Below are 57671 nucleotides of genomic sequence, written 5' to 3'. Positions count from 1 at the left end.
CCATGGATTTCGGAATTTTTTGAATGCGTTTTTTATATTCTGTAAAATCATAAAGATTTTCAACGCGGTATTTGTTTTTAAGATTGATTAATTTTTCTAGATTGTTTTGGTTTGAATTTCTAAGTCCATTTTTATACGCATCGTAAAAAAAAGCTTCTACAAAAGCCCTTTCTTTGGCTATTTCTTCAAAGCTTTTATCAAACATTGCATTCATTTTGGTGAAAAATATTTGTCTTTTTTGCTCTACATTGAGTTTATAATACTCCTCTCCAAAGCCATTTTTAAGCTCGCTATTGCCAAAAAGAGGGAGTAAATAAAAACTAAGAAAAATTATAATTCGCTTCAAAGCAATATCTCACTTTTCCCTTAAAAAATAATTCTTCATTTTCGAATTTAAAACTTAGCTCTTCACCGCTTTTTGGAATCACTCTAGCTTGATTGTGAATTTTTTTATTTAAGAATGCAAGATAAAAACAAGCTCCCATGCCCGTGCCACATGCTTGCGTTTCATCTTCTACGCCTCTTTCAAAAGTGCGAACTCTTAAAGTATTGTCGTTTTCAACTTTTACAAAATTTACATTGGCATTATATTTTTCTCTCATTTGTTTGCAAAGCTTAAGATCAAACTCATCCAAATTTTCACAAAAATGCACCAAATGTGGAACTCCCGTATCGCAAAGTTGCCAGTTTTTTTCACACTCACTAAAGGCATCTTGTATGTTTTTTATCTTCCCTAAAGAAACTTCTACGCTATTATTATCAATATTTGCTTTTATAACTCCTGCTCCGGTAAGAAAAGCCATATGGGGTTTGATACCATTTATATGGTGTGCAAAATGTGCCGCAGCCCTTGAGCCATTGCCACACATAGCAGCCCTTGAGCCATCGTTATTATAAAATTCCCATTCAAAGTCGTATTTTTCATGAGGTAATATCACGATAAAGCCATCCGCACCTATACCCTCATAACGATTACAAAGTTCTTTAGCTAAAGCACTTCTATCTTCTTTTCTATCAGCATTTGTTATGACAAAATCATTCCCACTTGCACAATATTTATAAAATTTCATATTTTTCCTTTAGAAATTTCTTGTATTACTTTAACACATTCTTGCCTAAAATCGGCATAAGAGTTAGTATTTTTAATGATAAAATCTGCTTTTTTAAGTTTTTCTTCAATATCTATTTGAGAATCAAGTCTCGCTTTTGCAGCTTCTAAGCTAAGCTTATCTCTTTGCATAATTCTTTTAAGGCTTAATTCTTTAGGTGTGTAAATTACTATGACTTTGCCTAAATTTTCATAAGCACCGCTTTCAAAAAAAAGAGGAATTTCTACAAAAAAAGCTTTATTTTCTTTATCTAGAATTTGCATTTGTTCTAAAATTTTAGCTCGAATTTTAGGATGAGTGAAATTTTCTAAGATTTTTTTAGCTTCTTTATTGTTAAAAACAATTTCTCCAAGGATTTTTCTATCGATTTTCTTTTCTTTTGTGAGTAAATTTTTTAAGCTAAAGGGAGAAAAAATCTTTTCAAGTTCTAAAGCATTTTCATCTAAAATTTTATGAGCGATTTTATCTGCGCTAATGCTTTTAAAGCCTAAAGAATTCGCTATTTCTATAAAAGTGCTTTTACCACAAGCAATTGAAGCGGTTACAAAAAAAGCATTTTTCATCTTATGCCTTATTAAAACTTTTTTCGTTAAAATACCTTTTTAGTTCTTAAAGGAAAATAAATGAAAATTTCATATGAAGATGCAGGCGTAAGTATAGATAATGGAAATGCCTTTGTAGAGGCTATAAAACCTTTGGTTAAAGAAACTTTTAATGATAATGTTGTAGGTGGAATTGGTTCTTTTGCTGGTGCTTTTAGAATGCCAAGTGGCTTTAAAAATCCTGTAATTTTGGGGGCTACAGATGGTGTTGGGACTAAACTTCGTTTGGCTATTGATGCAAAAAAATACGACACCATAGGGCAAGATTTAGTAGCAATGTGTGTGAATGATTTGATTTGTAATTTTGCTACTCCTTTGTTTTTCTTGGATTATTACGCTACAGCCAAGCTTGAAGTAGAGGTTGCAAAGTCAGTTGTGGCAGGCATTGCCGAGGGGTGTAAAATGGCAAATTGTGCTTTAATAGGCGGAGAAACTGCTGAAATGCCTGGAATGTATGCAAAAGATGATTTTGATCTTGCGGGTTTTGCAGTGGGCATGGCTGAAGAAGATGAGATCGATAGAAGTAAATTTGTTAAAAATGGCGATATTTTGCTTGCTCTTCCTAGTTCAGGACTTCATTCAAATGGCTATTCTTTAGCAAGAAAAGTACTTTTTGAAGGTTTAAAACTGAAATTTGATGATAAAATAGAGGGTAAAAATTTAATCGATGTTTTATTAGAGCCTACAAGAATTTATGTACGCGATTTTCTTACTTTAAAGCCTTATATCAGTGCTCTAGCTCATATTACAGGGGGTGGTTTAGTAGAAAATTTACCACGCGTTTTACCTCGTGGTATGGGTGCAACTATACGCAAACATCATCTTAAAACTCCTGAAATTTTTTATACTATAGGACAGGCTGTAGAAGAAAGCGAAATGTATAGAAGCTTTAATATGGGAGTGGGTTTAGTAATGGTTGTAGATCCTTCTAATGTAAGTAGGGTTTTAGAAAATTCAGATGCCTTTATTATCGGCGAAATTTGCATTAATGAAGGTATTGTTTTAGAGTAAAAAGAATTTTTTTAAGATATTTTAAGAGTAAATTAAAAAAATAATAAGGAAAAGTGATGAAAAATATTGTCTTTCATTCGGATGGTTTTGGAGATTTATTAGTTTGTTTTAAAGCTTTGTATGCTATAAAGCAACTCTATCCAGAGTATAAATTATTTTTATTAACAAATGGATTAATGGAAAGTGATTTTTTAGAAAAAATTCCATTTATTGATGAAGTTTTGATTTATAAGGATGATTTTTTAGAAAAAATTCAAAGCAAAAATCCAGTAATTTTTATTACCACACGAAGACAAGGTTTATATTTTAAAAAATTAAAATTTTTAAATGTTCAAAAATGTATAGTATTCCCTCATCTTATTAGTATAATTTCTAAAAATTTAACCACACCTTTACCATTTTTTAGAGCTAAAAAACATATGAGTGAAATTGTTTTAAAATTGGTTAGGATGATTAATACTAGGCATTTTGATAAAAATTTTAATCAAATTGATTTTTCTAAAATTAAAAATTTATTACCTTATGATGCAAGATTAAGTGATAATTTTTTTAAACAAATTGATACAAAATATGAAAAAATTATAGGTATTAATGCTTTTTCAAATAATAGCGAATATAGAGGATTTAATTTTTTTATAAAAGATTGGATAGGGCTTGCAAGGCAACTTTCTTTAAAATATCCTAAATTTTTATTTATACTTTTAAATTTTAGTACGAATTCTATTCAGTATAATATTGATCAGAATGCAAATTTGAAAGTTTTCTGTAATAATAAAAATATTGCTTCTTTGGTAAGTATTTCTCAAAAGCTAGATTTTTTAATTACTGTTGATACTGGAAATTTACATCTTTGTGATATTTTACAAATTCCTACTTTGGCTTTTACAAGTAGTCTTGCAGCTTATAGATTTGGAGGTGGAAGTTATGGAGGTAGATTTGATAAATTGATAGTAAAACCAGCTTGGCAAAAAGAATATAGAAAAATTTATGAAATTTTTACTAAAAAAGCAGAAAATAATTTAGAAAATTTATAGTTTTTATAAAATAATAAATATTTATTATTTAAAGATACTGCTATTTTTGTAGTGTTTTGTTCTTTTGGCAAAGGATTGGTTTGTGCTAGATAAAAGGCTACAAGCACATTTACAAGCATAGCGATAAGTAAAAGAGGAGTGGTTCGTTTTATAATATCCATTGGAGCTACTTTTGCAAATCCAGCTAAAGCTATGATTCCGCCTGCTATTGGTGAAGCTGCACGACCTAAACAAGATGCAATTTCTATAGGTAAAACAAAAGTGATAGGGGCAACGCCTAATTTTGTAGCTATATCAGGAGCTAATTTCCCAAAAGCATTAAAAGCAGCAATCCCACTTCCCATAATCACTGTAGCAAAATAAACTAAAAAGCTTAAAACAGTGATGCTTAAAAGTATGCCAAACCATGCAAAATTTCCTGTTCCAAGATTTGAAACCGCGTTAGCAAGGATATTAACTCCACCAAGTGCTTTAATGCCTTCAGCAAATACTCCAGCGGCGATGATTATGCTTACGACTGAGATAAAAATTTCAGCCATAGCTTTTAAAATCACCATCATATCTTCGCCTAATTTTCTAGCATTTCTGTGTCTTGCAAATTCAACAAGAAAAACTAAAGAAATGCTTAAAAAATTTGCTGTTACAACATCAAGCTTGATAGTAAAAAAATATGCTATAAATAAAAATACGACAGGCAGCCAAGGAAAGAGTATATAAAAAGTAGGACATTTAGGATCAATGATTGGTGGAATTTCAACTTTATCATTTAAAACACCTTTTTCTTTATCTCTTTTATCAACCCAAGCAAAGTAAAAAGGTATTAAGATAGCAATAACCATCACATAAGCAATCACGCTATAAATTTGATAATTTAAAAAAAGCCCCATGACATTATCGCTTTGTCCTACCATATCTGCCATATTGATTGAATTTCCATCTTTTGGACCATAATCAAGCGCAATCAAAGAAAGCACACATACAGCTGTAATAGGACGGATTTTAAGTGAGATTAAAACAGGATAAATACATGCTAATAAAAGCAAAAGAAGTCCAGCATAGCTAGAAATAACAATTTTTAAGGCCATTCCAACGATAAAAGTTCCGCTTAAAATCAAATATTTATTTTTGATTTTTCCTAAAGGTTTGTTTGCTAAAAAAGCGAGTTTAGCCGAAGCATTGATATGTTTCATATAAGCAGCAAAACCTGCCACACTCATGATAATAAGTCCTACTCCAGAAAGCTGACTTTTAAAAGTCGCTGTGATAAAAGCATAGCTATCAAGTAAAACATTCAAAAAGCTTGCATGTTCTCTGCTCGGGGCTTTTGGTATAGGTGTTCCTGTGATGTAAAAAGCAAAAATAAGCAAGATAATACCTGAAAGAAAAAATACAAAAATAGGATTGTATTTTTTAAGTATATAATAAGCAACGACAATTACCGCTAAAAGTGTAGAACATATCATAAAAATTGGCATGTTTTCTCCTATAATTAATATTTAAATTTCATGATTATTTTTTATATATTTAGTATTTAATTAATATTGTTACAAAAATAAACTTATATTAAAGTTATTTTTCATATTTTCATTATAAATATTTTCAAAAGGCATCTTGATAAGTTTGATATATAAGATTTTATAAGAGCATCAGTGTGAAGATCGTAAGAGATTTTGTTATGATTAAAATAATCTCAAAATAGCTTAAGTTGAAAATATTTTATATATAATGATTGTATTTTATACAAAATTCAGTAAAATATCCTTTTTAATTTTTAAGGAATTTCAATGCAAAATTTACATGAAATTTTACTTCAAAAAAAGATAAAAGAAATTCGCTTTAAAGCTATAGCAAGTATTGTTTGTGGATTTTTAGGTATCATTCCTTATCTTGGATTTTTATTTGCTCTTGCGAGTTGGATTTTGTTTTTTATCTTGCTTTATGATTTAAAAATCTATGGCAGTGCTAAAAATTTATTTAAAAATCTCTTTATTGCTGCAGGGATTGGATTTTTTGGCATTCTTATTAGCACAAGTTCTTTATTTGTGATTTTAGAACCTCGTACTCAGTTACAGCCGGATTTATTTTGATGGGGATAATACCTTTTTAGCCATTACTGTTTTTTTTAATATTATATATCCCAACTTTGGCTTTGATTTTTCCTTTTTTGAAAGCTTTTTACTATGAAATTGCTAGAGTAACAAAGCAAAAGTATTTCATTTATGCTTTTAATACCTATTATTTAGGGCTTCTTACTTTGATTATCGGTATAGGTTTGGTGTTTTTGCTAGCAAGTTTGGTTTTTTGGATTTTAGCGTGGGTTGAATTTAAAGAATTTGATAAGCAAGAAATTTCAAATAAAGAAAAATTTACAATCCCAACACAAAAAGTTATTTTCGATTTTGATTTAAAATGGATTAAAATTACAATGGTTTTGTCTTTGGTTTTGTTTTTTGTTTTTATTGGTTTAAAATTTACTCAAATAATTACATTTCAATCCATACGGAGAGAATTTTTTGATTTTGAGACCTATGGTAGGTTAATACACAATCTTTTTTTATTCGATATGTTTTATTTTATATAGCAACATTTTTAGCTTTATTAAGTGTATTTTTATTTTGTAAAAAGCTAAAAACCTATAAAATGTTTATTTATTTTCTTATATGGCAGGTTTTGTTTGTTCTTGGATGGAATTTACGCTTTATTTTAAAATTAATAATGAGTGAAGATGTTTTTATTGAAAATTTTATTTTGGATAAAATTATAAGTGTAGCCTATATTATCATCGCCTTTTTCTTCTTTAAAACTTTAGTTCAAGCTACAAAAGAAAAACTTTTCTATCTTGTTTTCGCATTTTTTGTTTGTGGTGAAATTGTAAGTAAGTTATTTTTTGCTTTTATTCGGCTATTAGATAGTATAAGATTACAAGAAATGATAGTGGAGATAATATATTTTATATCTGTATTCCATTTACGCCTGCTTATTTCATTTCATTTTTAATTGTTTGGCTTAGTTTAAAAGGGCAAAAAGAAGTCAAAAAGGCGATTTAAACCTTTTTGACAAATTTCAAGGCATAAAGATAATATCCACCAAGCTTTCATTTTCTAAAATTTCACATTCTTTTGGCACCACCATAAGAGCGGCTTTATTGTTAAGATTGTTTATAATCGCACTAGAGCCTTCTTTTTTACCTTCAAGATTAGCTAAAATGCGTCCATTTTTAAATTCCACATTACAAGCGACAAATTCCAAATAAGGTGTTTTTTTCTTGTAGCTTCCTTGTAAAAAGGCTTTGCAAATATAGTCTTTAGGCTGAAGTAACCAAGAGTTTAAAATCTCTCTTGCGTAAAGATTAAACATTACCATAGCCGAGTAAGGAAAACCTGGTAAGGCGATGATGAATTTTTCATTAGCCTTGGCTATTTTGATATGTCTGCCTGGTTTTATGTCGGCTTTATCGATGATGATTTCGTATTCTTTGACGGCTTTTTTTAAAAAGTCAAAATCTCCCATAGAAACCCCGCCCGTTGTAATCAAAATATCACAACTTTGTAAAGCACTTTCAAGTGTAGAAAAAGTGGCTTTTTCATCATCTTTTAAAAGAGGAAAAACCCTTGTATCGCAATTTAAATTTTTAGCTAAATTAGCTATGGCGATATGATTTGAAGAGCGGATTTGAGCGGGATTTTCTAAGGCTTCTCCTAGATCTTTGATCTCACTTCCACTACTTAAAACCCCTACAATAGGCTTTATAAACACACTAATGTGAAAAAATCCAAGTTCAGCTAAAAGAGCTATCTCGCTATAATTTAACCTTGTGCCTTTTTTGAGTAAAATTTCATCTTTTTTATAGTTTTCTCCTACCGCACGCACGGCAAAAGCTTGAGGAACTTTTTTTTCTATAAAAAGAGTATCATTTTCTATGCGTATATTTTCAACAGGGACTAAAGTATCGCTTCCTTCGCTCATGAGTGAGCCTGTAAAGGTTTTTACACAAGTACCATTTTGCACGCTAAATTGTGGCATAGTGCCCGCAGGTGTGAGGCCTAAAATTTTTAAAGGCTTATCTTGATCTTCAAATTTGATCGCATAACCATCCATAGCCGAGGTTGGAAATTCAGGCTGATTTTTACTCGCTTTTATATCTTGAGCTAAAATTCGCCCCAAACACTCGGTAAGAGCTATTTTTTCAACCCTTGCAAAAGGTTTGATATGAGAATGTAAAATTTTTAGACTTTCTTCATAAGACATTAGCATTTTAATTCCTTAATTTATCAAGATTGATTTTTTAAAAGATTAAACTATGATTTTAAAAGACCCGCTCCACAAAGTTTGCTTGATCTTTCTTTGGCATAAATTCTTTCTTTGTTTATTACATCATACTTCCAAATGGGTGCACTTGCTTTAAAATCTTCAACAAATTCATTAAGAAGTTTAAGCCCTAATTTTCTTTGTTTGCTTAAAACTCCTGCTAAATAAGAGCTTTCATGTGTTTTTACATCTCCGATTGAATGTGCAAAAAGCAAGATCACACCTTCTTCTTTAACTCTTTTTTGCCATTCATCAAACCATTTTTTTAAAAGCGGCTCATAAATATCAAAGCTAAGTGCTTCAATGCCTTCTTCTTCGCGCACTATACCACAAAAAGTCAGCAAAGCACCACAATTTTTATCCTTAGCAAATTCATACCATTTTGCATAAATTTGCGGAATATCCAAGGCATTATTTGTCAATACAAATTCACTCATTTAACCCCCACAAACTGGTGGCAAAAGTGCGATTTTATCACCATCTTTTAAGCTAGTATTTTCATCAAATACGATTTCATCGTTTAAAGATATGGCACAAAGTTCTAGCCATTCTTTTAAGCTTTCATCTTCTTGTAAAATTTCTTTTAATTCTTTTAAATTTTTTACTTCAAGTTCTAAATTTTCTTTATTTATAGGGCCTAAAAATTCCACTTTTACCATTTTATTCCTTTACTTCTAAATTTCCCATCATTCCCAAATCTTCATGTTCTAAAATATGGCAATGATACATTCTAAGTCCTTTAAAATCTTGTTTCATTCTAAGTCTTAACTCTTCATTAGGACGCACATTTATAGTATCTCTTAAGGCTCTAAATTCGGCTTTTTGAACTTTGCCATTGAGTTTTGATGAGATGAGTTCAAATTGTGTACCATGTATGTGGAAAGGATGATCCATGTGAGATTTGTTTATCACTATCCAGTCTTCAACTACTCCAAGCTTGGAGCTTAAATCAATGCGTTTTAAATCATAGCTTTTGCCATTGATTAAAAACATAGACGCAAGAGCGATTTTTAATTCGCTTTCACTTTTTCCCATCATACCATGCATTTGCATGTGATCTTCACTCATGATTATTTCTTTAAATTCCTTAGGTTCTTCTGAAGGTTTGAAATTTTTTAAATTTTTTGGAAGTTCTACATTTTCTTTTTTTAGACTAATATTAGCTAAAAATAGGGTATTAGGTTCCTCTTTTACCATCATTTTATCTCTATCATAATAAGTGCTTTCTAATACAAATTCTCCATCTTTTGGAGCATCAATTAAAATTTCCACGCGAGAAGCAGGACTTAAGAAAAGTTCCTCTTTAAAAATAGGTTTTTCTATAAGTCCTCCATCGGTACCAACAAGTATAAATTTAGCTCCTTGTATGCGTAAATTTAAATATCTTGCCGCAGTAGCATTGTAAATGCGTATGCGTTCATTGGTAGCGAGTTTGATTTTAGGTTTAAATTGTCCATTGATGAGTACAAACTCACCCTCTCTACCATTAAGCCAATCATTTAGGTTGTTGTTTGGAATTTGAGCATTTTCATCAAGGCGCAAATCACTAATCATCAAATCTCTTTCTTTTAAATGACTTAAAGCATCTTTTTTCGCCTTAATCACAAAAGCTCCAGCCAATCCCATAAAAACTTGCTTAGAAGTAGTGAAATGTGGGTGTGGATGATACCAATAAGTCCCTGCGCTATCTTGAGGAATTTCAAATCGATATATTCTCTCCTCTCCTGCTAAGATAGGATCATGTGGGCTTCCATCTTGATCAGGTGGTACAGGAACGCCATGCCAATGTATAGTTGTAGCTTCTTTGAGTTTATTTTTGACTAAAATTTCAAGTTTATCTCCTTCAAAAACTTCTATTTTTGGAGCCGGTATTAAGCCATTGTAAGTGTAAAATAGAGTTTTTTTACCTTTGATGAGCTCTATGTGATTTTCTTTGATTTCTAGGGTAGCACGAAAAATATTTTTTTCTTTACTTTCATTTTTGAGTAAAGGTAAGGCTTTTAAAATTTCCCCTTGAGGGAATTGTTTTGGATCTAAAAGCTTTAAATTTTTTGGAGCAAAATTTATAAAAGAAGCATCTAAATGATGATTTATAGAATGATTTTTGTGCATAGAATGCATATCATGCATAGGGCTAGCATAAGCCATGCTTATACTTGCTAGAGTGAGTGTATTAAATTTTAAGAAATTTCTTCTATTCATTAATTCTTCCCTTGTTTTAATCTTTGTTGTATTATAATCATTATTTTTTTAATTTTAGTAAATATTTATTTTGAAAATTTGGCTTAATTTTGTTATGATTTTTTGCTTAAAAAAGGAAGAATATGATAAATACCAAATTTCAAACTCCAGCTTATATTTTGGAGGAAGATAAATTAAGAAGAAATTGTGAAATTTTAGCAAATGTTGGTGAAAAAAGCGGAGCCAAAGTGCTTTTAGCTCTAAAAGGTTTTGCTTTTTCAGGAGCGATGAAGGTTGTAGGTGAGTATCTTAAAGGCTGTACTTGTAGCGGGCTTTGGGAAGCAAAATTTGCTAAAGAATATATGGATAAAGAAATTCATACTTATTCGCCTGCCTTTAAAGAAGACGAAATGAGTGAGATTGCCCATTTGTCTCATCATATTGTTTTTAATTCTTTGTATCAATTTGATAAATTTAAATCCTTGTGTGCTAATAACTCCTTAGGACTTCGTTGCAATTTAGAATTTTCTTTTGCTCCTAAAGAGCTTTATAATCCTTGCGGGAAATACTCTAGACTAGGGATTTTGAGCAAGGATTTAGAAAATTTTGATTTAAGCGGAGTAGAAGGACTTCATTTTCATGCACTTTGTGAAGAGAGTGCAGATGCTTTAGAAGCTGTTTTAAAGGTTTTTGAAGAGAAATTTGGCAAATGGATCAAACAGATGAAATGGGTCAATTTTGGCGGAGGTCATCATATCACAAAACAGGGCTATGATATCCGAAAAATCATCACTCTTTGTAAGAATTTTAGTGATAAATATGGCGTGCAAGTTTATCTTGAGCCAGGAGAAGCTGTGGGTTGGCAAAGTGGGGTTTTGGTAGCAAGTGTAGTGGATATAGTTGAAAATGAGAAAAGAATTGCTATTTTAGACACTTCAAGTGAAGCTCATATGCCAGATACTATCATCATGCCTTATACGAGCGAGGTTTTAAATGCTAGAATTTTAGCAACAAGAGAAAATGAAAAAATTTCGGATTTCAAAGAAAATGAATTTGCCTATTTACTCACAGGAAATACTTGTTTAGCTGGAGATGTGATGGGAGAGTACGCTTTTAAAGAAGAATTAAAACGCGGAGATAGGGTGGTATTTTTAGATCAAATTCATTATTCTATAGTGAAAAATACAACTTTTAATGGCATAAGACTTCCAAATTTAATGCTTTTAAATTCCAAAAATGAGCTTGAAATGGTAAGAGAATTTTCTTACAAGGATTACGCTCTAAGAAATTAAAATTTTTTGGAAGAATAATTTTATTATTTCTTTTTAGCATAAAATATTTTTTAAATGACAAAATGAAAGTTTTGTTTTTTAGGTTTAAATATTTTATGCAACTTTTTTTAAAAAACCTCATTAAGATACTATTTTATAGGCTTTTAAAGCTAAATTCTATTTTTTCAGATTAGGCAGATTTTTAAGAAAATTTCAGTTTATTTTAAAACAAATCATATTAAGATAAATCAGTCAAAAATAAGGATTAAGAAGGAAAATTAGGTGTAATTTGCATAATATTATTTTGCAAATTATTTAACGGCAAATCTTCAAAAATTTGAATGAGTTAAAAATGGATTTAGAAAAACTAAGATTAGCTAGAAGTCTTTATTATCAGTGCTTAGGAGAACTTTTCGTTTTTTCATTTTCTGAAAATAGATTGTGTAACTTAAAAGCTTATTTAGAAGCTATGCAAGAGGGTTTATTTGATGAAAGTTTAAGAACAAGCTTTGAAATTTTACTTCGTAATTTACAAGATGCACAAGATCTTCAAGCATTTTATAAAGAATACGATGAGCTTTTTTTAGCACTTAAAAACACTATTCCTATGACTTTTTCTTACATAGAAGAAGGCTTTGAAAATTCAAAAGCATTGCTTAATGTAAGGCAGATTTTAGCTAAAAGCACAATCCGCCGCAATGAAAAAATTTTTAAAGAAGCTGAAGATAGTGTAGGATTTTGTTTTGTTTTAATGAGTGAATTTCTAAAAAATAAGGAAGATGAACTTGCTAAGGCATTGTTTGAAAAAGTCATCAATCAAAGCATTGATGAATTTTTAATGCTTATTTTTTCAAATTCAAAAGCGAAGCTTTATAAAGAAATAGCAAATATTGCTGCGCAGTTTATAGAATTTGAAAGATATTGTTTTGAACTTGAAAAACCTACTATAAAACCTTCTAAGAAAGTTCAAAATGATTTATCTCGTTCTGAATTTTTAAGAAGAGAAGCAAATAAACAAAGGAGATCTCGTGAAAAATCGCAGGGAATTTCTTAAAAAATCTGCTATTGCTTTGGGTACTGCAAGTCTTTTAGGCGGTGCAAGTGTAGCTTTTGGGCAAGATGAAGAAAGAAAGGATCTTGTTAGAGGCAAAAGCAAAAAGAAGGAAGTGCTTTATCAAAGAAGTGCTAATTGGGAAAAATATTATATGAGGGCTGAATAATGTCAAGTATGAATGAAACTATCAAGCTTAATCGCCGTTCTTTTCTTAAAATGGCCGCGCTTTCAAGTTTGGCAAGTCCGTTGCTAGCTAGAAGCGAAACTTTAAGAGAAGCAAATGCGGATGAATTAAAAGAAGCTTATGAAGGAAGTCAAAAGATTAAGAGTGTATGTACCGCATGTTCTGTAGGCTGCGGAATTATTGCAGAAGTTCAAAACGGAGTGTGGTTGCGCCAAGAAATCGCACAAGATCACCCTGTTAGCTCGGGAGGCCATTGCTGTAAGGGCTCTGATATGATCGATATGGTGCGTTCTCATGTGCGTTTAAAATACCCTATGAAAAAAGAAAATGGAGAATGGAAACGCATAAGTTATGAGCAAGCTTTAAGTGAGATCGGAGAAAAATTAGCAGCTTATCGTAAAGAAAATCCAGAAAGCGTTATGTTTTTAGGTTCTGCAAAACTAAACAATGAACAAGCTTATTATATAAGAAAATTCGCAGCATTTTTTGGAACCAATAATGTAGATCATCAAGCTAGAATTTGACACAGCGCAACAGTCGCCGGTGTGGCGAATACATTTGGTTATGGCGCTATGACAAACCATCTTGGAGATATTCAAAGAAGTAAATGTATTATTATTATTGGAGCAAATCCAGCAGTAAATCACCCTGTAGGTTTTAGACACTTCTTAAAAGCAAAAGAAAAAGGTGCTAAGCTTATCGTTGTAGATCCTAGATTTACAAAGAGTGCAGCAAAAGCAGATATTTATGCAAGAATTCGTCCAGGTACTGATATTGCTTTCATGTATGGAATGTTAAAAATCATTTTTGATGAAGGTTTAGAAGATACAAAATACCTTGATGAAAGAGTTTTTGGTATCGATAAAATTCGTGAAGAAGCTGCAAAATGGACTGCTGAAGAAGTAGAAAATGTAACAGGAATTTCTAAAGAACTCCTCATTCAAATCACTCATGAAGTAGCTAAAAATAAACCAACTACATTGATTTGGGCTATGGGCTTAACACAGCACACCGTAGGAACTTCAAATACGCGTTTAGCACCTATAGTACAAATGGTTTTAGGAAATATAGGTAAATTCGGCGGCGGGGTAAATATTTTACGCGGACACGATAATGTGCAAGGTGCTTCAGATATGGCGTGTTTGAGTGAAAATTTACCAGGCTATTATCCTTTAAATGAAGCGACTTGGAGATATTATGCTAAGATTTGGGGCGTTGATTATGAGTGGCTTTTAGGAAATTTTGTAAGTAAAGATTGGATGCATAAAACTGGACTTTCACTTGCTAGATGGTGGGCTGCAGCCTTAAATGGCAAAGATGGAAATGATAAAGTGGATAATGCAGGAACGTCTTTGAAAGCTTTGGTGGTAATGGGAAATGGTATCACTTCGACTGCACAGCAAGCTAAAGTTAAAGAAGGTTTGGAAGCTTTAGAACTTTTGGTTTTAGCTGATCCTTTTGTCAATGAAGCAGGAATTATTGCAGAAAGAAAAGATGGAATTTATCTTTTACCTGCTGCAACGCAGTTTGAAACAAGTGGAAGCGTAACAGCTACAAATCGTAGCGGACAATGGAGATTTAAGGTTATAGATCCACTTTATGAAAGCAAAGAAGATCAAGAAATTTTATTTGAGCTTGCCAAAAAATTAGGTTTTTATGAAGACTTTACTAAAACCTTACGCGATGAAAATGGCAAGATTGTTTGGCCTGAAAATGCTACTAGAGAAATTGCAAGTGCAGTTAGAAGTATAGGACTTAATGGTTGGAGCCCTGAAAGACTTAAAAAACATACTTTAAATTGGGATAAATTTGATGAGGTGACTTTAGAAGGCAAAGACGAATTAGCGGGTGAATACTACGGACTTCCTTGGCCTTGTTGGAGTGATAAACATCCAGGATCTCCTGTGCTTTATAATACCGATATCGAAGTAGCAAAAGGTGGTATGGGATTTAGAAATAATTTCGGACTTGAGTATGAGGGTGAAAATTTATTGGCTAAAAATGCTCCGATAAATTCACCTATAGATACAGGCTATCCACAAATTACTAAAGATAATATAGAAAAAGTTTTAGGTATTACTTTAAGTGCCCAAGAAAAAGAAAAAATGGGTGCAATTTGGTCTTATGATGATAGTAATATCATAGCGACTAAATGTATAGAAAAAGGTATAGTGCCTTATGGAAATGCTAAAGCTAGGGCTGTGGTTTGGACATTTAAAGATCAAATTCCACTTCACCGCGAGCCGCTTCATTCTCCAAGAAATGATTTGGTGCAAAAATATCCTAGTTTTGAGGATCAAAAAGCGCTTTATCGTGTGGATACAAAATTTGTTTCTGTGCAAAAGGCTAAGGATTATTCAAAAGAATTCCCACTCAACCTAGTCACAGCAAGACTTGTAAATTTAAATGGTGCGGGTATGGAAAATAGAGCTTCAATGTATCTTACTCGCTTGACACCTGAGATGTTTTGTGAGATAAATCCTGAGCTTGCAAGTGAGCAAAAAATTAAAGCAGGGGATATGATTTGGGTGCATTCTCCAGAAGGAACTAAAATTCATGTGAGAGTCAAGCTCAATCCAGGTGTAGCAAAAGATATGATTTTCTTACCTTTCCATTTTACAGGTGTGATGCAAGGTGTGGATTTAACACACAATTTCCCTGAAGGAACTAAACCTTATGCAAGTGGAGAAAGTGCAAATACGGTTACAAATTATGGTTATGACATTATGTGTCAAATTCCTGAAACCAAGGGCGGCTTATGCCGTATCTCAAAAGATGGGGTGTAAAAGATGAGTAAGGTAAATTTTGCAAATTTAGAAAAAGAACGCTTGAAATTCTTTTGTGACAATGAGCGTTGTATCGATTGTAATGGATGTTCGGTAGCTTGTGATGAAGCACATGAACTTCCTATTAATATCCGTCGTCGTCGTGTCATCACCCTTAATGAAGGAGTACAAGGAAAAGAAGTTTCTACTTCGATTTCTTGTATGCATTGTGATGATGCACCTTGTGCTATAGTTTGCCCTGTGGATTGTTTTTATATCCGTGCAGATGGTATTGTTTTACATGATAAAGAAATTTGTATAGGTTGTGGTTATTGTCTTTACGCTTGTCCTTTTGGTGCTCCACAATTTCCAAAAGATAGCGTATTTGGTAACAAAGGCATTATGGATAAATGTACGATGTGTGCAGGTGGACCTGAAAGTACAAATTCAGAAAAAGAAAGAGAGCTTTATGGGCAAAATCGTATCGCTGAAGGAAAAGTACCTGTATGTGCAGCTATGTGTTCAACAAAAGCACTTTTAGTAGGTGAAAGCTCTAAGATAGAAGAAATTTATCATAGTAGATTGCAAAGTAGGGGTTATGGAATTGCTAATCCTTCACAAAGCATAGAATGGAAAATTGCTTACATAGGAAAGGAACGCTTATGAGAAAAGTATTTGTAACGCTTTTATTAAGCGTAGTGAGTTTATTTGCTTATGGTAGTGAGAGAATGGGACAAGATACTCAAATTTGGGATTTTCATCGTATTACAAATATCCCAAATTATGATACTTTTGGCAAACTTTGGACAACTTTGCAAGGTGAATATATAGCTACTATAGCTTTAATCGCTGTTATTGCGGTATTATCTGCATTTGCTTTGCATTATATGGTTATAGGACCTAAGCAATTTTCACACGATGGAAAGAAAATTTATGCTTTTACATTATTTGAAAGACTTTTTCATTTTATCGCGGCAATTTCTTGGGTGATTTTAGTGCCTACGGGTTTTGTGATGATGTTTGGGGCGACTTTTGGAGGCGGACTTTTTGTAAGGGTTTGTAAAAATTTACATGCTTTTGCAACGGTTTTATTTATCATCTCTATAATCCCTATGTTTTTATGGTGGATTAAAAGAATGCTTCCTGCAAGTTATGATATCAGATGGATGATGATAGTAGGTGGTTATTTAAGCAAAGTAAAACGCCCTGTACCTGCAGGTAAGTTTAATTTTGGGCAAAAATCTTGGTATTATATAGCTGTATTTGGTGGATTTTTGATGATAATTACAGGTGGATTTATGTATTTTCTTGATTTTAATTCTACTGCCATTCAAGGCCTTTTTGGTTTAACACAAATTGAGCTTTTAAGACTTTCAGCTATTATTCATAATTTCTTGGGAATCATTTGTGCGGTATTCTTTGGAATTCACATTTATATGGCTGTATTTGCTATTAAAGGAAGTATTCATTCTATGGTAAGTGGATATAAAGAAGAAGAAGAGGTTTATATTTTACATAGCTATTGGTATAAAGAATTAAGCAATAAAAAGCAAATTGAACCTAGTTTTTCTTATGATCCTAATGTAAAAATTTAAAATTTTATTCTATGAAAATCTCTTAAAAATTTTTTGGGAGATTTTCACAAATTTTTTTAAGTCTAAATTTTATAAAAAATACTTTTAATTATCAAAAATGCATAAAATGAAATGCCTATTTTTTCATATATTGCTTATAATTATATTTTTTTGATATAATACTTTTATAATTTTAATTTATATTAAAGAGAAGATGATGGAACCCTTATTTACAACTCAAATTTTAAAATATAAAGGCAAAGATTTATTTACTTGTGATGATACTTTAGTGCGTGAAATCAAGCTTGAAATTTTTATCAATGATGAAAAAGTAGGCGCTTTAATGGCAACTCCTGTAGATGAGCAAGCTTTGGCGGTGGGGTATTTGATGAGTGAAAATATCATTGCTAAGGTGTCTGATATAGAAAGCATAGAAACAAAAGATGATGGTATGAGTGTGCATATTAAAGCAAAGATTGATAAAGAAAATTTAGCAAAGCTTAATGCTGAAGGTGTAGTTATAAGTGGTTGCGGTAGAGCACATACTGCCAATATCGATCCAGAAGCTATTGAAGCGAGTAAAATTAGTTCTGATGCAAAATTTAGCAAAGATGAAATTTTAAAACAAATGAGTACTTTTTATACTCAATGCGAGCTTTACGAGAAAACAGGCTGTGTGCATACGGCTAAGCTTTTTGTAGATGAGAAAACTTTTTTTATAGGCGAAGATATAGCCCAACATAATACCATAGATAAAGCTTTAGGAAAAGCACGTTTAGCTGGGGTTGATTTAAGTCAATGTTTTTTAATGGTTAGTGGAAGGCTAAGTTCTGAAATGGTAGCTAAAGCAGTTATGCATAAAATTCCAGTGCTTGTTTCACGCACGGCTCCTACTTGTTTAGGGGTTATGATAGCAAGAAAATTTGATTTAACGCTTTGTGGTTTTGCTAGAGAAAATAAGATCAATATTTATAGTGGAGAATTTAGAATTCATGGATAAAAATCAAGAAAAAGAAATCATCTCATACATGAGAGAATTGTTAAATAGCAATGAAAAATTAGATTGTGGTACGGCTTTTAAAATTGCAAAGAAATTTAATATAAATATAGAAAAAATCGGACAATTAGCCGATGAAAATCACATGAGAATTGATAATTGCGAGTTGGGGCAATTTGGACATTTAGATTTTGAAAAAGCAAAGATTGAAGTGCTTAAAAAAATAGAACCTAGTTTAGATGAAAAGCGTAGAATTTTTTGTAAAGATGCAAGAGATATTGCTAAAGAAGGTTGTGGACTTAAAAGTATGCGTTCAGCTTTAAAAACTTATAAGGTTGATGTAAAGTATTGTCAACTTGGTTGTTTTAAAGAAAAAAAAGGTAAGCAATTTATAGTAAGAACAAAAACTTGGATTGAAAATGCGGATGGAGATTTGCTTTTTGGTCGAGGAAAAACAGAACTTTTAGAACTTATCGGACAAACAGGTAGTTTATTACATGCTTCTAAACTTATGGGGATTAATTATAAAAAAGCTTGGATGCATTTACAAACCTTACAAAAAAATTCTCAAGAAATTTTAGTTAGCACAAGACAAGGACGCTCTAAAGAATCAGGAACAAAACTTACTCCTAGAGCTATGGAATTGATGGAAAATTACTCTATTTTGCAAAAAGACATAGAAGAATACGCTAATAAACGCTTTAAAGAATTGTTTTTAAAAGGAAAAAAATAAATCTTCTATCAAAAAATACTAATACATAATTTTTTATAATTAATTAATTAATATTATTTTTTTAAAAATATGTTAAAATTAGAATCTAAATTTTTTATTTTTTAGGAGTTATAAGATGTTTAAATCTTTAAATATAGGTTTAAAACTTATTTTTTCTGTGGCAGCTGTTGTTGTTATTGGACTTGTTATTTTAATTTCATTAATCACAAAACAAGTAAGTCAAAATATTACCAAAAATACAGAAGATATTCTTGCTTCTATCACGAAAGAATATGCTACTCAAACTCAAGGAATTTTTGGGGAAATGATCGCTTTAAATAAAAGTATTTCAGGTACTTTAACAGAAATGTTTAGATCAACCTCTAAAGAAGATTTAGATATAGACAATATAACAAATATTATAACCAATACTTTTGATAATAGTGCTTATTCTAATTTTACTTATTTGTATCTTATTGATCCGCCAGAATACTTTAAAGAAGAGAGTAAATTTTTTAATACTCAAAGTGGAAAATTTGTTATGCTTTACGCTGATGAAGAAAAGGATAATAAAGGCGGAATAAAAGCAATACAAGCTAGTGATGAAATAGCTAATCTGCAAGTTGTGCAAGATATATTAAAAAAAGCAAAATATGGGGAAAATAAAGTATATATAGGCCGTCCTATTAAGATGAATTTAGAAGGTCAAGATTTTAATGCTGTAAATGTTGCTATGCCTATTTTTGATCGAAAAAATCAAGTTGTAGGTGTCATAGGCATGACTTTAGATTTTTCAGATATTGCTACTTATCTTTTAGACCCTAAAGGTCAAAAATATGATGGTGAATTAAGAGTTCTTTTAAATTCAGATGGTTTTATGGCGATACATCCAAATAAAAATCTAGTTTTAAAAAATTTAAAAGATGTCAATCCTAATAAAGGTGCACAAGAAACTTATAAGGCCATAAGTGAAGGAAAAAATGGAGTTTTTGACTATATAGCTTCTGATGGTGATGATTCTTATGCTGCGATTAATAGTTTTAAAGTGCAAGATAGTTCTTGGGCAGTTTTGGTAACTGCTCCTAAATATTCAGTATTTAAACCCTTAAAAAAATTACAATTAATTATTCTTGGTGCATCTTTTATTTTTATTTTTGTTGTTTTAGGAGTGGTTTATTATTGCGTAAGAAAAATTGTCGCATCTAGATTGCCTGTGATTCTTAGTTCTTTAGAATCATTTTTCCGTTTTTTAAATCATGAAAAAATTGAACCTAAGGCTATTGAAATTCGTGCTAATGATGAGTTAGGAGCAATGGGAAGAATCATAAATGAAAATATTGAAAAGATTCAAATATCTTTAGAACAAGATCAAAATGCTGTAGATGAATCGGTGCAAACTGCTAGAGAAATCGAAAAGGGTAATTTAACTGCAAGAATTACTAAAAATCCTATAAATCCTCAATTAGTAGAACTTAAAAATGTTCTTAATAGGATGCTTGATGTTTTACAAAGTAAAATTGGTTCTAATATGAATGAAATTAATAGAGTTTTTGATAGTTATAAGGCTCTTGATTTTAGTACAGAAGTATTTAATGCTAAAGGTGAAGTTGAGATTACAACTAATATTTTAGGCAAAGAAATTAAAAAGATGCTTGTAGCTTCTTCAAATTTTGCTAAAGATTTAGCCAATCAGTCAGAAGAGTTAAAAAATTCTATGCAAAAACTTGCTGATGGCTCTAATGCACAAGCGAGTTCTTTAGAACAATCGGCTGCAGCCGTAGAGGAGATTAATTCTTCTATGCAAAATGTAAGTGGAAAAACAGTTGAGGTTGCTTCACAAGCTGATGATATAAAAAATATTGTCAATGTGATTAAAGATATCGCTGAGCAAACGAATCTTCTTGCTTTAAATGCAGCTATTGAAGCTGCACGTGCTGGAGAACATGGGCGTGGTTTTGCAGTTGTTGCAGATGAGGTAAGACAGCTTGCGGAAAGAACAGGAAAATCCTTATCTGAAATCGAGGCAAATATTAATATACTTGTTCAAAGCGTAAATGAAGTAGCAGAATCTGTAAAAGAACAAACAGCAGGAATCACACAGATTAACGATGCTATAGCACAACTTGAAACTGTAACTAAGGAAAATGTCGAAGTTGCAAATGTCACCAATAATATAACAAATGAAGTCAATCAAATTGCTGCGGCAATTCTTGAAGATGTGAATAAAAAAAGATTTTAAAAAAGCTCATTTTTGAGCTTTTAAATTTTTTCTATATTATTTAAAATTTTTAAACACAAAACAAGTAATAAAATAATATTATTTTTCAAAGCTAATATCAAGGAAAAATAATGAAAATTGATTGTCGGAATCTATCTTGTCCTCAGCCTATAGTTGAAACAAAAAACGCTCTTGAAAAACTTCAAGAAAATGAAATTTTAGAAATTGTTTTAAATTCTATTATTTCAAAAAATAATGTTGTAAAATTTCTTAACTCTTTAAATTTAACCCCTGTTGTAGATGAAAATGCACAAGAGTTTTGCATCAAAGTACAAAAAAAGAATTTTGATTCTAGTGAAGTAAATATTCACGATTATAATGTTTTATTTTTAAAAGCCGACAAAGTGGGTGAGGGTGAATTGGGACAAAATTTACTTGTAGGATTTTTAAGTACCTTAAAAAATTTAGATCATGCTCCAAGTAAAATTCTTTGCGTAAATGAAAGTGTTTTAATCAATGTTGATGAAAATCATAAAGCACATTTAGCAATGAAAGAACTTGAAAAATTAGGTGTTGAGATTATAAGCTGTGGAGCTTGTTTAGAATTTTTTGGAAAGAGCAAGGAGCTTAAGATAGGAAGCATTGGCAATGCTTATGAGATTTTAAATGAGCTTTGTGGTAAAGCAAAAATCATTACTCTATAAGGAAAAACACTGCAATATAAAAATCAAAATTTAACGCATTTTGTTAAAGCAGCAGGCTGAGCAGCGAAATTAAGCCCGGGTGGTCTTAAAACAATTTTAAATTTCATGCAAACAAGCCCAGCTTTACTCAGTGATATCGGCAATAATGAAGACGCAAGTGTTTTTCAAATTAGTCCTGAATTAGCCTTAGTGCAAACGCTTGATTTCATCACACCTATAGTAGATAGTGCTTATCATTTTGGTGCTATTGCTGCAGCCAATGCCTTAAGTGATGTGTTTGCTATGGGTGCAGAGGTGATTAATGCTTTAAATATAGTGGGTTTTGATACTTGCCATCATGAATTAAATGTCTTGCAAGAATTATTACAAGGTGCAAATGACAAGGTTCAAGAATGTGGTGGCATTATCGTGGGTGGACATACTATAGAAAGTGGTGAGCTTTTCTTTGGACTTAGTGTAACAGGAAAGGTACACCCTAAAAAATTTATTGCTAATAATACCGCTAAAGAAGGGGATTTGATTCTTTTAACCAAGCCTCTAGGGACGGGTATTTTAAGTACAGCTTTAAAAGCTCAAATGTTAGAAGAAAAACATTTAGATCGTATGCTTGAAAGCATGATGGGTTTAAATTATAAATCCAGCCAAATTGCACTTCGTTTTGGGGTTAATGCGATGAGTGATGTTACGGGCTTTGGTTTCTTAGGACATTTAAGAGAAATGTTAAATGATAGCATTTCATTTATGATTTTTAAAGATAAACTTCCTTATTTAGAGGGCGTAAAAGAATATTTTGATATGGGTTTGATTCCTGGTGGAGCTTATAAAAATTTAGATTTCATTCAAGAGTTTTACCCTGGTTTAAATGAGGAAGATTTACTGCTTTGTGATCCTCAAACTTCAGGAGGGCTTTTAATTTCTATAGAAGAGAAAAAGGCTTTAGAATGTCTTAAGGCTTTAGAAGATGAAAATATTAAAGCCAAAATTGTTGCCAAAGCAGTAGCTAAACAAGATGATAGATTTATATTTTCTTAATTTTTGTTACTTATATACTCATAAAAACTTTTTTTAATCTTTTTTTATACATTTTTTAAAATTTAAAATATCATTTTTATTTTATCTGTAATATCATTTTCATTTAGAATACTATTTTATCCTTAGGAGATGTAAAAATGATACAAAAGTCCTTAGCTTTAGCTGAAGAATTACAAGGAAAAATAGAAGCAAACATTTCAAATTCTGAAAAAGAATTCCATGCTAAAATGCAAAAGCTTCTTAATAATCCTGAAAATAAAGTCATGCTGATCGAATTGCTTGACCGTTCTTTTAGATGTAAAGATAAAAGAGCAAGTTTTGAGCTTATTGAACATACTTTAAATAAGTATGGTATAGCAGATTTTTTTAGTGCCTTTGAGAAATTCTTACTCTTTAGCTTTTTAAATTTTGGTAAATTCGCACCTAATTTAAGTGTGCCATTTTTTGTAAAACATTTAAGAGAAGATACTAAAGCTATGGTTTTGGATGCAAATCCTAGTGTTTTAGAACCTCATATGCGCAAAAGAAAAGATCAAGATAATATCACTTTAAATGTGAATTTAATTGGCGAAGAGGTTTTAGGCGAAGCAGAAAGCAAATACCGCATTCAAAAATATGAAGAAGCTTTAAAATCAAGCTATATTACTTATATTTCGATTAAAATCACTACTATTTTTTCACAAATTAATATTATTGACTTTGAATACTCCAAGGATGAAGTGGTTAAAAGACTTGATCATCTTTATGCTTTAGCCTTAGAAGAAGAAAAAAAGCAGGGTGTGAGTAAATTTATCAATCTTGACATGGAAGAATTTAGAGATTTGGAACTAACCGTTGCTGCCTTTATGGAAAGTGTGTCTAAATTTGATATTAAAGCAGGTATTGTTTTACAAGCTTACATACCTGATTCTTATGAGTACCTTAAAAAACTTTTTGCCTTTTCAAAAGAAAGAGTTTTAAAAGGAATGAAGCCCATTAAAATTCGCTTTGTAAAAGGTGCAAACATGGAAAGCGAAGAGACGATTGCAAGTCAAAGAGGATGGGAGCTTCCTACTTTTTATAAAAAAATAGACACAGATAGCAATTATAACAAAATGCTTGATTTTGTTTTAGAGGGAGATAATTATAAATATATCAATGTGGGTATCGCAAGCCACAATATCTTTGAAATCGCTTATGCTTACACACGCATCAGTGAAGCAGGAGCTCTTGATTCTTTCACTTTTGAAATGCTTGAAGGTATGAGTTTGCAATGTTCTTATGAATTATCTAAAATGCATGATTTAATTCTTTATGCACCTGTTTGTGATGAAGCACATTTTAATAATGCCATTGCTTATCTTGTAAGACGCCTTGATGAAAATACAAGCGAAGATAATTTCATGAGATATTTTTTCAATCTCAAAGTTGGGGATAATAACTGGAATGTGCAAAAAGAACTTTTCTTAAAATCTTTAGAAGGAATTAAAACGCTTGATAATAGCACACACCGCACCCAAGATAGAAACAAAGCTCCAAATATAGTAAGTGCTTATGAAAGTGGAATGTTTAATAACGAAAGTGATACGGATTTTATTTTGCCACAAAATAGAGCATGGGCTAAAGTCATAAGAGCTAAATATGAAAATTTAGAAAATTATGATGTAATGCCTGTAATCGGAGATTTGGAATTTGATAAAAATACTTTAAATATTTTAGAAGTTAAAGATAAAATCAAAGATAGAATGATAGGAAAAGCTTATTTAGCAGGCGAAAATGAAATCAAAAAAGCTCTTAAAGTAGCTAAAAATTCTAATTTTAAAAATACAAGTTTTGATGAAATTCATGCTATTTTAGCTAAGGCTGCAAATTTGATGAGAGAGCGTCGTGGGGATTTGATAGGTTTGGCTGCACTTGAGGTGGGAAAAACTTTCTTAGAAATTGATCCAGAAGTAAGTGAGGCTATTGATTTTACTGAATTTTATCCGCATTCTTTAAAGATTTTAAGAGAGCAAAATAAAAATACTCAATTTAGCCCTAAAGGCATAGGAGTAACCATAGCTCCTTGGAATTTCCCTATAGGTATTTCAGTTGGAACCATAGCAGCACCATTAGCAGCGGGTAATATCGTAATTTATAAGCCTTCTTCGCTTTCAACTTTAACAGGCTATATGCTTTGTAAATGTTTTTGGGATGCAGGAATTAGTAAAGATGCTTTGATTTTCTTACCTTCAAAAGGAAGCGATATTTCTAAATATTTACTTGTTGATGAAGCAGTGAAATTCTCTATTCTTACAGGTGGAGAAGATACGGCTTATGCTATGCTTAAAGCAAATCCTACCTTACTTTTAAGCGCTGAAACGGGTGGTAAAAATGCTACGATTGTTTCTAAATTTGCAGATCGTGACAGCGCGATTAAAAATATTATCCATTCTGCTTTTAGCAACAGCGGTCAAAAATGCTCGGCTACTTCTTTGCTTGTTTTAGAGGAAGAAGTTTATGAAGATGAAGAATTTAAAAAGACTTTAGTAGATGCAGCTGCTTCTATGGCTGTAGGAAATCCTTTTGAATTTAAAAATAAATTAGGCACATTAGCAGATAAGCCTAGTGCTAAAGTAGAAAAAGCCTTAAATGAACTAGCGCCTTATGAAGAATGGGCTTTAAAACCTCAATTTTTAGAAAACAATCCTTATTTGATGACTCCAGGGATAAAATACGGCACCAAAAAAGGTGATTTCACTCATATGAATGAGCTTTTTGTACCGATTTTAAGTGTAATGAAAGCAAAAGATTTAAAAGAAGCTATAGAGATAGTCAATTCAACAGGCTATGGTCTTACTGCAGGATTTGAGAGCTTAGATGAAAGAGAATGGGAGTATTTTCACACTCATATAGAAGCAGGAAATATCTATATCAATAAACCTACAACAGGAGCTATAGTACTTCGTCAGCCTTTTGGTGGGGTGAAAAAATCTGCTATAGGTTTTGGTAGAAAAGTGGGAATTTATAATTACATAACCCAGTTTTTAGATATAAGCACAAGTGAAGCTGATGAGAATTTGCTCAATAACGAATTTGTTAAAACTTTAGAAAAAATAGATCTTGGCACAAATGAAGAAAATAAAAAAGCTTTAAACAATGCTATTTTGATGGCAAAATCTTATGCGTATCATTACAGAAATGAATTCAGTGTTTCAAAAGATTATGTCAATATACGCGGCGAGGATAATCTCTTTTCTTATACTAAGATTAAAAATTTAGCTTTTAGAGTGTGTGAGAATGATAATTTGCAAGATATTTTAGGAGTTATCATTGCAGCCAATATCTTAAATATCCCATTGAGCGTGAGCTATGAAGAAAACGATAAAATTTCTTTAGTAAAAGAACTTTGCAAAGCTATAAATCTAAACCTTGAAATCACAAATGAAAGCAAAGCTCAATTTGTTTCAAGATTGAAGAATTTTGAGAGAATTCGCTATCATGGAAAAGTGAGTGTGGAAGATGAAATTTATCAAGAAGCGGCAAAAGAAGCTAAGATTATTATCAGAGAAAAACCATTATTAAATGGTCGTTTTGAGCTTTTATTTTATCACAACGAAAAAGCTTTAAGTGTATCTTTCCATCGCTATGGAAATTTAGGCATTAGAGCGTTAAATCATTAAACCAAGGAGTAAAAATGGAAACAGTTCAAATTAATACCCCCATAGCGATAATGTTTGTGGCATATGCTGCTTTAATGCTTTATATAGGTTTTTATTTTTATAGGCAAAATAAAAATACAGAGGATTATTTCCTAGGTGGGCGTTCTTTAGGTCCTGTAGTTTCTGCACTAAGCGCAGGGGCTTCTGATATGAGCGGTTGGCTTTTAATGGGTTTGCCAGGGGCTTTGTATGCAAGTGGACTTATAGAGAGTTATATTGCTATAGGACTTAGCATCGGAGCTTTATTGAATTGGAGTTTTGTAGCAAAAAGACTTAGAATTTATACAAGTGTGATTGCAAATTCTATTACAATACCTGATTATTTCGAAACAAGATTTGATGATGATAAGCATATTTTGCGTATAGTTTGTGCGATTGTCATTTTGATATTTTTTACCTTTTATGTTTCATCAGGACTTGTGGGTGGAGCAAAATTATTTGAAGCAACTTTTGGTATAAGATATGAATATGCGCTTACTACTGGGACGCTTATTATCGTTGCTTATACTTTTTTAGGCGGATATAAAGCAGTTTGTTGGACGGATTTGCTTCAAGGACTTTTAATGATGGGTGCATTGATCGTTGTTCCTGCTGTTATGCTTTATCATTTAGGTGGTTTTGGTGAGGCTATGGCTGTTATAGAAGAAATTAAGCCTAATGCTTTATCCATGGGTGAGGGTATAGGAGCATTAAGCATTGTTTCTGCACTTGCTTGGGGCTTGGGATATTTTGGACAACCTCACATTTTGGTGCGCTTTATGTCTATTCGCTCTACTAAGGATATTCCTGCGGCTACCTTTGTAGGAATTTCTTGGATGGTGATTTCCTTGATAGGTGCTTGCTTTATAGGTCTTTTAGGGATAGCTTATGTGCATAAATTTGAGCTTACTCTTCAAGATCCTGAAAAAATCTTTATTGTAATGTCGCAACTTTTATTTAATCCATGGATAGCAGGTATTTTACTCAGTGCTATTTTGGCTGCTATTATGAGTACTGCAAGTTCACAACTTCTTGTATCAAGCTCTACCATAGCAGAGGATTTTTATAAAAGAATTTTCAACAAAGAAGCATCTAATAAAACTGTGATGAATTTGGGAAGAATAGGCGTTTTACTGGTAGCATTGGTTGCTTTTGTGATTTCAACAGATAAAGAATCAAGTGTTTTAAGTATTGTAGCTTATGCATGGGCAGGATTTGGAGCAAGTTTTGGTTCTGTAATGCTTTTCTCTTTATTTTGGAGCAGAATGACAAGAATAGGAGCGATTTTAGGTATGATAACAGGAGCTGTTATGGTTGTTCTTTGGAAAAATTATTTAGCAGAACTCTTTAATTTCCCTATTTATGAAATAGTTCCAGGCTTTGTAGCTGCTTCAGCAGTGATAATCATTGCAAGCTTACTTACTCAAGTACGCCCAGGAACTAAAGCTGCATATGAAAGAATGTTAAAAGAACTTTAAGATTTTTTAGAAAATGAGGATATTTGTTTAAATATCCTCCAAATTTCCTACTTTTTTATCTCAAAATGAAATTTTTTGCCCCAGCTTTTAAAATTAAAACTAGAGCAAAAGTTTATCAACTCTTTAAATTTGGAGCCAAATTTAAGGCTTTTGGATTAAGAACCGAAGTGTGGGACCATTTTGATCGATTTCAAGAATTTTAAAACCACGATTTTTTGCATCTTGAGGTATAGAATTGATACTTTGTGGACAATCGCAAAGCACTTCTAGGATTTCTCCGCTTTTAAGTTGCGGCAAGGCATCTAGCGTAGCAATAGCAGGATAAGGACAAGCTTCACCTTCTAAATTTAAAGTATAAGTAATTTTCATTTTTTATCCTTTTTGATTTAGTTTTTGAAAGAAGTGTTTTTTATAAAATAAAACACAAGCAAACATTAAAATAAAAAGAGCTAGATTTATGAAAAACCCACCCAAATTTCCAAATTCATTGAGCAAGTTAATTTTTACGCCCTCTTTGAAAGCGCTAGGTAAAAAGTCATAAGTTAGAGCCAAAATCATCGTTCCTATGATGTTTGCAATACCCACTATCATAAAATGACTTTGTCCCTCGCAAGCACGATAAGTCCATCCGCATTCACAACCCCCTGCGAAAACTATACCAAAACCAAATAAAAATGCCCCAATAGCCACAGCAGGAGAGAGTTCGATGAGTTTGCTATTGTGTCCATGTAAGATGAAAGCAAAAGCGATCAAAGAAGCGATTATCATACCGATTAAAGCGCCTTTTATAGCATTTTTCCTACCAAATAAGAATAAATCTCTAAAACAAGCAGTAAAACAAATTTGTCCTCTGGAGATGATAAAACCAAACGCAAAGCCAAAAATGAGTGCTAAAGCTAAAAGACTTTGTTTGCTTTGTGTGCTTATATTGCCATTAACAAGCACAAGATAAAACACCCATATTAAAAATGCTACAAAAAGAATACTACCTAAAACAAAATGAAATTTCGCACGCGAGTTTTGTTTGAGCAAAGGAATGTTTTCTTTATTTGCACATTGTAATTTTGCTTTAGGTTTAAAAAAGGAAGTGTTACAAAGTTTTACACCAAGATAAATTCCCAAAACCATAAAAACACCAAAAAACCAAGTATGCAGTGAAAAATAAGGCAAGCCTGTAAAAAAGTTTGCCAAGTTACACCCAAAGGCAAGTCTTGCGCCATAGCCTGAAAGAATTCCACCTACTATAGCTTGAAAGATTCTTATATTGCTAGCGGGTAAGCGAAATTTGACTTTGTTGGCTAAAAGTGCGGCTACTAAACAACCTATAAACATGCCTATAAGCATGATTCCATCGGTTCTCGTTAAAGGAGTACCATTTAAATTTTGCTTTTGATAATAAGAATATCCATTCAAATCCATACCTAAAAGCTCTAAAAATTCTCCACCCCAACGCGTCATTTCTCCCGTAACAGCCCAAACACCACCAAAAATTCCAAAGTATACTGCACTTAAAATTCCAAGTGTTATCATAGCACGGGAATTATCCCAAAAATTGATTAAATATTTTTGTTTAAAAGAATTCAAAGAAAGATCCTAAAAATGTAATCATCAAACCTTGATGCTAAAAAAAGAGTGAGATTATAACCTAATTTTAAACTAAAGTCAAAAATCAGTGATGCTTTGATAAAATTTGAAAATTTATTTTGTTTTTCATTTAAAAATAGCTATAATTATAACTTTGGAAGATTAGCGTATCTGGTGATCGTCACTGACTTCAAATCAGATGAAAGGGTAGTTGACTATTCTTTGGGGAGTTCGATTCTCTCATCTTCTCGCCGTAAAATTTAAGGAAAATAATGAGTAAAGCAGATATTATTGTTGGAATTCAATGGGGTGATGAAGGTAAAGGCAAAGTAGTAGATAAATTATGTGAAAATTATGACTATGTGTGTCGCAGTGCAGGGGGGCATAATGCAGGACATACCATTTGGGTAAATGGTGTAAGATACGCACTTCATCTTATGCCAAGTGGTGTTTTGCATTCAAGGTGTATTAATGTGATTGGCAATGGAGTTGTGGTTTCTCCTGAAGTATTGATTGCTGAAATGGCTCAATTTGAAAATTTAAAAGGTAGATTATATATCAGCGATAGAGCTCATTTAAATTTAAAACATCATTCTTTAATAGACATTGCAAAAGAAAAGCTCAAAGGCAAAAATGCCATAGGAACAACAGGTAAGGGTATAGGACCTTCTTATGCAGATAAGATTAATCGTACAGGACATAGAGTTGGAGAGCTTTTAGAACCACAAAGACTTTGCGAGGCTTTGATAAAAGATTTTGAAGCTAATAAAACTTTTTTTGAAATGCTTGAAATTGAAATTCCAAGTGCTGAAGAATTGCTTGCTGATTTAAAACGTTTTAATGAAATTTTAACTCCTTATATTACAGATACTACAAGAATGCTTTGGAAGGCTTTAGATGAAGATAAAAGAGTACTTTTAGAAGGAGCTCAGGGTTCTATGCTTGATATTGATCATGGAACTTATCCTTATGTTACAAGTTCAAGTACTATTTCAGCAGGCGCTTTAACAGGACTTGGGTTAAATCCTAAAGAAGCGGGAAATATTATAGGTATTGTAAAAGCTTATGCAACGCGTGTGGGAAATGGAGCTTTTCCTACTGAGGATAAGGGCGAAGATGGAGAAAAAATTGCGCAAATTGGAAAAGAGATTGGCGTAAGCACGGGACGCAAAAGACGCTGTGGATGGTTTGATGCGGTTGCTGTAAGATATACAGCAAGGCTTAATGGTCTTGATGCTTTATCTTTGATGAAGCTTGATGTTTTAGATGGTTTTGAAAAGATAAAAATTTGTCGTGCTTATGAATATAAGGGTATGGAAATCGACTATATACCAAGTGATTTAGAAAATGTTCAACCTATTTATGAAGAAATGGATGGTTGGGATAAAGTTTTTGGTATAAAAGATTATGATTTATTGCCAGAAAATGCTAAAAAATATATAGCAAGACTTGAAGAGCTTGCAGGGGTTAAGGTAAAGTATATTTCTACTAGCCCTGAAAGAGATGATACTATCATCTTATGAAAAGTAAATATAATTCTGTTGTAAAGGTAAGAAAACAACAACTTGATAAAGCAGAATCAAATCTTAATCAAGCCAAACAAAGACAGCTTGAACATGAAAAAGCTTATGAACTTTCACGCCAAGAGTGTGAAAGTTTAGGCGTATTGCCAAAATCAGGATCTATAGCAGAGTTAAGATCGAATTTAAGTATGGCGCAAGTAGGACGCGAGGCTTTGGCAAGAGCTAGGGAGAAAGTAGAACTTTCTAAAAAAGAAATGAATCATTATCAGTTTTTATATCAAAAAGCACATTTAGATTATGAAAAAATGAAGGTTTTAGAAGCCGAGGAAATTAAACAAAAGCAAAAAGAACTTGCCAAGGCTGAAGAAAAATTTTTAGATGAAATTGCAATCAGTCGTTTTTTCAAAGGAGAAAAAGATGATTAAAAAATTTATATTGTTAGTTTTTATTTCAAGTGTAGTTTTTGGAGCTGAACAAGATTGTGAGCAGTATTTTGAAGCTAGAAAAGCTCAAATTGAATTGCAAACTAGGGAATTTGATGAAGCAAGACAATCTTTAGAAGCTTATAAAGCTTCTTTTGAAGCTTTGCAAAAAGAAAGGCTTAAAGTCTTAAATCAAAGAGAAGCCGAAGTAAATGCGACTTTAGCACAGATTGAAAGTTTAAAAGAACAAAATACAAAACTTTTAGAAGAGCAGCAAAAAATTTTAAATTCTATCAATGAAAAAACAGAAGGTAGGATTAAAGAAATTTATTCGCAAATGAAAGATACTGCAATAGCTGATGTTTTAACCCAAATGGATGCTGAAGATGCGAGTAAAATCATGCTATCTTTAGAGTCTAGAAAAATTTCAGGAGTGCTTTCTAAAATGGATCCTGCAAAAGCGAGCGAATTGACCTTATTGCTAAAAAATATGGATAATAATAAAAGCAATTAAAAATTTAATTTTTTAACATTCTTTTACCAAAAATATATTATTATTTCAAAATTATTAGTGAAAAGGCTTGAAAATGCGTATAAAATTGCCACATATACCTTATATTACAAATAAAATAATGTTAGATATTGCACATTCCTCTTTTGTTGAAATTAAAGACAATATTGAAAAGTTAAACCCTTGCATTAAACAAATTTTAGAAGATGATCTTATGAATGAAAGAAAGCTAGATGAAAGAGTTAAAGAGCTTTTAGAACAACAAGAAGATGAAATGGAGCTTATGCAAGTAGATCGTAAAAATATGTTTTGGCTTGTTAAGAAAAAATTAGCTCCTGAATTTGGTGTGATTTTAAATTCTGAAGATAGACACAATCATTTAGCGCATAGAATTTTAGAAGAACTTATAGAAAATGATTATATTAATTTTGTGGTAAGCGAAAATAGAGTGAAAAATTTAATTTTTTCTAGCATAGATGACTATCTTAAAATTTATGAAAAATTAGAAGATGAGGTTTATGAAAAAATAAACAATTATAAAACAAAACCTATTCCAGGTAGCGAAGAATATGAGCTTATTTTTGAAAAACTTTACCAAGAAGAGCTTAGAAAAAAAGGAATGTTTTAAATTATGAAAGCTTATATTTATATAGAAAATGATATTTTTTTAACTGCTAAGGCTTTTGGCAAGGGTGGAACTTTTTTTGGCGAGCTTGTATTTAATACTTCTTTAACAGGTTATCAAGAGATAATATCTGATCCTTCTTATGCAGGGCAATTTATCGTATTTTCTATGCCAGAAATTGGTATAGTGGGAACCAATGAAAATGACAACGAAAGTAAAGAAATTTTTGCAAGTGGCGTTTTGATGAGAGAATTAAGCCCTACTTTTTCTAATTTTCGTGCTCAAAAAAGCTTACAAGAATACTTAGAAGAACATGGAAAAATAGGAGTTTATGGACTAGACACTCGCTATTTGGTAAAAATGTTAAGAGACAGCGGAAATTTAAGAGCAGTTATCTCAACTGAAATCTCTAGCAAAGAAGAATTAAAAGCAGCTTTGGAAAAATCTGCAAAAATAGATGAGATTAATTTTGTAAAAGAAGTAAGTACTAAAAAATCCTACGCTCACAAACATGGAGTTTGGAATAATGCTACCCAAAGTTACAATAAGGCTAAAAAAAATACAAAAAAAGTTGCTGTTATTGATTATGGTGTGAAAGCAAACATTCTCAATGAGCTTGTGGAAGTGGGTTTAGAAGTAGAAGTTTTTCCTTATAATACCAAAGCAGAAGAACTTATCAAGCTTTATCAAAAAGGTCAAATTCAAGGTGTATTTCTTTCAAATGGACCAGGAGAGCCAAAAATTTTAAAACAAGAAATTGCTGAAATTAAAAAATTAGCCGAGGCTAAAATTCCTATGCTTGGAATTTGTTTAGGGCATCAGCTTTTAAGTAATGCTTTTGGATATGAAACTTATAAAATGAAATTTGGACAACACGGAGCTAATCATCCTGTGATCAACTTAGAAAACAAAAGTGTTGAAATCACTGCTCAAAACCATAATTATAATGTTCCTGAAGAGCTTTGCGAAGTAGCAATTATAACGCATAGAAATCTTTTTGGAGATAATGTCGAGGGTGTAAGGTATAAAGACTATCCTATTATTTCGGTGCAGCACCATCCTGAAAGTTCATCAGGTCCGCACGAAAGTAAATATATTTTTAAAGAATTTATGAATTTAATGTGAATTTCCTTCCTCTAAATTTTGACTTTTTGGCTATATTTAGTGTAGCCTTTTTATCGAGCTTTGGGCATTGCTATTCTATGTGTGGGGGATTTATTTTAGCTTTTATGAATTTAAATTCAACCCACAAAAATTTGTTTTTATTAACTTTTATTTATCAATTATTTAGAATTTTTTCTTATATTTTATTGGGAATAATCTTTGGGATATTTGGAAATTTATTAGCTATAAATGCCAAGATTCAAAGCTTATCCTTTTTTATACTCGGTGTGTTTATGGTAATTTTAGGTTTTTCTTTAATTTTTAGAGGTAAAATCCTTGCTTTTATCGAAAATCGCACTTTTTTTGAGTATTTTATAAAAAAGATTATTAAAAAATCTATGGGTTTTAAGGGTGTAAAATCGGCAATGATTTTAGGTTTTGCTAATGGGTTTGTTCCTTGTGGTTTGGTGTATTTTTTTCTAGCGAATGCAATGAGTAGGCAAAATGTTACAGAAAGCATTTTGGTTATGCTAGTTTTTGGTCTTTCAACCCTTCCAGCAATGCTTTTTTTTGTCAAAATATCACAATATTTGGGTGTATTTTTGAAAAAAGTATTTAATTATTTATCTTATTTCATTATTGTAGCTTATGGAATAGGTTTAGCTTATATGGGTTTTAAGGCTTTTTAAATGGCAAATTCAGTTGCCGAGCAAGTTTTAAAAGTAATAGAAAAAAAGACAATTTTCTTTAAGATCAATTTGCAAGGTATAATTATCGATGCAAGTGAAAAATTTTGCAAGATAAGTGGTTATAGTAAAAAAGAGTTGATTGGAAAGCATCATTTTATTTTAAAACATCCTGATGTTAAAGAAAGTTATATCAATCAACTTTTAGGAAAACTTTGGCAAAAAGAAGCTTATTGGGTGGTTTTTAAAAATGTCGATAAGCTAGGCAAAACTTTTTATCTTGACGCATTTTTAATTCCTATTGTAGATAATAAGGGTGATTTAAATGAAATTATTGCTTTATCTTATGATATTAGCAATTCTTTTAAATTAAATGAAGAACTTGTATTAAATCATGCGAAATTGCGTGAAATTAGTGTAAATCTTGAAAAGACAGCTAAAGAGCGCAAGGAAGAATTTGCAAAACTAAGCAAAGATTTTGAGTATAAGCTTAAAGTTGCTTTAGAAAAAAATGAGAAAGATACAAAAAAGATTTATAAAGAAATTTTAAATTCTTCTATAGAGCAGATGATTAGCGATATTGCACATCAGTGGAGACAACCTCTAAATGAGCTTGGTATTGCTATGTTTCAAATGAAACAAAATGTTCAAGATGAGAAGGGTTTTACCGAAATTTATCTACAATCTAAAAGTACGATAAAAAATATGTCAGAAACAATTGATATTTTTAGAACTTTATTTAAAAATAATGAAAACGAAAAAAATCATGTTTCTTTAAGAGAAATTTTAAATAAGGTAATTGGCATTGCTTTTGAAACCATAGAAAAACATCAAGTTAATACTCGAATAATCTCAAAAACAGATTATAGAGTTATAGCGCATGAGAATGGCCTAATGAGAGTTTTTTTAAATTTAATTATAAATTCCATAGAGGCATTTAAGACTCAAAAAGTAAAAAATATTATATTTAGTTTTTCCAAATTTGGAAAAAATTATATTAAAGTCAAGGTTAAGGATAATGCAGGCGGGGTTGATGAAGATATTTTAGACAAAATTTTTCAACCCTATATTACAACTAAACATCCTAGTCAAGGTATAGGAGCGGGACTTTACATCAGCAAGCAAATCGTAGAGAGTTTTGGTGGAAAAATTCAAGTTAAAAATATAAAAGATGGTGCTTGTTTTGAGATATATTTAAAGTTGCAAGAGGGGAATTAAATTATGAAAGAATTGGTTATATTGGTTGTAGAAGATGAAGTAAAAATTAGAGAATCGCTTGTTAATGTTTTATCTTCTCGTTACAGCAAGGTAATAGGTGCACAAAATGGTGATGAGGGTTTAAAGAAATTTAAAAAATTTAAGCCCGATTTGATTATTACAGATATTGCTATGCCTATCATGGATGGGCTTGATATGGCAAAAGAAATTAAAGAAATAGCAAATGATGTTCCTATTGTAGTGCTCAGTGCTTATTCGGAAAAAGAAAGATTGTTGCGTTCTATTGATATAGGTATAGATAAATATTTAATCAAACCTGTAGATGTAGATGAACTTTTTAAAGTTTTGGATTATTTAGTGGGTGAAAAGATAGAAACTAACGCGCTTGTTGATATTTCTAAAGAGTATCAATTCAATAAGACTAAAAGAATATTAATTCATAAAGGACAAGAAATTGTTTTAACCAAAAAAGAGCTTGCTTTTATTTCATTGCTTTTAAAGCAGCCTGGGGTTTTGGTATTGCATGAAGATATTAAGAAGAATGTTTGGATAGGTGAGCATGTTAGCGATACTGCGGTTAGAACTTTTATAAAAAGAGTAAGAGATAAAGTTGGAGAAAAATTTATTAAAAATGTTCCAGGTTTGGGATATAAAATCAATATAGAAAATTAGGACAAAAAATTTCTTTAAAATATAAAAAATAACAAATGATTAACAAAAATATTGGCTTTAAGAAAAAATGTATAATTAATAGTCTATAATATAAACTTGTTATCTTAAAAATTTTAAGGAGAAAGTCGATGCACCCAGGTAATGCATTAAATTACGACTATACAGTTGCAAAATACTTTATGTTTGCGACTATATTGTTCGGGATTGTAGGTATGGCTATAGGAACTCTTATAGCTTTTCAAATGGCATATCCTAATCTAAACTATTTAGCAGGCGAATATGCTACTTTTTCAAGACTTAGACCGCTTCATACTTCTGGTGTGATTTTTGGTTTTATGCTTTCAGGGATTTGGGCAACTTGGTATTATATAGGACAGCGTGTTCTTAAAGTAAGTATGGCTGAATCCAAATTTCTAATGGCTATAGGCAAGCTTCATTTTTGGCTTTATATGATTACCATGATTGTAGCTGTAATTTCTTTATTTGCAGGTGTAAGTACCTCTAAAGAGTATGCTGAACTTGAGTGGCCTTTAGATATTCTTGTTGTGCTTATTTGGGTTTTATGGGGTGTAAGCATTTTTGGACTTATTGGAATTCGCCGTGAAAAAACCCTTTATATTTCTCTTTGGTATTACATAGCTACATTTTTAGGTATTGCTATGCTTTATCTTTTTAACAATATGGCAGTTCCAACTTATTTTGTTGCAGAAATGGGTAAATGGTGGCATAGTGTATCTATGTATGCAGGGACAAATGATGCTTTAGTTCAATGGTGGTATGGGCACAATGCGGTTGCTTTTGTATTTACTGTGGGTATTATTGCTCAAATTTATTATTTCTTACCAAAAGAAAGCGGTCAACCGATTTTCTCTTATAAACTTTCTTTATTTGCGTTTTGGGGCTTGATGTTTGTTTATCTTTGGGCAGGTGGACATCACTTGATTTATTCAACTGTGCCTGATTGGATGCAAACTATGGGTTCGGTTTTCTCTGTAGTATTGATTTTACCTTCTTGGGGTTCAGCGATAAATATCTTACTTACTATGAAGGGTGAATGGAGTCAACTTCGTGAAAGTCCTTTGATTAAATTTATGATTTTAGCATCAACTTTCTATATGTTCTCAACACTTGAAGGCCCAATTCTTTCAATTAAATCAGTAAATGCTCTAGCTCACTTTACAGATTGGATTCCAGGACATGTTCATGATGGAACTTTAGGTTGGGTTGGTTTTATGACTATGGCAGCACTTTATCATATGACTCCTAGAATATTTAGAAGAGAGCTTTATAGCAAATCTTTAATGGAAGCACAATTTTGGATTCAAACTACAGGTATAGTGCTTTATTTTGCTTCTATGTGGATAGCAGGTATCACTCAAGGTATGATGTGGAGAGCTACAGATGAATACGGCAACTTGCTTTACAGCTTTATTGACACTGTTGTAGCTATTATACCTTATTATTGGATTAGGGCAATTGGTGGTTTATTATATCTTATAGGATTTTTCATGTTTACTTATAATATTTATAAATCAATTGCTTGTGGAAAAGTGCTTGATAAAGAGCCAAAAAGCGCTTCGCCTATGGCTGCATAAAAAGGAGAGAAAATGTTTAGTTGGTTAGAAAAAAATCCATTCTTTTTTGCTGTCGCTGTTTTTATTGTGATTGCTTATGCTGGGATTATTGAAGTGCTGCCAAATTTTGCAGAAAATGCAAGACCTATAGAAGGAAAGAAGCCTTATACGGTTTTACAGCTTGCAGGACGCCAAATTTATATCAAAGATAGCTGTAATGCTTGTCATTCACAGCTTATTCGTCCTTTTAAATCTGAAACTGATCGTTATGGTATGTATTCTGTCAGTGGCGAATTTGCTTATGATAGACCTTTTCTTTGGGGTTCAAAAAGAACAGGTCCTGATTTAATGCGTGTTGGAAATTATAGAACTACAGACTGGCATGAAAACCATATGTGGGATCCTGTTTCAGTTGTTCCAAATTCTATTATGCCTGCTTATAAGCATATGTTTAAAAACAATGCCGACATGGAAACTGCTTATGCAGAAGCTTTAACTGTTAAAAAAGTGTTTAATGTCCCTTATGATACTGAAAATGGAACCAAGTTAGGTACTTGGGAAGAAGCACAAGCTGAAATAAAAGCCGAAGCACAAGCTATAGTTGATCAAATGAAAAATCAAGAGGTAAAAGATGCTTTTGCTAGGGGCGAGATTAAAGAAATCGTTGCTTTAATCGCTTATTTAAATAGCTTAAAGTAAAAATATGGAACATTTAGTGATTATTTGGAATGTGATTAAAAATTTGGTCACTTTGAATTTATCAGCAGTGCAAAAACATGAATGGGAAATTTTTCAAGGTTATGGATTTTTTCTATTTGTAATGTTTTTATCAATAGTATTGTATTCTTATTGGTATCATCTTTATAGGGCAGAAAAAAAAGGCGAGAGAAATTATGAAAAATATGCAAATCTCGCTTTGAGCGATGATATCGATGATAGTGTTTTAGAAAGTAAAAGGAGTGCTTGATGCAATGGTTAAATTTGCAAGATAATGTTAATTTATTATCTTTCATTGGAGCGATTCTTATTATATTGATTACTCTTGTAGTCGTTGGTAGAATGTTTAAATATATGAAAGAGAAAAAAGGTGAGGCAGAATTAAGTGAGCATAGCTGGGATGGCATAGGAGAATATAAAAATGCGATTCCAATAGGCTGGGCTGTTATATTCTTTCTTACCATAGTATGGGCAGTTTGGTATTTTTTATGGGGATATCCTTTAAATTCTTACTCAAGTATAGGTGAGTACAACGAAGAAGTTAAGGCTTACAATACTAAATTTGAAGAAAAATTCCAAAACTTATCTACTGAAGATAAGGTAGCTATGGGACAAAATATCTTTTTGGTTCAATGCTCTGCTTGTCATGGAATTACTGGTGATGGTATCAATGGAAAAGCTCAAAATTTAAATATTTGGGGTAGCGAAGAGGGTTTAATCGATGCGATTAAACATGGTGCAAAAGGTATGAATTTCCCAGGTGGAGAAATGCCTGCTGCTGCGGATTTGGGAATTGCTGAAGAAGATATTCCTGCGATTGCTGCTTATGTAGCAAAAGAGCTTTCTGCTATCAAGAAAACTTCTAATGAAAATTTGGTTGCTAAAGGAAAAGAGGCTTATGCAACTTGTGCAGCTTGCCATGGTGAAGATGGAAAAGGTCAAGATGGAATTTTCCCTGATCTTACAAAATACGGCTCAGCAGCATTTGTTGTAGATGTTTTACATAGTGGTAAAACAGGCTTTATTGGAGCTATGCCAGCATTTTCTATATTGAATGATACTCAAAAAGAAGCTGTTGGTGAGTATGTAATTTCTCTTTCAAGGGGTGAATAATGGAAAACACTAATAGATGCGTATTTTCTCTTTCAGGTGTTACGGGTATGCTGATTGCTACCGTTTTATTGCTTGCAATTTTAGTAGGTTTAACCATTTGGGGTCTTAAAGTTCAACAAGAAGTAATGCAACAGCCCTACAGCCTTAAAGATATCCAAAATGTTAAAATGCTTGGTTCAAAAGAACAAGATCATAAAAGCATAGGAGGGACAGCGCAATGAGTAAAGTTTTAGAATATTTGATTGTTATTGGCTTAGTTGTGACTGCTGCGATTACTGCATGGTCGGTTTTAACTGCAAACCATCTTCATATAGGATGAGAAAAATACTACAGGATGGCTTATTAGCCATCTTTTTATTTTTTATACCTGTGCAAATTCTTGCCCTTGAGCCTGTAGTTTTTAATGAAAATGTACTTAACCAAAAAGTTGTTGATGAGATTAATCTTATCGGTAAAGAACTTCAAGAAAAAAGCGGAATTTTTGCCGGCGTAGCAATTGGCGATAAGAGCGATTTTCAAACTTTATTAGACTTACATAAGCAACTCCCACAATCTTATGTTTTGCTTGTTTTATCTAAAAATTCTCATAAAGTCGATATCATAGGTTCTAAAGGAGCTTTAACTTTAATCGATAAAGAAGCTGTGCTTAGTCCTTATCCAGGAACAGGATCTATTTTGCCTATTTTAGCGACCAATAAAGGCGATATTTATAATGCGGCTATTTTAAATGGCTATGGAGATATGGTTGATCGTTTAGCACAAGCTAGAGGGATTGAATTGCAACACTCTATAGGCAATGCAAACCGCGATACTATCAATATTTTAAGAATTTTAATCTATGGCTTTATTTGCTTTGCGTTGTTATACTACGCTCAAAGAAGAATGAAAAGGAAGAAAAATGCTTGAAAGTAAAAAAACCTTTTGGCCTTATGGAATTTTAATTTCGATTTTTGCTATTGTGGTTGCTTGTGTGGCAACTATTATAGTGGCAAGCAATTATCCTGTATATGAGGATGATTTTTATTTTGACTCTTACCAAAATGTTGAAAATAATTATAATATTATCCAAAAACAACAAGAGCAATTTGATGCCTTGTTTAAGGTTGAATTTCAAAATGATAAGATTGATTTGATTGGTAAAAGAAAGATTGCAAGTTATACAATCAGTGCAGATTCTTATCTAGCGCAATTTAAAATAACAGCCTTAAACGATCAAGCAAATATACAAAATTTAAAGAGTGAAATTTTACTTACAAGACCTCACACAAGAGAATTTGATCAAAAACTTTTAGGGCAAATTCAAGATGGAGTTTTAAGTGTATCCTTGTCTCAGCTTGAAAAAGGTAGATGGCAACTCAAAATCAAACTTAGCACAGATGATGAAATAACAGGCTTTTTTAGCTATGAATTAAATGCTCAATGATACTAAGAATATTTAGTTCCTCAAGAAAGATTAAAGAATATCAAGAAAAAGCAAAGGCCAAAAACGCTTTACTTGATTCTGTTTTTCTTGTATCAGATTTTTTAGATCGAGTATGCGTGGTAAATTCTTTTAAAGCAAGCTCTTATGAGAGCTTGCTTTTAATGCAAGAAGCTTGTTTAAAAAGTAAAGATTTAGAAAAAAAACTAGGTATTTCAGCTGAATTTTTTGCTTTTTTGAAAAATAACGAATACCTTTTTTCTTTTTTTAAAGAATTAAGTTTAGAAAAAAAAAGTATACAAGATCTTAAAAACAATGACTATTACGCAACTTATAATGAGCATTTAGAAATTTTAGACGAGGTTTATACAAATTATCTTCTTTTGCTTAAGCAACACAATTTATACGATGATTTATCCTTAGCTCAAGAATATAAACTTAATTTAGATTTTTTAAACGAATACGAAAGTATATATTATGATTTACAAGGTTTTTTAAGCAAATTTGAAGAGGATTTGTTGTGTGAGATTTCTAAAATCAAAAGCACAATCATAAGCTTTAAAACAAGCAAATTTAATCTTGAATACCTACTAGAACTTGACTTTTTAAAAGATATACACTTGGAACTTGATATGTTTTATGAAGTCAATCTTTCACAAAAAAAGATTTTAAAACAAGAAAAACTTTCAAATCCTAACACTTTAGTCAAGCTAAAGGCTTTTGAGCTTAGGTCTTTACAATGTGCTTTTGTTATGGATGAAATTTCTAATTTTGTCCGAGCAGGAATAGATCCTGAAAAGATAGCTGTTATCACTCCTGATGAAAGTTTTTGTGAGCTTTTAAAACTTTTTGATAAAAACAATATGTTAAATTTTGCTAGTGGAGTAAGCATTAAAGAAAGTTTGTTTTATCAAAAGATCAAAGCCTTATATAATGGAGCAAATTCAGACGCTTTTATCTATAAGATAGATGAGAATTATTTCGAACAAGAAAAAATGATTTTTGATTATCATAATACTTTGTTGCATTATTTAGAACTTCAATTTGAAGATTTTAGAACTCGCTTTGATCAAATTTGTGATTTGCAGTATTTTGAAAATTTAATCCACAGTTTTTTAAAAGATGAAAGTCAAGAGCTTATGAATTTGGTGCAAAAAGAGCTTTGTTTTATAAAGGACTTGCTCAAAAACAAATCCTTAAAGCTTAAAGAACTCATGCAACTTTTTTTCATGCAATTAGATCAAATAAAGCTAAGTTATGTGGGTGGTGGAAAAGTCACTGTTATGGGACTTTTAGAAAGCAGGGGACTTAGTTTTGATGGTGTTGTCATACTTGATTTTAATGAAGATTTTGTTCCTAAAAGAAGTATTAATGAGTTGTTTTTAAACAATGAAGTGCGTAAAAAAGCAGGGCTTATAAGCTATGAAAGAAGAGAGAATTTACAAAGACTTTATTATGAAAATTTGATGAAAAATGCTAAAAAACTTAGCATTAGTTTTGTGGAGAATGAAGAGCAAACTCGATCGCGTTTTTTAGATGAGCTTGATTTTAATTTTTTTGAAGAAAAAACCACACCTTCTAAAGCCTATTTAAATGCTTTAAAACTCGACTATCAAGGCGTAGAGTTAAATTTAAATCCTATAAAAGTACCTGTTTTAAAACACGATATTTTTGAAAAAGAATTATCGTTTAGTCGTTTGAATTTATTTTTATATCAAAAAAGAACTTATTTTTATCGCTATATTTTAGAATTACCTGAAGCTAGAGCCTTAAGCGATGAAAGCAAGGCCAAAAATCAAGGAAATTTTATCCATAAAATGCTCGAGTTTTATTATAAGAATTATTCTAAAAATAATTTTAACCTAAAAATTTTCAATGATTTGTTAGAGCAAGAATATCAAAAATACGGCATTAGCGAACTTGAGCTTGAAATTTTTAAATTAAAATTTATACAATTTGCCAAAAATGAAGAAGAGCATTTTAAATTAGGTTATAAGGTGATTGAGCAAGAAGAGGAACATCATAAAACTTTAAATATCCAAAATCATACGATCAGGCTTAAGGGTATTGTTGATCGTATTGATAAGCTTGAGGATAAACATTTTATCATTGATTATAAAAGTGGAAAAGTCCCTGAAAAATCCTTTCAGCTAGCTTTTTATAAGGCTTTATGCGATGAAAATGCGGAAGCAAAATTTTATGATTTAAATCAAATGCAATTTGTTGAAGAAAAGGCCAAAAGCTTGGATGAGCTTAAAGAATGTCTAAAAGATTTGCTTGAGCAAAGAGAAGAAGAGATTGAATTTGAAAACGATAAAGATGAGTATTGCCCTTATAAAATCATCTACAAAAAGGATTTTAGATGAAATTTAAGCCTTTTTTAGCCTTAGAAGCAAGCGCAGGAAGCGGTAAAACTTTTGCCTTAAGTGTGCGTTTTGTGGCTCTTATTTTACAAGGAGCAAAAATAAATGAAATTTTAGCTCTAACTTTTACCAAAAAAGCAAGCAACGAAATGAAAAAAAGGATTATCGAAACTTTTTTAAATTTGGAAAAAGAAAGTAAAAAAAGCGAGTGTAAAGAGCTTTGTGAGCTTTTAGGGTGCGAAGAAGACGAGCTGATACTTTTAAGAGATAAGAAAAAACAAGAGTTTTTAAGACAAGAGCTTAAGATAAGCACATTTGATTCTTTTTTTAGTCGAATTTTAAGAGCTTTTGCTTTAAATTTGGGATTAAGTAGTGATTTTGATACAAGTGAAGAAAAGCTCGATGTTAGGGCTGTTTTTTTAAAATTACTCAACCGCCAAGAATTAAAAGATTTAGCTTATTATAAGGTGAGTTTAGAAGATAATCATGATTTTTTTGAAGAGCTTGAGAATTTCTATGAAAATGCGTATTTTAAAGAATGCGTAAGGATTCCTAATCCTTCAAAAGCTTCTATCAATCAAGCCTATGATGATTTAAGGGTTTATTGTTTAAGCTTAGATCATGTCAAAGGATATAAATATTTATGCACGCATTTTAAAGATGAAGTGCTTCAATTAAGCCAATTTGCAAAGTCAGATCTTTTGAATTTAACAGGTGCTCCAAAATACTTGCAAGAATTAGAAGATAGCGATGCTAAATTCAGCCAAAAAAGAAAAGCATTCATCAAAGCTTTAGATGCTTATGCTAAAGAGCTTGAAGAATATAAGATCGCAAATTTAATGAATCTTTTAAGCCATTTTAGCAAGGCTAAAGATATCATCCAAAAAGATAAAAATACTTTAAGCTTTAGCGATATTAGCCGAAGGGTGCTAGATCTTATCAGAAGTGATTTTAAAGATATGATTTATTTTCGCTTGGATGGCTATATTTCTCATTTATTAATCGATGAATTTCAAGATACTAGCGTGGTGCAGTATCAAATTTTAAGACCTTTGATCGCCGAGCTTGTTTCGGGCGAGGGCGTGAAGAAAAATAGAACCTTTTTTTATGTGGGCGATAAAAAACAAAGTATCTATCGTTTTAGAAAAGGCAAAAAAGAACTTTTTGATTTGTTGCAAACTGAATTTAAACAAATTCAAAAAGATCAACTCACGATCAATTACCGCTCTAAACAAATTTTGGTTGATTTTGTCAATAAAACCTTTCAAAGCAAGATTAAAGACTACACCCCTCAACTTTCTTTAGAAAGCAAAAAAGGTGGCTTTGTGCGTGTGATCGAGTCGCAAGAAACAAAGGTGGATAAAGATCAAGCTAAAGAAATTCAAGATAAAACCCTAGAAGCTTTGCTAGAGCAGCTTAAATTTTTAAAAAGTAAAAATATCATTTATGATGATATTTGCATTTTGTGTTGGAAAAATAACGATGCGGATATGATTTTGGATTTTTTACACGAGCAAGATATCCCAGCCTTTACTCAAAGTAATATTTTACTCGAAAATAAAGCCTGCATAAGAGTGCTTTTAGAATACGCTAAATACTGCATTTTTGGCGATAAGTTTTACTTGCATTTTTTAAAAGAAATGTTAGGTTTTGAGCCTTTGAAATTAAAGCTTGATTTGGCAAAAAGTGCTGTGCAAAATGTGCTTTATTTGATCAAAGAATTAAAACTTGATCTTAATGATATGGCTTTGATTCAGTTTATAGAATACGCTAAAAGCAAGGATGATTTTTTAAAGCTTTTGTTTGAGCCTTGCACTTTAAAAATTATGAGTGAGCAAAATAGAGGTATAAATATCATGACTGTGCACAAATCCAAGGGCTTGGAATTTGATCATGTGATTTTACTTGATAGTCTTTCAAAAAACAATCCCAACAATAAAACCATAATGCTTGAGTACGATATCGATCAAGGTTGGGAGCTTCACATAAAAGATAGCTACCGAAAAGCGACTCAAGAGAGCGAATATAAAGCTTTTATAGATAAAATCACAAAAGCAGATTACGAAGATGATATCAATAAGCTTTATGTTGCTTTTACAAGAGCAAAAGACAATCTTATCATCATCAAAAGAAATGCCTCGTTTCAAAGTGGAAATTATCCAAGTTATTTAAACACTATGCTTGATATTGAAATTCAAGAATTAGGCGAGATAGAAATTCAAACCAATGACACCCACTTACCTCAAAAAGAAAGCTTTCAAGCCTTAATGGAATTTGAAAAAATTCCTTTGCAGGATATAGAAAGAAAAGAAAATACAAGCTCGGATGAAATTTATTTTGGAAATGCTTTTCACTTTTTTATGCAGAATTTAAAGCTTCCACAAGGAGAAAATTTTGACATTCTTTGTCAGAAGGTGAGTGGTAAATTTAGACATTTTTTAAATCACGATGATTTTGAAAGGCTTTTTAAAAGGATAAAAAATTTACTTGCTAATGCCCAATTTCAAAAACTCATCGAAAATAAAAAATTGCTCAAAGAGCAAGCTTTGAGTTTTCAAGGTGAGATTAAACAGCTTGATTTGCTTGCTTTAGGCGAGGATGAAGCTATCATTATAGACTATAAAACGGGTTTGAATTTCAACAAGCATAAAGAGCAGGTTTTGCTTTATAAAGAAGCTATAGAGAAGATTTTGGCTAAGAAATCAACTCAAGCTTTTTTAGTTTATGTTTTAGAAGATAAGGTGGAGATAATAGAGATTTAATAGCCTATATCATCAAATTTAGGCTCGATTACAATTTTTCCACTTTTATCTATAAAACCGTATTTTCCATTTAACCCAACTCCTGCCAATCCTTCCCAAAAGCTCCAAATATCATCAAATTCAGGCTTTGCTATAATTTCCCCGTTTTTATCTAAGAAGCTCCACTGTCCATCGATTTTTACCCTTATTAAATCACCGCTTACAAAGATACCAGCAAAACAAGCTTTACCATCTCCATCATCGCATTTTTCTTTATAGATAGTTTGGAGCATTTTACAGTTACTTTCATCATCGTAGTGGCATTTTTCCTCAAGTTTGCTTATATAGACTCTGCTGTATTTTCCACCATAAAAATACTGATATATGCTTAGCGAAGCTATCAAAAAGAAACTCACCATGCTAATTATGATTTTGCTTTTGTGTTTTGCGATAAATTCTTTTCTTTGTTTGAGACTTTTTTCTCTTTCTTCTTGAGCTATTTTTCTTTTCTCTTCTTCTAGTCTTCTTAATTCTTCTTGTTTCCTTCTTTCTTGTTCTAGTTTTTCTTCTGCTTGCGGATCGTATAAATCACTATTTCCACACTCTTTGCAGAATTTAGCTATATCTAAATTTTTTGTATTGCAATGATTACAAATAAGCATTATGCACCCCTTGTTTCTTTGATGATTTCATAAGCTAAATTGATCTTTTTCATCATCTCTTGAGCTATTTTAAAAGTTCAGGTGGAAGTTCTTTGGAGTAGAGATTGTCATAGTGGTACTCTTTGGCTAATTTTCTATAATTTTTCTTGATAGTTTCAAAATCATCCTTAGGATGAGAATTTAAAATTTCATAAGCTTGTTCGAGAGTGATTGTAAATTTGTCTTCTTTTGGTTGTTCTTGCTGTGCTTTTTCATGAGTAAAATTATAAATTTGTTCATATTTTAGCTTTACTTCTCTAAATTTTATAAGGTTTAATCCAAGTCCTACGATGATATTTTCCATAAGAGCATTTTCATTTGCGCTCATTTTTGCATCATAATATATCAAATCAAGCAGTAAACATATGAGAAAATCGATTTCTTTCTCGTAAAATCTTGCACTAGTGCAAAGTTCATGGATGCTTCTGCCTTGATTTTTTTCATACTCAAAAATGCTTGCATAAGTATTTCTAAATCCACTGTATTCTTTAGAATAAAACATCTCTATCTTATCGAGCAAAGAAGATATAAATTTGGATAAATCTTTTGTGATGATTTTATCATCTGCTTTTGCAACTTTTGCCAAAAGCGCTACTATGATAGCGGGATTTTTACTGTAAATATAATCAAGCCTTTGTCTTGCGGGATGATTTAATTCTTTTCCACAAAATATACAAAATTTAGCATCTTCTTCAGGGTTTATCTTAAGACAATTTTTACATTGAAGATACTCTTGAATTTTAAATTTTAAAGAAAACAAAATAAAACCTTATTTTTAATATAATAAAAAGTAATTTTAACAAGGATATACTTAAAATGTAATATTTTATCTGTGCTAGCGAGATAAAAATAAAAAGGCTACTAAACTTTAAATATTCTTAAATTAAGTATTATTTAAGTAAAAATAATTATAATCTCATTTTTAAAAAATTTTTGGCAAAGGTAAAAATTATGACAAAGATAACAAAGCCAAACGAAGTTAAACGAGAATGGATTGTTTTAGACGCAGAAGGCAAACGCTTTGGTCGTCTTTTAACTGAAGTAGCAACAATTTTAAGAGGTAAAAACAAACCTTGCTTTACTCCTAATGTTGATTGTGGTGATTATGTGATTATCATCAATGCTTCAAAAGCTGTATTTACAGGTGCAAATAAAGCAGAAGATAAGCTTTATCACAGACATTCAGGATATTTTGGAAGCGTAAAAAGCGAAAAATTCGGAGATTTACTTGAAAAAAATCCTGCAAAATTATATAAATTAGCAGTTAGAGGTATGCTTCCTAAAACAAATTTGGGTAGAGCGATGCTTAAAAAATTAAAAATTTATGCGGGTAGTGAGCACCCACACACTGCGCAAATTGCTAAAGAAGGAAAATAATCATGGCAACAACATATGCAACAGGTAAAAGAAAAACTGCTATAGCAAAAGTATGGGTAAAACCAGGTAGCGGTAAAATCAGCGTTAATGGTATCGATTTAAATACTTGGCTTGGTGGACATGAAGCGATCAAGCTTAAAGTAGTTCAGCCTTTACTTGTAACTAAGCAAGAAACTTCAATGGATATCAAAGCAACGACTTTAGGTGGTGGTTATAGTGCTCAAGCAGAAGCTTTAAGACACGGAATTTCAAGAGCTTTAGCGGCTATGGATGCTGATTTTAGAGCTTTATTGAAACCTAAAGGACTTCTTACTAGAGATAGCAGAACTGTTGAGCGTAAAAAATATGGACGCCGCAAAGCAAGAAGAAGCCCACAATTCTCTAAACGTTAATCTTTGGCGGGATTTTCCCGCTTTTTATATTTTATCTCTATTTACTATTTATTTTTTTATATTTTATGATATAATTGAACTTCGTACTACTTAAGTGAATTTATCTATGAAAGGCTTTTGATGAGAAAGTTATTGCTATGTTTAGGGTTGGCAAGCGTTTTATTTGGTGCAGATAACAATGTAAAATTTGAAATCACTCCTACTTTGAATTACAATTATTTTGAAGGTAATTTAGATATGGATAATCGCTATGCACCAGGGATTAGACTAGGGTATCATTTTGATGATTTTTGGCTTGATCAATTAGAACTAGGTTTAGAACATTACTCGGATGTAAAATATACAAATTCTACTCTTACCACCGATATTACTAGAACTTATTTGAGTGCTATTAAAGGCATTGATTTAGGTGAGAAATTTTATTTTTATGGTTTAGCTGGTGGGGGATATGAGGATTTTTCTAAAGGCGCTTTTGATAATAAAAGTGGAGGATTTGGCCATTATGGAGCAGGTTTAAAATTTCGCCTTAGTGATTCTTTAGCTTTAAGACTTGAAACAAGAGATCAAATTTCTTTCCATGATGCAGATCATAGTTGGGTTTCAACTTTGGGCATTAGTTTTGGTTTTGGCGCTAAGCAAGAAAAAGTTGTAGTGGAGCAAACAAAAGAAGTAGTTAATAAACCTCAAGTTGTAACCCCTGCTCCAGCTCCTGTAGTCTCACAATCAAAATGTCCTGAAGAACCAAGAGAGGGTGCTTCGCTGGATGAGAATGGTTGCGAAAAAACAATTTATTTAGAGGGACATTTTGATTTTGATAAAGTAAATATCAACCCAGCCTTTGAAGAACAAATCAAAGAAATTGCTCAAATTTTAGATGAAAATGTAAGATATGATACTATTTTAGAGGGTCATACTGATAATATAGGTTCTAGATCATACAATCAAAAACTTTCAGAAAGACGCGCTAACAGCGTTGCAAAAGAGCTTGAAAAATTCGGTGTAGATAAAAGTCGTATCCAGACAGTTGGTTATGGTCAAGATAAGCCACGCTCGAGCAATGACACTAAAGAGGGTAGAGCAGATAATAGAAGAGTAGAGGCTAAATTTATTTTAAATTAATGAAGATGATAATATGGTTTTTGATATTGATAATTTAAAAGGATTTCTTAATGATACCAGTTCATTTGGGTTTATAGCTAAAGAAAATAATAAAATTATAGGATTTGCATATTGCTATACACTTTTAAGACCTGATGGAAAAACAATGTTTTATTTACACTCAATAGGAATGTTACCTAACTATCAAGACAAAGGTTATGGTTCAAAATTATTATCTTTTATTAAGGAATATTCTAAAGAGATTGGTTGTTCTGAAATGTTTTTAATAACTGATAAAGGTAATCCTAGAGCTTGCCATGTATATGAAAAATTAGGTGGTAAAAATGATTATAAAGATGAAATAGTATATGTATATGATTATGAAAAAGGTGATAAATAAATGAATATAGTTGAAAATGAAATATGTATAAGAACTTTAATAGATGATGATTTTCCTTTGATGTTAAAATGGTTAACTGATGAAAGAGTATTAGAATTTTATGATGGTAGAGATAAAAAATATACATTAGAATCATTAAAAAAACATTATACAGAGCCTTGGGAAGATGAAGTTTTTAGAGTAATTATTGAATATAACAATGTTCCTATTGGATATGGACAAATATATAAAATGTATGATGAGTTATATACTGATTATCATTATCCAAAAACTGATGAGATAGTCTATGGTATGGATCAATTTATAGGAGAGCCAAATTATTGGAGTAAAGGAATTGGTACAAGATATATTAAATTGATTTTTGAATTTTTGAAAAAAGAAAGAAATGCTAATGCAGTTATTTTAGACCCTCATAAAAATAATCCAAGAGCAATAAGGGCATACCAAAAATCTGGTTTTAGAATTATTGAAGATTTGCCAGAACATGAATTACACGAGGGCAAAAAAGAAGATTGTTATTTAATGGAATATAGATATGATGATAATGCCACAAATGTTAAGGCAATGAAATATTTAATTGAGCATTACTTTGATAATTTCAAAGTAGATAGTATTGAAATAATCGGTAGTGGTTATGATAGTGTGGCATATTTAGTTAATAATGAATACATTTTTAAAACAAAATTTAGTACTAATAAGAAAAAAGGTTATGCAAAAGAAAAAGCAATATATAATTTTTTAAATACAAATTTAGAAACTAATGTAAAAATTCCTAATATTGAATATTCGTATATTAGTGATGAATTATCTATACTAGGTTATAAAGAAATTAAAGGAACTTTTTTAACACCAGAAATTTATTCTACTATGTCAGAAGAAGAACAAAATTTGTTAAAACGAGATATTGCCAGTTTTTTAAGACAAATGCACGGTTTAGATTATACAGATATTAGTGAATGTACTATTGATAATAAACAAAATGTATTAGAAGAGTATATATTGTTGCGTGAAACTATTTATAATGATTTAACTGATATAGAAAAAGATTATATAGAAAGTTTTATGGAAAGACTAAATGCAACAACAGTTTTTGAGGGTAAAAAGTGTTTATGCCATAATGATTTTAGTTGTAATCATCTATTGTTAGATGGCAATAATAGATTAACTGGAATAATTGATTTTGGAGATTCTGGAATTATAGATGAATATTGTGATTTTATATACTTACTTGAAGATAGTGAAGAAGAAATAGGAACAAATTTTGGAGAAGATATATTAAGAATGTATGGAAATATAGATATTGAGAAAGCAAAAGAATATCAAGATATAGTTGAAGAATATTATCCTATTGAAACTATTGTTTATGGAATTAAAAATATTAAACAGGAATTTATCGAAAATGGTAGAAAAGAAATTTATAAAAGGACTTATAAAGATTGATTATATAATATATGAAAAGCTATTATAAAAGACATTAGTATTAAATAGTTTAAAAAAATGAAAAATAATAAAGGAAGTGGAAAGATGGATTTAGAAAAAACAAAATTTCAGGATTATGATATTACATATTTTGTAAGTGATATAGAACCGTTTATATCTAATGATGACTGGCTTAATCAATTTGGGAATATAATAATGATGCAAAAGCCGGAGGATATGGAATTATTCCCACCTGAAGAAAAGGGATTTTCCTATCTTATGCTATTTGATGATTACAATAAAATTGATCTTACCTTATTGCCCTTGGAAGAGTTAGATAATTACCTAAAGGGCGATAAATTAATAAAGGTTCTAATTGATAAAGATTGTAGAATTAAAAGGGACATAGTTCCGACTGATATAGATTATCATGTAAGAAAGCCAAGCGCAAGGGAGTATGATGATTGCTGCAATGAATTTTGGAATGTAACACCTTATGTTATTAAAGGATTGTGCCGTAAGGAAATTTTATTTGCTATTGATCATTTTAATCAGATTGTTCGCCATGAGCTGCTGAGAATGATATCATGGAAGGTCGGCATCGAAACAGGCTTTAAATTAAGTGTAGGCAAGAACTATAAGTTTATTGAAAGGTATATATCCGAGGATTTGTGGGAGAAACTTTTGTCCACCTACCGGATGGATTCCTATGAAAACATATGGGAAGCATTATTTCTATGCCATCAATTGTTCAGGGCGGTATCCGGTGAGGTGGCGGAAAGGCTTCATTATGCCTATCCGGAGTATGATAGGAATATAACAAAATATACCAGGGACATGTATAAAAAATACACTGGTAAAACCGGCTGCCTGGATAGCACATATGCCGCTGATATAGAAGAGAGGCGGGAACAGTGATTACAGAAATGAAAGCAGGGCACCTGAAAGATATCGATAAACCCAGCGAACCATTTGAGGTGATAGGTAAGATTATACCGAGGTATGAAAACGAGAATTGGACCTTTACAGAATTACTCTATGAAGCGCCATATTTAAAAAGCTACCAAGACGAAGAGGATGAAGAGGATGAGGAGGCAGATTGCCTTGAATATATTGACAATACTGATAAGATAATATATCTTTACTACCAAGACGATAAATGCGTCGGAAAAGTTAAACTGCGAAAAAATTGGAACCGGTACGCTTATATAGAAGATATCGCCGTATGTAAGGATTTCAGGGGGCAAGGCATAGGCAGCGCGCTTATCAATATATCTATAGAATGGGCAAAGCATAAAAACTTGCATGGACTAATGCTTGAAACCCAGGACAATAACCTTATAGCTTGTAAATTCTATCATAATTGTGGTTTCAAAATCGGCTCCGTCGATACTATGTTATACGCCAACTTTGAAAACAACTTTGAAAAAGCTGTTTTCTGGTATTTAAGGTTTTAGAATGCAAGGAACAGTGAATTGGAGTTCGTCTTGTTATAATTAGCTTCTTGGGGTATCTTTAAATACTGTAGAAAAGAGGAAGGAAATAATAAATGGCTAAAATGAGAATATCACCGGAATTGAAAAAACTGATCGAAAAATACCGCTGCGTAAAAGATACGGAAGGAATGTCTCCTGCTAAGGTATATAAGCTGGTGGGAGAAAATGAAAACCTATATTTAAAAATGACGGACAGCCGGTATAAAGGGACCACCTATGATGTGGAACGGGAAAAGGACATGATGCTATGGCTGGAAGGAAAGCTGCCTGTTCCAAAGGTCCTGCACTTTGAACGGCATGATGGCTGGAGCAATCTGCTCATGAGTGAGGCCGATGGCGTCCTTTGCTCGGAAGAGTATGAAGATGAACAAAGCCCTGAAAAGATTATCGAGCTGTATGCGGAGTGCATCAGGCTCTTTCACTCCATCGACATATCGGATTGTCCCTATACGAATAGCTTAGACAGCCGCTTAGCCGAATTGGATTACTTACTGAATAACGATCTGGCCGATGTGGATTGCGAAAACTGGGAAGAAGACACTCCATTTAAAGATCCGCGCGAGCTGTATGATTTTTTAAAGACGGAAAAGCCCGAAGAGGAACTTGTCTTTTCCCACGGCGACCTGGGAGACAGCAACATCTTTGTGAAAGATGGCAAAGTAAGTGGCTTTATTGATCTTGGGAGAAGCGGCAGGGCGGACAAGTGGTATGACATTGCCTTCTGCGTCCGGTCGATCAGGGAGGATATCGGGGAAGAACAGTATGTCGAGCTATTTTTTGACTTACTGGGGATCAAGCCTGATTGGGAGAAAATAAAATATTATATTTTACTGGATGAATTGTTTTAGTACCTAGATTTAGATGTCTAAAAAGCTTTAACTACAAGCTTTTTAGACATCTAATCTTTTCTGAAGTACATCCGCAACTGTCCATACTCTGATGTTTTATATCTTTTCTAAAAGTTCGCTAGATAGAGTTCTATATTAGAGATGTAAAGAGTTTTGGTGAAGAGGTTTGTGAGTATGGCTTTTATAACCAGGGTGCAATGAGAAGCACTAACAGCAGCTAGCTTAAGAACGCATAGGATATACTTTTTATGGAAGTCACAGAGGAGGAATAAAATTTGAACAGGATTAACAGAGTAAAGATGCATAACACCATGAACATTTTCCTCGTTATCAGCTGCGAAAAAGATCAGCAGGTGATTGTCTATTGTTTGCCATAGCCTTAGAATTAGCCTTAGACGCTGTTTTATCAGTTGTTGAGGAGTAAAAATAAATACATATAGGAGTTACAATGAATATAAATGAATTTCCACAACAAGTAAATCAAGTTATTTCAATAGCAGAAACCATATTACAAGGTCAAATATTGGGGATATATTTATATGGTTCAGCAACAATGAATGGGCTGCGTCCAGATAGTGATATAGATATACTGATAATTACTAAACAAGAATTGAGTAATTCAATCAGAGCAGATCTAACAAAGCAATTATTGAAAATTTCTGGCTCCGTAGGCTGTATTGAAAAAAGACCTTTAGAGGTAACTATTATCAATCAATCTGATATTGTTCCGTTGCAATTTCCGCCAAAATGTCAGTATATGTATGGTGAATGGCTAAGGGGAGAGATGGAAGCAGGAGAATATCCGCAAGCCTGCAATGACCCAGATATAATGATTTTATTATGGCAAGCAAGAAAAAATAGCATAACTTTGAAGGGGGCGGAAAGCAAAGAGCTTATTCCCGCTATCCCATTTCACGAAATTAAAAAAGCAATTCGGTTTTCTTTACCTGGTTTGATTTCCAGCTTTAAGGGTGATGAAAGAAATGTGTTATTAACCTTATCACGAATGTGGTTTACTTTAGTAACAGAAGAAATCACGACAAAAGATGTTGCCGCAAAATGGGTAATTTTAAAATTGCCGGAGAGATTCCCCCCCCCCTGCTAACAACGGCAAAGGAAGCTTATTTGGGAAATTTGTCTGATGAATGGGAGACAGTAGAAAAGGAAGCGATGGCACTTGTAGAATATATGAAAAAACAAATTGAGGAATTACTTAGAACAGAGTAGCAAAGTTAGCGGGGCCAATCAACGGTCAAGATGAACGGCGCATAAATGCGCCGCCGTTGACAGTCCCGCCCGTCTTTGCTGATGGGCAATCAAGGCGGGAAAGCCCTAAAATGGCTTCCCGCCCATTTCAATCTTGAGAGAAGAAACGCTCCAAAACCAGAAAGAGAGCGGTAAATCTGAATTGCGAGGGAGAATATAGATGAATCAAGGTAGAATTATTGTAATCACAGGTGCGCCGGGGACAGGAAAAACTACAACGGCATCTGCTGTTGCAAAAGAATCAGATTTGGAAAAGTCTGTGCATATGCACACAGATGACTTTTATCATTATTTGAGTAAAGGGGCAATACCACCGCATTTGCCAGAATCAAATGAGCAAAATTTGATTGTCATTGAAGCGTTTTTAGAAGCTGCGAAGCGATATGCTCGTGGTGGATATGATGTAATTGTTGACGGTATTATCGGACCGTGGTTTTTAAAGCCGTGGCAAAGTCTTGTTCGGGAACATTATGAGGTGCATTATATTATTTTAAGGGCAAGTAAGGAAGAAACCATGAAGCGAGCTATCGAACGCTCAAAGTTAGACAGAGAAACAAATATTGAATTAGTTGAAACAATGTGGAATCAATTTTCCAATTTAGGAATCTATGAATTAAATGTTATAGATACAACTGCGCATTCAATCAAAGATACTGTTTCAGCAATAAAAGAAAGAGTTGCATGTGGGACGTCTTTACTATCTTAGACATTCCCATTTGTCAGGAAGATAGCAAAGCCAGCCGAGCCAGTCAACGGTCAAGATGAACGGCGCATTTCATGCGCCGCCGTTGACAGCCCCGCCCGTCTTTGCTAAAGGGTAATCAAGGCGGGAAAGCCCTAAAATGGCTTCACACCTATTTCAATAATTGGAGGAGATAAAAATGAGATCAGAAAAGGAAGTTTATGATATTGTTTTGAATTTTGCAAAAACAGACAAACGCATTCGCATGGTTACTTTGGAAGGATCTAGAACAAATACAAATATTCCGCCTGATGATTTTCAGGATTTTGATATTACTTTTTTTGTTACGGATATGGACAGCTTCACAAGTGATGATAAATGGCTAGATATATTTGGTGAAAGGTTGATTCTGCAAAAGCCGGAAGATATGGAATTATTTCCAGCTGTAGAAAAGGGATTTTCATATTTAATGCTGTTTACTGATGATGTTAAGATAGATTTAACTTTGCTGCCGCTGGAACTGATAGACGAGTATTTTACATGGGATAAACTGGTAAAGTTACTGTTGGATAAAGACAACCGTATCGTAAAGCCGCCAATACCAACGGATATAGACTACCACTTGCAGAAGCCTACTCAAAGAATGTTTGACGATTGCTGTAATGAATTTTGGAATACTACAACATATGTAGTAAAGGGCTTATGCCGCAAAGAAATTCTTTTTGCTATTGACCATATGAATGATATAGTACGAAAAGAATTGCTTCGCATGATTTCCTGGCTGATTGGTATCAAACAGGGATTTCATTTCAGTTTGGGAAAAAACTATAAATTTATGAAGCAATATGTCCCAGAGGAATTGTGGGAACGACTTATGTCCACTTATAATATGGATTCCTATCCCCATATGTGGGAATCCTTTGAACAATGTATGGCATTGTTCCGGGAGGTTTCGTCAGAAGTGGCATGCCAGTTGGATTACCAGTATCCACTATATGATGAAAAAATCAGTAATTATGTGATTCGGCAAAAGAAAAAATATGGCATTGAAGATGATAACAAATAAAATTTTTTCAATCGAAAAAATTTATTTTGATTATTCAATTTTGAAAAACTGAATACCTCAAAATCAGAAAGAGAGCGGCCAAGCACTTTGAGGGATTGGCCGCCTTGTCCACCCATCCAGCGGGACAGCGGGCGGAGGTCAAGGCCGGGTGTAACCCCGTTCATTTCAGCCTTGACGGTTGCCCGTTGTCCTGCTACTTTTCCGGGAGTGTGGCCACAACTTCGGGACACTTTGTCCACAAGTCGGAGCGTAGGACGAGGGACGGGGGCTTTCATATACGCCCTGTCTGCTGATGAAACCAGACCTGCGCTTGCGGCTCCACGCCACGCAAGCACAGCCCTGTTTTCTTGCCGCTTCAAATCTTGCCGCTTCAAATGCCCTTGCCCTCCCCGGCGGCAACGGCATTTTCACGACAACGCCGACAGAGCGTATAACACACTACACTTTGCTTCGCAAAGTCGTGTGCCAAATGGGGGCGTTGCCCCCTTTGGAAACCCCCACAAGAAAAGGCGGTACGCTACCCCCCTCCACGGGGCGCATACCGCCTTTTCTTGTTATCCAGCCCTCCGGCTGTATCGGTTGAGCAAAAGTCAGCGTGGAATTAGTGTGGTCTCTTTATCTAGGTGATACCCCCTATGGACAACCCGACAGAAGCCCAGAAAGGATTTGGCGGGACTTCTATGTGGATGGTATATTCTGCTTTTCTAAGCGGTCTTTCCATATATATAACAGTAGGCTCTTTTATTTCTGCCTCCACATG

General features: G+C 32.2%; 56 protein-coding genes, 1 tRNA gene and 4 pseudogenes (1 of these 61 running past the window's edge). 48 read left to right on the top strand and 13 right to left on the bottom strand.

From position 1 onward, the window contains the following. The 3 genes in view from KAR88_RS01920 to coaE are tightly spaced (each overlapping or abutting the next) and all read right to left on the bottom strand, a layout consistent with a single transcriptional unit that may run on beyond the window. Positions 1-346: the beginning of a glucosaminidase domain-containing protein gene (locus KAR88_RS01920; protein ID WP_002790275.1), read on the bottom strand. It extends 386 nt beyond the left edge of the window; the window shows 346 of its 732 coding nt (coding positions 1-346); it begins with the start codon at positions 344-346; its stop codon lies off the left edge, out of view. Next, positions 321-1070 (bottom strand): diaminopimelate epimerase, encoded by a 750-nt coding sequence (gene dapF, locus KAR88_RS01915; protein WP_060789979.1) that lies wholly within the window; start codon positions 1068-1070, stop codon positions 321-323. Before dapF ends, KAR88_RS01920 begins: the two co-directional genes overlap by 26 nt. Further along, on the bottom strand, positions 1067-1672 hold the full coding sequence (gene coaE / locus KAR88_RS01910) for a dephospho-CoA kinase (RefSeq protein WP_002795330.1): 606 nt from the start codon (positions 1670-1672) through the stop codon (positions 1067-1069). The genes dapF and coaE overlap by 4 nt, the downstream gene beginning before the upstream one ends. A gap of 60 nt (positions 1673-1732) precedes the next feature. Between coaE and purM the strand changes: the two genes are divergently transcribed. After that, the gene (purM, locus tag KAR88_RS01905) at positions 1733-2722 is read left to right on the top strand and encodes a phosphoribosylformylglycinamidine cyclo-ligase (protein WP_002795331.1); all 990 of its coding nucleotides are present in this window, start codon (positions 1733-1735) and stop codon (positions 2720-2722) included. Positions 2723-2778: 56 nt separating this feature from the next. Beyond that, positions 2779-3756: a hypothetical protein gene (locus KAR88_RS01900; protein WP_002779495.1), complete on the top strand. Its 978-nt coding sequence runs from the start codon at positions 2779-2781 to the stop codon at positions 3754-3756. Here KAR88_RS01900 and dcuC read toward each other — a convergent pair. Next, positions 3708-5231, bottom strand: a complete 1524-nt coding sequence (dcuC, locus tag KAR88_RS01895; RefSeq protein ID WP_060789980.1) for a C4-dicarboxylate transporter DcuC — start codon at positions 5229-5231, stop codon at positions 3708-3710. The two genes, KAR88_RS01900 and dcuC, sit on opposite strands and share 49 nt — an antisense overlap. Before the next feature lie 309 nt (positions 5232-5540). On the opposite strand from dcuC, the gene KAR88_RS01890 reads away from it, so the two are divergent. The 3 genes and pseudogenes from KAR88_RS01890 to KAR88_RS01880 all read left to right on the top strand — a co-directional run bounded on the left by KAR88_RS01890 (position 5541) and on the right by KAR88_RS01880 (position 6803). Continuing rightward, positions 5541-5843: a hypothetical protein gene (locus KAR88_RS01890; RefSeq protein WP_060789981.1), complete on the top strand. Its 303-nt coding sequence runs from the start codon at positions 5541-5543 to the stop codon at positions 5841-5843. A gap of 56 nt (positions 5844-5899) precedes the next feature. Further along, entirely contained in the window at positions 5900-6337 is a 438-nt protein-coding gene (locus KAR88_RS01885) for a hypothetical protein (protein ID WP_002779492.1), read from the top strand. 59 nt (positions 6338-6396) lie between these two features. Continuing rightward, a pseudogene (locus tag KAR88_RS01880) lies at positions 6397-6803 on the top strand (accessory regulator AgrC). Between the two features lie 16 nt (positions 6804-6819). Here the strand turns inward: KAR88_RS01880 and KAR88_RS01875 are convergent. The 4 genes from KAR88_RS01875 to cueO are packed head-to-tail and all read right to left on the bottom strand — an operon-like array spanning position 6820 to position 10266. Further along, positions 6820-8010, bottom strand: a complete 1191-nt coding sequence (locus KAR88_RS01875; protein WP_192801866.1) for a molybdopterin molybdotransferase MoeA — start codon at positions 8008-8010, stop codon at positions 6820-6822. A 44-nt stretch (positions 8011-8054) separates the two neighbouring features. Continuing rightward, complete coding sequence (locus KAR88_RS01870; protein ID WP_192801324.1) at positions 8055-8501, bottom strand: molybdenum cofactor biosynthesis protein MoaE; 447 nt, start codon at positions 8499-8501, stop codon at positions 8055-8057. Next, on the bottom strand, positions 8502-8723 hold the full coding sequence (locus KAR88_RS01865) for a MoaD/ThiS family protein (protein WP_002792044.1): 222 nt from the start codon (positions 8721-8723) through the stop codon (positions 8502-8504). A 1-nt stretch (position 8724) separates the two neighbouring features. Then, complete coding sequence (gene cueO, locus KAR88_RS01860) at positions 8725-10266, bottom strand: multicopper oxidase CueO (RefSeq protein ID WP_002795332.1); 1542 nt, start codon at positions 10264-10266, stop codon at positions 8725-8727. Positions 10267-10388: 122 nt separating this feature from the next. On the opposite strand from cueO, the gene nspC reads away from it, so the two are divergent. The 13 genes from nspC (at position 10389) to putP (ending at position 27893) form a co-directional block, all read left to right on the top strand. Continuing rightward, positions 10389-11537 carry a carboxynorspermidine decarboxylase gene (gene nspC, locus KAR88_RS01855; RefSeq protein WP_002829597.1) on the top strand — a complete coding sequence of 383 codons (1149 nt, stop codon included), beginning with the start codon at positions 10389-10391 and terminating at the stop codon, positions 11535-11537. Between the two features lie 331 nt (positions 11538-11868). Further along, positions 11869-12570, top strand: a complete 702-nt coding sequence (locus KAR88_RS01850) for a molecular chaperone TorD family protein (RefSeq protein ID WP_002829595.1) — start codon at positions 11869-11871, stop codon at positions 12568-12570. Continuing rightward, positions 12545-12736, top strand: a complete 192-nt coding sequence (locus KAR88_RS01845; RefSeq protein ID WP_002779484.1) for a twin-arginine translocation signal domain-containing protein — start codon at positions 12545-12547, stop codon at positions 12734-12736. The genes KAR88_RS01850 and KAR88_RS01845 overlap by 26 nt, the downstream gene beginning before the upstream one ends. Further along, on the top strand, positions 12736-15540 hold the full coding sequence (locus KAR88_RS01840; RefSeq protein ID WP_079254393.1) for a molybdopterin-dependent oxidoreductase: 2805 nt from the start codon (positions 12736-12738) through the stop codon (positions 15538-15540). Before KAR88_RS01845 ends, KAR88_RS01840 begins: the two co-directional genes overlap by 1 nt. Positions 15541-15543: 3 nt before the next feature. Then, on the top strand, positions 15544-16185 hold the full coding sequence (gene fdh3B / locus KAR88_RS01835; RefSeq protein WP_002779352.1) for a formate dehydrogenase FDH3 subunit beta: 642 nt from the start codon (positions 15544-15546) through the stop codon (positions 16183-16185). Next, a complete protein-coding gene (locus tag KAR88_RS01830; protein ID WP_002822573.1) occupies positions 16182-17114 on the top strand; it encodes a formate dehydrogenase subunit gamma in 933 nt (310 codons plus the stop codon). Before fdh3B ends, KAR88_RS01830 begins: the two co-directional genes overlap by 4 nt. Positions 17115-17310: 196 nt before the next feature. After that, positions 17311-18093: a formate dehydrogenase accessory sulfurtransferase FdhD gene (gene fdhD / locus KAR88_RS01825; protein WP_002822572.1), complete on the top strand. Its 783-nt coding sequence runs from the start codon at positions 17311-17313 to the stop codon at positions 18091-18093. Then, on the top strand, positions 18086-18823 hold the full coding sequence (locus tag KAR88_RS01820) for a winged helix-turn-helix domain-containing protein (protein WP_002822570.1): 738 nt from the start codon (positions 18086-18088) through the stop codon (positions 18821-18823). The genes fdhD and KAR88_RS01820 overlap by 8 nt, the downstream gene beginning before the upstream one ends. Before the next feature lie 115 nt (positions 18824-18938). Continuing rightward, positions 18939-21041: an aspartate chemotaxis receptor CcaA gene (ccaA, locus tag KAR88_RS01815; protein WP_002822567.1), complete on the top strand. Its 2103-nt coding sequence runs from the start codon at positions 18939-18941 to the stop codon at positions 21039-21041. 110 nt (positions 21042-21151) lie between these two features. Next, the gene (gene yedF / locus KAR88_RS01810) at positions 21152-21724 is read left to right on the top strand and encodes a sulfurtransferase-like selenium metabolism protein YedF (protein WP_002829591.1); all 573 of its coding nucleotides are present in this window, start codon (positions 21152-21154) and stop codon (positions 21722-21724) included. Positions 21725-21733: 9 nt separating this feature from the next. Next, positions 21734-22756, top strand: a complete 1023-nt coding sequence (gene selD, locus KAR88_RS01805; RefSeq protein WP_079264131.1) for a selenide, water dikinase SelD — start codon at positions 21734-21736, stop codon at positions 22754-22756. Positions 22757-22893: 137 nt separating this feature from the next. Beyond that, a complete protein-coding gene (locus tag KAR88_RS01800) occupies positions 22894-26397 on the top strand; it encodes a proline dehydrogenase family protein (protein WP_032686110.1) in 3504 nt (1167 codons plus the stop codon). A 14-nt stretch (positions 26398-26411) separates the two neighbouring features. After that, positions 26412-27893, top strand: a complete 1482-nt coding sequence (putP, locus tag KAR88_RS01795; protein WP_002779345.1) for a sodium/proline symporter PutP — start codon at positions 26412-26414, stop codon at positions 27891-27893. A gap of 141 nt (positions 27894-28034) precedes the next feature. Here the strand turns inward: putP and yedF (KAR88_RS01790) are convergent, their stop codons facing one another. Both yedF (KAR88_RS01790) and yedE read right to left on the bottom strand, forming a co-directional pair. Next, entirely contained in the window at positions 28035-28262 is a 228-nt protein-coding gene (gene yedF / locus KAR88_RS01790; RefSeq protein ID WP_002779343.1) for a sulfurtransferase-like selenium metabolism protein YedF, read from the bottom strand. Between the two features lie 3 nt (positions 28263-28265). Next, the gene (yedE, locus tag KAR88_RS01785) at positions 28266-29477 is read right to left on the bottom strand and encodes a selenium metabolism membrane protein YedE/FdhT (RefSeq protein WP_057037242.1); all 1212 of its coding nucleotides are present in this window, start codon (positions 29475-29477) and stop codon (positions 28266-28268) included. Between the two features lie 156 nt (positions 29478-29633). Here yedE and KAR88_RS01780 point away from each other — a divergent pair. From KAR88_RS01780 to KAR88_RS01690, 19 genes are all read left to right on the top strand, one after another. Further along, a tRNA-Sec gene (locus tag KAR88_RS01780) sits at positions 29634-29728 on the top strand. Positions 29729-29749: 21 nt separating this feature from the next. Further along, positions 29750-31000 (top strand): adenylosuccinate synthase, encoded by a 1251-nt coding sequence (locus tag KAR88_RS01775; protein ID WP_053875467.1) that lies wholly within the window; start codon positions 29750-29752, stop codon positions 30998-31000. Next, on the top strand, positions 30997-31425 hold the full coding sequence (locus KAR88_RS01770) for a flagellar export protein FliJ (protein ID WP_002779340.1): 429 nt from the start codon (positions 30997-30999) through the stop codon (positions 31423-31425). Before KAR88_RS01775 ends, KAR88_RS01770 begins: the two co-directional genes overlap by 4 nt. After that, positions 31418-31936 (top strand): MotE family protein, encoded by a 519-nt coding sequence (locus tag KAR88_RS01765; protein WP_002779339.1) that lies wholly within the window; start codon positions 31418-31420, stop codon positions 31934-31936. Before KAR88_RS01770 ends, KAR88_RS01765 begins: the two co-directional genes overlap by 8 nt. Positions 31937-32009: 73 nt before the next feature. Further along, positions 32010-32561, top strand: coding sequence for a DUF507 family protein (locus tag KAR88_RS01760; protein WP_002779338.1), 552 nt, complete (start codon positions 32010-32012; stop codon positions 32559-32561). Positions 32562-32564: 3 nt separating this feature from the next. Continuing rightward, positions 32565-33683 (top strand): glutamine-hydrolyzing carbamoyl-phosphate synthase small subunit, encoded by a 1119-nt coding sequence (gene carA, locus KAR88_RS01755; RefSeq protein ID WP_002779337.1) that lies wholly within the window; start codon positions 32565-32567, stop codon positions 33681-33683. Continuing rightward, positions 33680-34351 (top strand): sulfite exporter TauE/SafE family protein, encoded by a 672-nt coding sequence (locus KAR88_RS01750; RefSeq protein ID WP_002779336.1) that lies wholly within the window; start codon positions 33680-33682, stop codon positions 34349-34351. The genes carA and KAR88_RS01750 overlap by 4 nt, the downstream gene beginning before the upstream one ends. Further along, on the top strand, positions 34352-35566 hold the full coding sequence (bumS, locus tag KAR88_RS01745) for a butyrate sensor histidiine kinase-like phosphatase BumS (RefSeq protein WP_002779335.1): 1215 nt from the start codon (positions 34352-34354) through the stop codon (positions 35564-35566). A gap of 3 nt (positions 35567-35569) precedes the next feature. Further along, complete coding sequence (gene bumR, locus KAR88_RS01740) at positions 35570-36238, top strand: butyrate response regulator transcription factor BumR (protein WP_002779334.1); 669 nt, start codon at positions 35570-35572, stop codon at positions 36236-36238. Positions 36239-36366: 128 nt separating this feature from the next. After that, positions 36367-37833: a cytochrome-c oxidase, cbb3-type subunit I gene (gene ccoN / locus KAR88_RS01735; RefSeq protein WP_002779333.1), complete on the top strand. Its 1467-nt coding sequence runs from the start codon at positions 36367-36369 to the stop codon at positions 37831-37833. A gap of 12 nt (positions 37834-37845) precedes the next feature. After that, entirely contained in the window at positions 37846-38511 is a 666-nt protein-coding gene (gene ccoO, locus KAR88_RS01730) for a cytochrome-c oxidase, cbb3-type subunit II (protein ID WP_002779332.1), read from the top strand. A 4-nt stretch (positions 38512-38515) separates the two neighbouring features. Then, on the top strand, positions 38516-38779 hold the full coding sequence (locus KAR88_RS01725; protein WP_002779331.1) for a cytochrome c oxidase, cbb3-type, CcoQ subunit: 264 nt from the start codon (positions 38516-38518) through the stop codon (positions 38777-38779). Next, a complete protein-coding gene (locus KAR88_RS01720; RefSeq protein ID WP_002779330.1) occupies positions 38779-39642 on the top strand; it encodes a c-type cytochrome in 864 nt (287 codons plus the stop codon). The genes KAR88_RS01725 and KAR88_RS01720 overlap by 1 nt, the downstream gene beginning before the upstream one ends. Further along, entirely contained in the window at positions 39639-39863 is a 225-nt protein-coding gene (locus KAR88_RS01715; protein WP_072214037.1) for a DUF4006 family protein, read from the top strand. The genes KAR88_RS01720 and KAR88_RS01715 overlap by 4 nt, the downstream gene beginning before the upstream one ends. Further along, on the top strand, positions 39860-39961 hold the full coding sequence (locus KAR88_RS01710) for a hypothetical protein (protein ID WP_002779328.1): 102 nt from the start codon (positions 39860-39862) through the stop codon (positions 39959-39961). The genes KAR88_RS01715 and KAR88_RS01710 overlap by 4 nt, the downstream gene beginning before the upstream one ends. Then, on the top strand, positions 39958-40548 hold the full coding sequence (locus KAR88_RS01705) for a hypothetical protein (protein WP_002781181.1): 591 nt from the start codon (positions 39958-39960) through the stop codon (positions 40546-40548). Before KAR88_RS01710 ends, KAR88_RS01705 begins: the two co-directional genes overlap by 4 nt. Continuing rightward, positions 40541-41065 carry a FixH family protein gene (locus KAR88_RS01700; protein ID WP_060785399.1) on the top strand — a complete coding sequence of 175 codons (525 nt, stop codon included), beginning with the start codon at positions 40541-40543 and terminating at the stop codon, positions 41063-41065. The genes KAR88_RS01705 and KAR88_RS01700 overlap by 8 nt, the downstream gene beginning before the upstream one ends. Continuing rightward, entirely contained in the window at positions 41062-43428 is a 2367-nt protein-coding gene (locus tag KAR88_RS01695; protein ID WP_088569576.1) for a PD-(D/E)XK nuclease family protein, read from the top strand. The genes KAR88_RS01700 and KAR88_RS01695 overlap by 4 nt, the downstream gene beginning before the upstream one ends. Continuing rightward, complete coding sequence (locus tag KAR88_RS01690) at positions 43425-46187, top strand: RecB-like helicase (RefSeq protein WP_192801272.1); 2763 nt, start codon at positions 43425-43427, stop codon at positions 46185-46187. Before KAR88_RS01695 ends, KAR88_RS01690 begins: the two co-directional genes overlap by 4 nt. Here KAR88_RS01690 and KAR88_RS01685 read toward each other — a convergent pair. Further along, entirely contained in the window at positions 46184-46828 is a 645-nt protein-coding gene (locus KAR88_RS01685) for a WG repeat-containing protein (RefSeq protein ID WP_002784070.1), read from the bottom strand. The two genes, KAR88_RS01690 and KAR88_RS01685, sit on opposite strands and share 4 nt — an antisense overlap. A 64-nt stretch (positions 46829-46892) precedes the next feature. Continuing rightward, positions 46893-47627: a molecular chaperone DnaJ gene (locus KAR88_RS01680; protein ID WP_102134302.1), complete on the bottom strand. Its 735-nt coding sequence runs from the start codon at positions 47625-47627 to the stop codon at positions 46893-46895. A gap of 191 nt (positions 47628-47818) precedes the next feature. On the opposite strand from KAR88_RS01680, the gene rplM reads away from it, so the two are divergent. The 11 genes and pseudogenes from rplM (at position 47819) to KAR88_RS01625 (ending at position 56911) form a co-directional block, all read left to right on the top strand. Next, entirely contained in the window at positions 47819-48244 is a 426-nt protein-coding gene (gene rplM / locus KAR88_RS01675; protein WP_002779321.1) for a 50S ribosomal protein L13, read from the top strand. Between the two features lie 2 nt (positions 48245-48246). Then, on the top strand, positions 48247-48636 hold the full coding sequence (gene rpsI, locus KAR88_RS01670) for a 30S ribosomal protein S9 (protein WP_002779320.1): 390 nt from the start codon (positions 48247-48249) through the stop codon (positions 48634-48636). Positions 48637-48756: 120 nt separating this feature from the next. Next, entirely contained in the window at positions 48757-49755 is a 999-nt protein-coding gene (cadF, locus tag KAR88_RS01665; RefSeq protein ID WP_025096304.1) for a fibronectin-binding outer membrane protein CadF, read from the top strand. Between the two features lie 13 nt (positions 49756-49768). Continuing rightward, a complete protein-coding gene (locus KAR88_RS01660) occupies positions 49769-50134 on the top strand; it encodes a GNAT family N-acetyltransferase (RefSeq protein ID WP_002303448.1) in 366 nt (121 codons plus the stop codon). Beyond that, on the top strand, positions 50135-51574 hold the full coding sequence (locus KAR88_RS01655) for a bifunctional aminoglycoside N-acetyltransferase AAC(6')-Ie/aminoglycoside O-phosphotransferase APH(2'')-Ia (RefSeq protein WP_001028141.1): 1440 nt from the start codon (positions 50135-50137) through the stop codon (positions 51572-51574). An 84-nt stretch (positions 51575-51658) separates the two neighbouring features. Next, positions 51659-52471 (top strand): annotated as a pseudogene (gene ant(6) / locus KAR88_RS01650) (aminoglycoside 6-adenylyltransferase); the annotation flags it as partial. Beyond that, entirely contained in the window at positions 52468-53010 is a 543-nt protein-coding gene (gene sat4 / locus KAR88_RS01645; protein ID WP_000627290.1) for a streptothricin N-acetyltransferase Sat4, read from the top strand. The pseudogene ant(6) and the gene sat4, both read left to right, overlap by 4 nt. A 92-nt stretch (positions 53011-53102) precedes the next feature. Further along, entirely contained in the window at positions 53103-53897 is a 795-nt protein-coding gene (gene aph(3')-IIIa, locus KAR88_RS01640) for an aminoglycoside O-phosphotransferase APH(3')-IIIa (RefSeq protein WP_001096887.1), read from the top strand. A gap of 448 nt (positions 53898-54345) precedes the next feature. Beyond that, positions 54346-55124: pseudogene (gene ant(9), locus KAR88_RS01635) on the top strand (aminoglycoside nucleotidyltransferase ANT(9)). Positions 55125-55323: 199 nt separating this feature from the next. After that, positions 55324-55869: an AAA family ATPase gene (locus tag KAR88_RS01630; RefSeq protein ID WP_192801432.1), complete on the top strand. Its 546-nt coding sequence runs from the start codon at positions 55324-55326 to the stop codon at positions 55867-55869. A gap of 175 nt (positions 55870-56044) precedes the next feature. Continuing rightward, the gene (locus tag KAR88_RS01625) at positions 56045-56911 is read left to right on the top strand and encodes an aminoglycoside 6-adenylyltransferase AadE (RefSeq protein WP_001255868.1); all 867 of its coding nucleotides are present in this window, start codon (positions 56045-56047) and stop codon (positions 56909-56911) included. Between the two features lie 634 nt (positions 56912-57545). On the opposite strand, the pseudogene KAR88_RS01620 reads toward KAR88_RS01625, so the two are convergent. After that, positions 57546-57671, bottom strand: a pseudogene (locus tag KAR88_RS01620) (elongation factor G); the annotation flags it as partial.

The sequence above is a fragment of the Campylobacter sp. JH23 genome (genome assembly GCF_017846595.1).
In the GTDB taxonomy this organism is placed as follows: domain Bacteria; phylum Campylobacterota; class Campylobacteria; order Campylobacterales; family Campylobacteraceae; genus Campylobacter_D; species Campylobacter_D coli.
This window is presented reverse-complemented; position numbering and strand designations above follow the sequence as displayed.

Excerpts from the sequence above, each read along its gene's own strand:
- KAR88_RS01685 (WP_002784070.1), bottom strand. The coding sequence starts at position 46,828 with ATGCTTATTTGTAATCATTGCAATACAAAAAATTTAGATATAGCTAAA.
- KAR88_RS01710 (WP_002779328.1), top strand. The coding sequence starts at position 39,860 with ATGAGTAAAGTTTTAGAATATTTGATTGTTATTGGCTTAGTTGTGACT.
- KAR88_RS01870 (WP_192801324.1), bottom strand. The coding sequence starts at position 8,501 with ATGAGTGAATTTGTATTGACAAATAATGCCTTGGATATTCCGCAAATT.
- nspC (WP_002829597.1), top strand. The coding sequence starts at position 10,389 with ATGATAAATACCAAATTTCAAACTCCAGCTTATATTTTGGAGGAAGAT.
- KAR88_RS01765 (WP_002779339.1), top strand. The coding sequence starts at position 31,418 with ATGATTAAAAAATTTATATTGTTAGTTTTTATTTCAAGTGTAGTTTTT.
- KAR88_RS01800 (WP_032686110.1), top strand. The coding sequence starts at position 22,894 with ATGATACAAAAGTCCTTAGCTTTAGCTGAAGAATTACAAGGAAAAATA.
- cadF (WP_025096304.1), top strand. The coding sequence starts at position 48,757 with ATGAGAAAGTTATTGCTATGTTTAGGGTTGGCAAGCGTTTTATTTGGT.
- ccoO (WP_002779332.1), top strand. The coding sequence starts at position 37,846 with ATGTTTAGTTGGTTAGAAAAAAATCCATTCTTTTTTGCTGTCGCTGTT.
- yedF (WP_002829591.1), top strand. The coding sequence starts at position 21,152 with ATGAAAATTGATTGTCGGAATCTATCTTGTCCTCAGCCTATAGTTGAA.
- KAR88_RS01625 (WP_001255868.1), top strand. The coding sequence starts at position 56,045 with ATGAGATCAGAAAAGGAAGTTTATGATATTGTTTTGAATTTTGCAAAA.
- rplM (WP_002779321.1), top strand. The coding sequence starts at position 47,819 with ATGACAAAGATAACAAAGCCAAACGAAGTTAAACGAGAATGGATTGTT.
- KAR88_RS01890 (WP_060789981.1), top strand. The coding sequence starts at position 5,541 with ATGCAAAATTTACATGAAATTTTACTTCAAAAAAAGATAAAAGAAATT.
- fdh3B (WP_002779352.1), top strand. The coding sequence starts at position 15,544 with ATGAGTAAGGTAAATTTTGCAAATTTAGAAAAAGAACGCTTGAAATTC.
- KAR88_RS01865 (WP_002792044.1), bottom strand. The coding sequence starts at position 8,723 with ATGGTAAAAGTGGAATTTTTAGGCCCTATAAATAAAGAAAATTTAGAA.
- bumS (WP_002779335.1), top strand. The coding sequence starts at position 34,352 with ATGGCAAATTCAGTTGCCGAGCAAGTTTTAAAAGTAATAGAAAAAAAG.
- coaE (WP_002795330.1), bottom strand. The coding sequence starts at position 1,672 with ATGAAAAATGCTTTTTTTGTAACCGCTTCAATTGCTTGTGGTAAAAGC.
- KAR88_RS01705 (WP_002781181.1), top strand. The coding sequence starts at position 39,958 with ATGAGAAAAATACTACAGGATGGCTTATTAGCCATCTTTTTATTTTTT.
- KAR88_RS01695 (WP_088569576.1), top strand. The coding sequence starts at position 41,062 with ATGATACTAAGAATATTTAGTTCCTCAAGAAAGATTAAAGAATATCAA.
- KAR88_RS01850 (WP_002829595.1), top strand. The coding sequence starts at position 11,869 with ATGGATTTAGAAAAACTAAGATTAGCTAGAAGTCTTTATTATCAGTGC.
- KAR88_RS01660 (WP_002303448.1), top strand. The coding sequence starts at position 49,769 with ATGGTTTTTGATATTGATAATTTAAAAGGATTTCTTAATGATACCAGT.
- KAR88_RS01630 (WP_192801432.1), top strand. The coding sequence starts at position 55,324 with ATGAATCAAGGTAGAATTATTGTAATCACAGGTGCGCCGGGGACAGGA.
- bumR (WP_002779334.1), top strand. The coding sequence starts at position 35,570 with ATGAAAGAATTGGTTATATTGGTTGTAGAAGATGAAGTAAAAATTAGA.
- purM (WP_002795331.1), top strand. The coding sequence starts at position 1,733 with ATGAAAATTTCATATGAAGATGCAGGCGTAAGTATAGATAATGGAAAT.
- putP (WP_002779345.1), top strand. The coding sequence starts at position 26,412 with ATGGAAACAGTTCAAATTAATACCCCCATAGCGATAATGTTTGTGGCA.
- KAR88_RS01820 (WP_002822570.1), top strand. The coding sequence starts at position 18,086 with ATGGATAAAAATCAAGAAAAAGAAATCATCTCATACATGAGAGAATTG.
- dapF (WP_060789979.1), bottom strand. The coding sequence starts at position 1,070 with ATGAAATTTTATAAATATTGTGCAAGTGGGAATGATTTTGTCATAACA.
- carA (WP_002779337.1), top strand. The coding sequence starts at position 32,565 with ATGAAAGCTTATATTTATATAGAAAATGATATTTTTTTAACTGCTAAG.
- fdhD (WP_002822572.1), top strand. The coding sequence starts at position 17,311 with ATGGAACCCTTATTTACAACTCAAATTTTAAAATATAAAGGCAAAGAT.
- KAR88_RS01775 (WP_053875467.1), top strand. The coding sequence starts at position 29,750 with ATGAGTAAAGCAGATATTATTGTTGGAATTCAATGGGGTGATGAAGGT.
- cueO (WP_002795332.1), bottom strand. The coding sequence starts at position 10,266 with ATGAATAGAAGAAATTTCTTAAAATTTAATACACTCACTCTAGCAAGT.
- rpsI (WP_002779320.1), top strand. The coding sequence starts at position 48,247 with ATGGCAACAACATATGCAACAGGTAAAAGAAAAACTGCTATAGCAAAA.
- KAR88_RS01770 (WP_002779340.1), top strand. The coding sequence starts at position 30,997 with ATGAAAAGTAAATATAATTCTGTTGTAAAGGTAAGAAAACAACAACTT.
- ccaA (WP_002822567.1), top strand. The coding sequence starts at position 18,939 with ATGTTTAAATCTTTAAATATAGGTTTAAAACTTATTTTTTCTGTGGCA.
- KAR88_RS01900 (WP_002779495.1), top strand. The coding sequence starts at position 2,779 with ATGAAAAATATTGTCTTTCATTCGGATGGTTTTGGAGATTTATTAGTT.
- ccoN (WP_002779333.1), top strand. The coding sequence starts at position 36,367 with ATGCACCCAGGTAATGCATTAAATTACGACTATACAGTTGCAAAATAC.
- KAR88_RS01875 (WP_192801866.1), bottom strand. The coding sequence starts at position 8,010 with ATGCTAATGTCTTATGAAGAAAGTCTAAAAATTTTACATTCTCATATC.
- KAR88_RS01725 (WP_002779331.1), top strand. The coding sequence starts at position 38,516 with ATGGAACATTTAGTGATTATTTGGAATGTGATTAAAAATTTGGTCACT.
- KAR88_RS01760 (WP_002779338.1), top strand. The coding sequence starts at position 32,010 with ATGCGTATAAAATTGCCACATATACCTTATATTACAAATAAAATAATG.
- KAR88_RS01720 (WP_002779330.1), top strand. The coding sequence starts at position 38,779 with ATGCAATGGTTAAATTTGCAAGATAATGTTAATTTATTATCTTTCATT.
- KAR88_RS01655 (WP_001028141.1), top strand. The coding sequence starts at position 50,135 with ATGAATATAGTTGAAAATGAAATATGTATAAGAACTTTAATAGATGAT.
- dcuC (WP_060789980.1), bottom strand. The coding sequence starts at position 5,231 with ATGCCAATTTTTATGATATGTTCTACACTTTTAGCGGTAATTGTCGTT.
- KAR88_RS01690 (WP_192801272.1), top strand. The coding sequence starts at position 43,425 with ATGAAATTTAAGCCTTTTTTAGCCTTAGAAGCAAGCGCAGGAAGCGGT.
- KAR88_RS01830 (WP_002822573.1), top strand. The coding sequence starts at position 16,182 with ATGAGAAAAGTATTTGTAACGCTTTTATTAAGCGTAGTGAGTTTATTT.
- KAR88_RS01700 (WP_060785399.1), top strand. The coding sequence starts at position 40,541 with ATGCTTGAAAGTAAAAAAACCTTTTGGCCTTATGGAATTTTAATTTCG.
- yedF (WP_002779343.1), bottom strand. The coding sequence starts at position 28,262 with ATGAAAATTACTTATACTTTAAATTTAGAAGGTGAAGCTTGTCCTTAT.